The organism is Candidatus Dechloromonas phosphoritropha, from assembly GCA_016722705.1.
Taxonomy (GTDB): domain Bacteria; phylum Pseudomonadota; class Gammaproteobacteria; order Burkholderiales; family Rhodocyclaceae; genus Azonexus; species Azonexus phosphoritrophus.
Genome location: JADKGN010000004.1, coordinates 345,508 through 401,548, shown reverse-complemented (window position 1 = coordinate 401,548; position 56,041 = coordinate 345,508). Strand labels below are relative to the sequence as shown.

General features: G+C 61.5%; 56 protein-coding genes, 1 tRNA gene and 3 pseudogenes (2 of these 60 running past the window's edge). 44 read left to right on the top strand and 16 right to left on the bottom strand.

From position 1 onward, the window contains the following. Window positions 1-141, bottom strand: the 5' portion of a protein-coding gene (locus IPP03_07560) for a CsbD family protein (GenBank protein MBL0352506.1). It extends 60 nt beyond the left edge of the window; only the first 141 of its 201 coding nucleotides appear in the window; it begins with the start codon at window positions 139-141; its stop codon lies off the left edge, out of view. A gap of 310 nt (window positions 142-451) precedes the next feature. Here IPP03_07560 and IPP03_07555 point away from each other — a divergent pair, with 310 nt between their 5' ends. From IPP03_07555 to IPP03_07540, 4 genes are all read left to right on the top strand, one after another. Next, window positions 452-763: a BON domain-containing protein gene (locus tag IPP03_07555; protein MBL0352505.1), complete on the top strand. Its 312-nt coding sequence runs from the start codon at window positions 452-454 to the stop codon at window positions 761-763. 343 nt (window positions 764-1,106) lie between these two features. After that, window positions 1,107-2,321, top strand: coding sequence for an IS4 family transposase (locus IPP03_07550; protein MBL0352504.1), 1,215 nt, complete (start codon window positions 1,107-1,109; stop codon window positions 2,319-2,321). A 528-nt stretch (window positions 2,322-2,849) separates the two neighbouring features. Then, window positions 2,850-3,077 carry a hypothetical protein gene (locus tag IPP03_07545; GenBank protein MBL0352503.1) on the top strand — a complete coding sequence of 76 codons (228 nt, stop codon included), beginning with the start codon at window positions 2,850-2,852 and terminating at the stop codon, window positions 3,075-3,077. 317 nt (window positions 3,078-3,394) lie between these two features. Then, window positions 3,395-3,712: a PepSY domain-containing protein gene (locus IPP03_07540; protein MBL0352502.1), complete on the top strand. Its 318-nt coding sequence runs from the start codon at window positions 3,395-3,397 to the stop codon at window positions 3,710-3,712. A 293-nt stretch (window positions 3,713-4,005) separates the two neighbouring features. Here the strand turns inward: IPP03_07540 and IPP03_07535 are convergent, their stop codons facing one another. After that, window positions 4,006-5,394: an IS1380 family transposase gene (locus IPP03_07535; GenBank protein ID MBL0352501.1), complete on the bottom strand. Its 1,389-nt coding sequence runs from the start codon at window positions 5,392-5,394 to the stop codon at window positions 4,006-4,008. A gap of 113 nt (window positions 5,395-5,507) precedes the next feature. Here IPP03_07535 and IPP03_07530 point away from each other — a divergent pair, with 113 nt between their 5' ends. Genes IPP03_07530 through IPP03_07520 form a run of 3 tightly spaced genes read left to right on the top strand, consistent with a single transcriptional unit; the run spans window position 5,508 to window position 9,170 of the window. Then, entirely contained in the window at window positions 5,508-5,978 is a 471-nt protein-coding gene (locus tag IPP03_07530; GenBank protein MBL0352500.1) for a DUF2271 domain-containing protein, read from the top strand. Between the two features lie 5 nt (window positions 5,979-5,983). Then, entirely contained in the window at window positions 5,984-8,206 is a 2,223-nt protein-coding gene (locus IPP03_07525; GenBank protein MBL0352499.1) for a PepSY domain-containing protein, read from the top strand. Between the two features lie 55 nt (window positions 8,207-8,261). Then, window positions 8,262-9,170 (top strand): FAD:protein FMN transferase, encoded by a 909-nt coding sequence (locus IPP03_07520; GenBank protein ID MBL0352498.1) that lies wholly within the window; start codon window positions 8,262-8,264, stop codon window positions 9,168-9,170. 242 nt (window positions 9,171-9,412) lie between these two features. Here IPP03_07520 and IPP03_07515 read toward each other — a convergent pair. The 3 genes and pseudogenes from IPP03_07515 to IPP03_07505 all read right to left on the bottom strand — a co-directional run bounded on the left by IPP03_07515 (window position 9,413) and on the right by IPP03_07505 (window position 11,423). Next, window positions 9,413-9,658, bottom strand: a pseudogene (locus IPP03_07515) (ATP-binding protein). A 10-nt stretch (window positions 9,659-9,668) separates the two neighbouring features. After that, window positions 9,669-11,015: an IS4 family transposase gene (locus IPP03_07510; GenBank protein MBL0352497.1), complete on the bottom strand. Its 1,347-nt coding sequence runs from the start codon at window positions 11,013-11,015 to the stop codon at window positions 9,669-9,671. A gap of 237 nt (window positions 11,016-11,252) precedes the next feature. After that, window positions 11,253-11,423 (bottom strand): annotated as a pseudogene (locus IPP03_07505) (transposase). 160 nt (window positions 11,424-11,583) lie between these two features. Between IPP03_07505 and IPP03_07500 the strand changes: the two are divergent. Together IPP03_07500 and IPP03_07495 are read left to right on the top strand one after the other, a co-directional pair. Beyond that, on the top strand, window positions 11,584-12,501 hold the full coding sequence (locus tag IPP03_07500) for an alpha/beta fold hydrolase (GenBank protein MBL0352496.1): 918 nt from the start codon (window positions 11,584-11,586) through the stop codon (window positions 12,499-12,501). 11 nt (window positions 12,502-12,512) lie between these two features. Next, window positions 12,513-12,812, top strand: coding sequence for a hypothetical protein (locus tag IPP03_07495; GenBank protein ID MBL0352495.1), 300 nt, complete (start codon window positions 12,513-12,515; stop codon window positions 12,810-12,812). Between the two features lie 13 nt (window positions 12,813-12,825). On the opposite strand, the gene IPP03_07490 is transcribed toward IPP03_07495, so the two are convergent. Next, a complete protein-coding gene (locus IPP03_07490) occupies window positions 12,826-13,383 on the bottom strand; it encodes a thioredoxin family protein (protein MBL0352494.1) in 558 nt (185 codons plus the stop codon). A 162-nt stretch (window positions 13,384-13,545) separates the two neighbouring features. Between IPP03_07490 and IPP03_07485 the strand changes: the two genes are divergently transcribed. The 4 genes from IPP03_07485 (at window position 13,546) to IPP03_07470 (ending at window position 16,789) form a co-directional block, all read left to right on the top strand. Then, window positions 13,546-13,728, top strand: coding sequence for a hypothetical protein (locus IPP03_07485; protein ID MBL0352493.1), 183 nt, complete (start codon window positions 13,546-13,548; stop codon window positions 13,726-13,728). 761 nt (window positions 13,729-14,489) lie between these two features. Next, complete coding sequence (locus tag IPP03_07480; GenBank protein MBL0352492.1) at window positions 14,490-14,846, top strand: hypothetical protein; 357 nt, start codon at window positions 14,490-14,492, stop codon at window positions 14,844-14,846. Beyond that, window positions 14,764-16,296 (top strand): MarR family transcriptional regulator, encoded by a 1,533-nt coding sequence (locus tag IPP03_07475; GenBank protein MBL0352491.1) that lies wholly within the window; start codon window positions 14,764-14,766, stop codon window positions 16,294-16,296. The genes IPP03_07480 and IPP03_07475 overlap by 83 nt, the downstream gene beginning before the upstream one ends. 280 nt (window positions 16,297-16,576) lie before the next feature. Continuing rightward, window positions 16,577-16,789 carry a hypothetical protein gene (locus IPP03_07470; protein MBL0352490.1) on the top strand — a complete coding sequence of 71 codons (213 nt, stop codon included), beginning with the start codon at window positions 16,577-16,579 and terminating at the stop codon, window positions 16,787-16,789. Here the strand turns inward: IPP03_07470 and IPP03_07465 are convergent. Then, window positions 16,786-17,025: a hypothetical protein gene (locus IPP03_07465; protein ID MBL0352489.1), complete on the bottom strand. Its 240-nt coding sequence runs from the start codon at window positions 17,023-17,025 to the stop codon at window positions 16,786-16,788. The two genes, IPP03_07470 and IPP03_07465, sit on opposite strands and share 4 nt — an antisense overlap. On the opposite strand from IPP03_07465, the gene IPP03_07460 reads away from it, so the two are divergent. The 19 genes from IPP03_07460 (at window position 17,025) to IPP03_07370 (ending at window position 33,890) form a co-directional block, all read left to right on the top strand. Then, a complete protein-coding gene (locus tag IPP03_07460) occupies window positions 17,025-17,432 on the top strand; it encodes a hypothetical protein (GenBank protein MBL0352488.1) in 408 nt (135 codons plus the stop codon). The two genes, IPP03_07465 and IPP03_07460, sit on opposite strands and share 1 nt — an antisense overlap. Further along, complete coding sequence (locus IPP03_07455) at window positions 17,398-17,799, top strand: hypothetical protein (GenBank protein MBL0352487.1); 402 nt, start codon at window positions 17,398-17,400, stop codon at window positions 17,797-17,799. Before IPP03_07460 ends, IPP03_07455 begins: the two co-directional genes overlap by 35 nt. Further along, window positions 17,796-18,479: a hypothetical protein gene (locus IPP03_07450; protein MBL0352486.1), complete on the top strand. Its 684-nt coding sequence runs from the start codon at window positions 17,796-17,798 to the stop codon at window positions 18,477-18,479. Before IPP03_07455 ends, IPP03_07450 begins: the two co-directional genes overlap by 4 nt. A 71-nt stretch (window positions 18,480-18,550) precedes the next feature. Next, on the top strand, window positions 18,551-18,979 hold the full coding sequence (gene ndk / locus IPP03_07445; GenBank protein MBL0352485.1) for a nucleoside-diphosphate kinase: 429 nt from the start codon (window positions 18,551-18,553) through the stop codon (window positions 18,977-18,979). A 10-nt stretch (window positions 18,980-18,989) separates the two neighbouring features. Beyond that, window positions 18,990-20,096 carry a 23S rRNA (adenine(2503)-C(2))-methyltransferase RlmN gene (gene rlmN / locus IPP03_07440; GenBank protein ID MBL0352484.1) on the top strand — a complete coding sequence of 369 codons (1,107 nt, stop codon included), beginning with the start codon at window positions 18,990-18,992 and terminating at the stop codon, window positions 20,094-20,096. Next, the gene (gene pilW / locus IPP03_07435; GenBank protein MBL0352483.1) at window positions 20,081-20,944 is read left to right on the top strand and encodes a type IV pilus biogenesis/stability protein PilW; all 864 of its coding nucleotides are present in this window, start codon (window positions 20,081-20,083) and stop codon (window positions 20,942-20,944) included. Before rlmN ends, pilW begins: the two co-directional genes overlap by 16 nt. Beyond that, on the top strand, window positions 20,941-21,831 hold the full coding sequence (locus tag IPP03_07430; protein MBL0352482.1) for a helix-turn-helix domain-containing protein: 891 nt from the start codon (window positions 20,941-20,943) through the stop codon (window positions 21,829-21,831). The genes pilW and IPP03_07430 overlap by 4 nt, the downstream gene beginning before the upstream one ends. A gap of 4 nt (window positions 21,832-21,835) precedes the next feature. Further along, window positions 21,836-23,065, top strand: coding sequence for a flavodoxin-dependent (E)-4-hydroxy-3-methylbut-2-enyl-diphosphate synthase (gene ispG / locus IPP03_07425; GenBank protein ID MBL0352481.1), 1,230 nt, complete (start codon window positions 21,836-21,838; stop codon window positions 23,063-23,065). Beyond that, window positions 23,062-24,351 (top strand): histidine--tRNA ligase, encoded by a 1,290-nt coding sequence (gene hisS, locus IPP03_07420; GenBank protein MBL0352480.1) that lies wholly within the window; start codon window positions 23,062-23,064, stop codon window positions 24,349-24,351. Before ispG ends, hisS begins: the two co-directional genes overlap by 4 nt. A 4-nt stretch (window positions 24,352-24,355) precedes the next feature. Beyond that, window positions 24,356-25,006, top strand: coding sequence for a tetratricopeptide repeat protein (locus IPP03_07415; protein ID MBL0352479.1), 651 nt, complete (start codon window positions 24,356-24,358; stop codon window positions 25,004-25,006). Then, a complete protein-coding gene (bamB, locus tag IPP03_07410; GenBank protein ID MBL0352478.1) occupies window positions 25,006-26,166 on the top strand; it encodes an outer membrane protein assembly factor BamB in 1,161 nt (386 codons plus the stop codon). The genes IPP03_07415 and bamB overlap by 1 nt, the downstream gene beginning before the upstream one ends. Continuing rightward, window positions 26,163-27,494 carry a ribosome biogenesis GTPase Der gene (der, locus tag IPP03_07405; protein MBL0352477.1) on the top strand — a complete coding sequence of 444 codons (1,332 nt, stop codon included), beginning with the start codon at window positions 26,163-26,165 and terminating at the stop codon, window positions 27,492-27,494. Before bamB ends, der begins: the two co-directional genes overlap by 4 nt. Before the next feature lie 74 nt (window positions 27,495-27,568). Continuing rightward, window positions 27,569-27,805, top strand: a complete 237-nt coding sequence (hfq, locus tag IPP03_07400) for an RNA chaperone Hfq (GenBank protein MBL0352476.1) — start codon at window positions 27,569-27,571, stop codon at window positions 27,803-27,805. A gap of 63 nt (window positions 27,806-27,868) precedes the next feature. Next, window positions 27,869-29,023, top strand: a complete 1,155-nt coding sequence (gene hflX / locus IPP03_07395; GenBank protein ID MBL0352475.1) for a GTPase HflX — start codon at window positions 27,869-27,871, stop codon at window positions 29,021-29,023. A 35-nt stretch (window positions 29,024-29,058) separates the two neighbouring features. Continuing rightward, on the top strand, window positions 29,059-30,360 hold the full coding sequence (gene hflK, locus IPP03_07390; GenBank protein ID MBL0352474.1) for an FtsH protease activity modulator HflK: 1,302 nt from the start codon (window positions 29,059-29,061) through the stop codon (window positions 30,358-30,360). Further along, on the top strand, window positions 30,360-31,247 hold the full coding sequence (hflC, locus tag IPP03_07385) for a protease modulator HflC (GenBank protein ID MBL0352473.1): 888 nt from the start codon (window positions 30,360-30,362) through the stop codon (window positions 31,245-31,247). Before hflK ends, hflC begins: the two co-directional genes overlap by 1 nt. Beyond that, window positions 31,244-31,429 (top strand): DUF2065 domain-containing protein, encoded by a 186-nt coding sequence (locus tag IPP03_07380; GenBank protein ID MBL0352472.1) that lies wholly within the window; start codon window positions 31,244-31,246, stop codon window positions 31,427-31,429. Before hflC ends, IPP03_07380 begins: the two co-directional genes overlap by 4 nt. Beyond that, entirely contained in the window at window positions 31,426-32,580 is a 1,155-nt protein-coding gene (locus tag IPP03_07375) for an ATP phosphoribosyltransferase regulatory subunit (GenBank protein ID MBL0352471.1), read from the top strand. Before IPP03_07380 ends, IPP03_07375 begins: the two co-directional genes overlap by 4 nt. A gap of 2 nt (window positions 32,581-32,582) precedes the next feature. Then, window positions 32,583-33,890: an adenylosuccinate synthase gene (locus tag IPP03_07370; protein ID MBL0352470.1), complete on the top strand. Its 1,308-nt coding sequence runs from the start codon at window positions 32,583-32,585 to the stop codon at window positions 33,888-33,890. On the opposite strand, the gene IPP03_07365 is transcribed toward IPP03_07370, so the two are convergent. From IPP03_07365 to IPP03_07355, 3 genes are all read right to left on the bottom strand, one after another. Next, the gene (locus IPP03_07365; protein ID MBL0352469.1) at window positions 33,891-34,937 is read right to left on the bottom strand and encodes a M23 family metallopeptidase; all 1,047 of its coding nucleotides are present in this window, start codon (window positions 34,935-34,937) and stop codon (window positions 33,891-33,893) included. A gap of 41 nt (window positions 34,938-34,978) precedes the next feature. Continuing rightward, window positions 34,979-35,374 carry a hypothetical protein gene (locus IPP03_07360; GenBank protein MBL0352468.1) on the bottom strand — a complete coding sequence of 132 codons (396 nt, stop codon included), beginning with the start codon at window positions 35,372-35,374 and terminating at the stop codon, window positions 34,979-34,981. A 194-nt stretch (window positions 35,375-35,568) separates the two neighbouring features. Beyond that, window positions 35,569-35,653 (bottom strand) — tRNA-Leu (locus IPP03_07355). Window positions 35,654-35,694: 41 nt separating this feature from the next. On the opposite strand from IPP03_07355, the gene rnr reads away from it, so the two are divergent. Next, the gene (gene rnr / locus IPP03_07350) at window positions 35,695-37,905 is read left to right on the top strand and encodes a ribonuclease R (GenBank protein MBL0352467.1); all 2,211 of its coding nucleotides are present in this window, start codon (window positions 35,695-35,697) and stop codon (window positions 37,903-37,905) included. A 66-nt stretch (window positions 37,906-37,971) separates the two neighbouring features. Here the strand turns inward: rnr and IPP03_07345 are convergent, their stop codons facing one another. After that, complete coding sequence (locus tag IPP03_07345; protein ID MBL0352466.1) at window positions 37,972-38,748, bottom strand: HD-GYP domain-containing protein; 777 nt, start codon at window positions 38,746-38,748, stop codon at window positions 37,972-37,974. Between the two features lie 181 nt (window positions 38,749-38,929). On the opposite strand from IPP03_07345, the gene IPP03_07340 reads away from it, so the two are divergent. Genes IPP03_07340 through IPP03_07330 form a run of 3 tightly spaced genes read left to right on the top strand, consistent with a single transcriptional unit; the run spans window position 38,930 to window position 41,438 of the window. Further along, window positions 38,930-39,772, top strand: coding sequence for a GGDEF domain-containing protein (locus IPP03_07340; protein ID MBL0352465.1), 843 nt, complete (start codon window positions 38,930-38,932; stop codon window positions 39,770-39,772). A gap of 52 nt (window positions 39,773-39,824) precedes the next feature. Continuing rightward, window positions 39,825-41,027, top strand: a complete 1,203-nt coding sequence (locus tag IPP03_07335) for a sodium:proton antiporter (protein ID MBL0352464.1) — start codon at window positions 39,825-39,827, stop codon at window positions 41,025-41,027. 9 nt (window positions 41,028-41,036) lie between these two features. Continuing rightward, complete coding sequence (locus IPP03_07330) at window positions 41,037-41,438, top strand: DUF1049 domain-containing protein (protein MBL0352463.1); 402 nt, start codon at window positions 41,037-41,039, stop codon at window positions 41,436-41,438. 32 nt (window positions 41,439-41,470) lie between these two features. Here IPP03_07330 and IPP03_07325 read toward each other — a convergent pair. Continuing rightward, a pseudogene (locus IPP03_07325) lies at window positions 41,471-42,097 on the bottom strand (hypothetical protein). Window positions 42,098-42,175: 78 nt separating this feature from the next. Between IPP03_07325 and rlmB the strand changes: the two are divergent. The 4 genes from rlmB (at window position 42,176) to IPP03_07305 (ending at window position 45,784) form a co-directional block, all read left to right on the top strand. Next, on the top strand, window positions 42,176-42,907 hold the full coding sequence (gene rlmB / locus IPP03_07320; protein ID MBL0352462.1) for a 23S rRNA (guanosine(2251)-2'-O)-methyltransferase RlmB: 732 nt from the start codon (window positions 42,176-42,178) through the stop codon (window positions 42,905-42,907). A 46-nt stretch (window positions 42,908-42,953) separates the two neighbouring features. Then, window positions 42,954-43,358 (top strand): aminoacyl-tRNA hydrolase, encoded by a 405-nt coding sequence (arfB, locus tag IPP03_07315; GenBank protein ID MBL0352461.1) that lies wholly within the window; start codon window positions 42,954-42,956, stop codon window positions 43,356-43,358. Between the two features lie 48 nt (window positions 43,359-43,406). Further along, complete coding sequence (locus IPP03_07310; protein ID MBL0352460.1) at window positions 43,407-44,729, top strand: DEAD/DEAH box helicase; 1,323 nt, start codon at window positions 43,407-43,409, stop codon at window positions 44,727-44,729. 314 nt (window positions 44,730-45,043) lie between these two features. Continuing rightward, a complete protein-coding gene (locus IPP03_07305; GenBank protein MBL0352459.1) occupies window positions 45,044-45,784 on the top strand; it encodes an SGNH/GDSL hydrolase family protein in 741 nt (246 codons plus the stop codon). Between the two features lie 288 nt (window positions 45,785-46,072). On the opposite strand, the gene IPP03_07300 is transcribed toward IPP03_07305, so the two are convergent. Next, a complete protein-coding gene (locus IPP03_07300) occupies window positions 46,073-48,679 on the bottom strand; it encodes a tetratricopeptide repeat protein (protein ID MBL0352458.1) in 2,607 nt (868 codons plus the stop codon). Between the two features lie 256 nt (window positions 48,680-48,935). Between IPP03_07300 and IPP03_07295 the strand changes: the two genes are divergently transcribed. Further along, on the top strand, window positions 48,936-49,742 hold the full coding sequence (locus tag IPP03_07295; GenBank protein ID MBL0352457.1) for an NAD-dependent protein deacylase: 807 nt from the start codon (window positions 48,936-48,938) through the stop codon (window positions 49,740-49,742). Window positions 49,743-49,799: 57 nt separating this feature from the next. Here IPP03_07295 and IPP03_07290 read toward each other — a convergent pair whose 3' ends face one another. The 3 genes from IPP03_07290 to rarD are packed head-to-tail and all read right to left on the bottom strand — an operon-like array spanning window position 49,800 to window position 53,377. Then, window positions 49,800-51,143 carry a fused MFS/spermidine synthase gene (locus IPP03_07290; protein MBL0352456.1) on the bottom strand — a complete coding sequence of 448 codons (1,344 nt, stop codon included), beginning with the start codon at window positions 51,141-51,143 and terminating at the stop codon, window positions 49,800-49,802. Window positions 51,144-51,150: 7 nt separating this feature from the next. Continuing rightward, window positions 51,151-52,452, bottom strand: coding sequence for an HlyC/CorC family transporter (locus tag IPP03_07285; GenBank protein MBL0352455.1), 1,302 nt, complete (start codon window positions 52,450-52,452; stop codon window positions 51,151-51,153). Between the two features lie 37 nt (window positions 52,453-52,489). Beyond that, window positions 52,490-53,377, bottom strand: coding sequence for an EamA family transporter RarD (gene rarD, locus IPP03_07280; GenBank protein ID MBL0352454.1), 888 nt, complete (start codon window positions 53,375-53,377; stop codon window positions 52,490-52,492). 204 nt (window positions 53,378-53,581) lie between these two features. Between rarD and argC the strand changes: the two genes are divergently transcribed. The 3 genes from argC to IPP03_07265 all read left to right on the top strand — a co-directional run. Continuing rightward, window positions 53,582-54,520, top strand: a complete 939-nt coding sequence (gene argC, locus IPP03_07275; protein MBL0352453.1) for an N-acetyl-gamma-glutamyl-phosphate reductase — start codon at window positions 53,582-53,584, stop codon at window positions 54,518-54,520. A 61-nt stretch (window positions 54,521-54,581) separates the two neighbouring features. Next, entirely contained in the window at window positions 54,582-55,001 is a 420-nt protein-coding gene (locus tag IPP03_07270; protein ID MBL0352452.1) for a NirD/YgiW/YdeI family stress tolerance protein, read from the top strand. A gap of 181 nt (window positions 55,002-55,182) precedes the next feature. Continuing rightward, window positions 55,183-56,041, top strand: partial view of a diguanylate cyclase gene (locus IPP03_07265; protein ID MBL0352451.1) — the 5' portion only. It continues 317 nt past the right edge of the window; the window shows 859 of its 1,176 coding nt (coding positions 1-859); it begins with the start codon at window positions 55,183-55,185; its stop codon lies off the right edge, out of view.

Genomic DNA, 56,041 nt, shown 5'->3' with positions numbered 1-56,041 from the left:
GTAACGTTCCTGGAGTCTGCCGGTAAGAACGTCGAACTGGCCGTCGATGATCGTCAGATCGTCATCGGTCAGGTCGCCCCACTGTTCTTTAACTTTGCCTTTGAGTTGTTTCCAGTTGCCGGCGATGGTGTCTGAGTTCATTTGCGTTCTCCTTTTGAAGATTGATGAAGCTGGGGCTTGATTCCCGCCTTTCAATGCGGCGTTGCGCATGACTCAAATGTAGTCGTCTGCAAAAGGCGAATCCGTAGGTTGATACTGAATGAGCTGTGGGACTTGTCCGACAGCAATCAAACGTCATGCCGACAGGTGTAGGAATCACCCTACGAATGATTCGGCATCGTCGTACAGACCATGAACGGCGCCATCCATACAGTGAGAAGCGTAGCAGGAGGCTGGTAACCGTAAGTCGCGGATCTGTCAGCCATGTGATCTGATAATTCAGGAGAATCAAATGAAAAAAACTGCCATGACTCTCGCTTTATCCGGCCTTCTGGCCTTTACTACCGTTGGCTGCGCGGTCACGCGTGACCAATCGACGGTCGGCGAATACGTCGATGACGCAACCATTACTACACGGGTCAAGGCGAAGTTTGCCGAAGACCCGAAAGTCAGTGCAATGGCTATCTCCGTCGAAACGCTCAAGGGCAATGTCCAGCTTTCCGGCTTCGCCAAAAATGCGTCGGAAAAAGCCAGTGCCGAGACGATCGCACGCAGCACGCCGGGCGTACGCGGTGTAACCAACAGTATTACCGTCAAGCCATAAATCACAAATCCATGCTCATTCTGGCACCCGCTACGGCGGGTGTTTTTTGCCTGTCAGTATGGCACTTCGCCTGCGCACCACGCTCGGCGTCCCCCTGGCGGCCGAACGGGGCAGGTGGATTCCGACTGTTGCGGTCGACGTCGAAAAACGGCCAAAAATGAAGTTACTTGGGTATGTGGTGGTTCGGTGGCCAATCCTCTTGACTTAGCGGTCTGTCATCTAATTTTGGCAACTTTGCCATCTGGCCGCGCCAAGATATAATCGAGCATGTAACCAATTGATATAAATAGGCGTTATATGACGGCCTAAATATGCCAATATCGTTTCACGGCTAACGGACTACATTCATGGCGCCAATTTCCTTGCCGCCGCCCGCCGCGAGCCTCGGTTTTTCACCCGAAACCGTGAATTGCCATTCACGAATCTGATCGCTTTCCTGCTCACCGGCATTCGCGGCGCAGTTCAGGCGGAGCTTGATTCCTGCTTTGCCCTGCTTGCCGGAAGAACCCGCCTTTGTCGGGCGATCACGGCCAGTGCCTTCTCAAAGGCGCGCAGCCATCTGGTCGCCAATCTCTTTGAGCCGCTCAATACAGAATTGCTGCGCCTGGTCGATGAGGTCGTTCCGCAGCAGCCGGACTGGCAAGGCTTGCGGGTCTTGGCGGCGGATGCATCGAAGGTACGTCTGACCTTGCTTGACCTGGAAGGGCGCCGCCATATTCGAGAAGCGGCCATCTTCGGTTTGTTTCGGCCAGGGATCGAATTGTTCGACTCGCTGATTTTGCACAGTTCGCTGGTCGGCGAACGTCAGATGTTGTTTGAGCGGCTTGACCGACTCGGTGCTCAGGACATGCTGGTGCTTGATCGCGGGTATCCGGGTGCCTGGTTGGTCGCGGCGCTGTTGCATCGAGGTATCCCCTTTTGCATACGTTGTGATTCGTCCGCTTCCTTTTCTGCCATCACCCAGTTCATGCGATCCGGAGAAGATGAGGCGCAGGTGACATTGCCGCCACCGCATCGTCAGGATGCCATTGATTACGAGTGTCCGCGTCTGCCTTCTATGGTTCGCCTGATTCGTCAGGTGACGCCGACTGGCAAGGTACGGGTCTTGATGACCTCCTTGCTTGATACCGCGCGGTATCCGGCCACAAGCTTCTCAGCCCTTTATCACAGCCGTTGGCGTATCGAGGAGGCGTTCAAGCGCATCAAACACCGGCTCAATCTGGAGCACACGTCCGGCCTGACTTGGCTGGCCGCCTGCCAGGATGTTGGGGCCAAGATGGTGTGTGACAATCTCAATGCCCTGGCCACCTACCTGGCTGCGGAAGAGCGGCTGCCCAGCGATTCGCCATGGCGAGTGAATCGGACGATGGCCTTCAATACCGTACGTCGTATCTTGCCCCGAGTCTTGGCGGGTGTGCAGCAAATCACCACCCGAGTTACCAAGGAAATCTTCTCGGAAATCGTCAAAAACCTTCAGAAATTTATCCCTGATCGTGCTCGACCTCGGCCAAACCAGCGAAAGCCTCACCTGTCCTTTGCTTACAAACCCGCCGTATGACTATGGACTAAGTTGAGAGGATTGGTTCGGTGGCCGAGGCTTTATTTATGTAACTTCAGGTACTGGATATCGCCGATGGAGGGGACTTATTTCGGCGTCGAGGAAGAGGCCGCGAGCCAGGCGGGCGACCTGAATGCCACCCTTGAGCGAATTCCACAGGAATAACCCGAGAACGAGAGGGATGTCAGCGACGCAACAAGCCGCCCGTGCCCGGTGCGGCCCGGCAATTCTCGGTTTTCGTCCCGGCGTTCAGGGTGCCAGGAAAATGTCGCAAGTGGCGTGGAAAGAACATTGCGCGCAACACTGCCGAGGAGTCTTTCATTGGTGAAACCGCCTCCGTGCCGGACAGCGACAATCATGTCGGTTCCAGAGGTGGCATGTTGCAGTACGACCGGTGTCGCTACGCCTCAAGCGGCTGGGCTATCACCTGGAACGCGACCCCGCAGTTCTCAACGCCACACTGCACATTTTTAGCTCTGGCCGCGGCGATGCCGCTTAACCTGCTGCGTAGTTTACCTGAGACATAAAATGCAGATCATCGCCTTCCTCCCCGAAGTGGCGATGATCTGGGAGATTCTCGGTCACTTGGGCGAGCCGACTTCGCCGCCGCGTCTCATGCCGGCTCGCGGTCCGTCGCTGTGGGAGATGCCGGGCGGCGAACCTGGCGAAATTGACCCACAGGCCAAGCCAGAACCGGATTATGCCGCGAAGCAAGTCCCTTGTTGGGACGAGTTCGACCAGCGCGTCGCGTGGTAGGGCACAAGACGAACCGACTCGTTCGTCGGGGGCGACTCATGCCTGAGGCCACCTGCGCGGCAAACGTCCGCCGCCCAAGTAGCCTCAGGCATCGACAACGGGCATGCCGGGGCGGGTTTTCAGGCTTCTTCAGCACTACTTTCAAGATTGACCATGACTGAAACGCAAGACACACTGCGAAAATGGCTTTGAATTTCCTATCCTTACAAAGGCCGTTTAGGCCGCCGTTTGTCCTAACGCAAAGTGCGGCAAAGCAAGCGGTGTTACAACACACCCAACGGACGCATTGCGCATACGACTGAGCCAGGAGAACCACCATGAAATCTCTTGTATTTGCGGGGGCCATACTGGCCGGGTTGCTGACCAGCGGTGCGCTGTGGGCTGATACCGAATGCAACGCACCCGTGTCCGCCTGGCAGCCGCGTGAAGTTTTGCGCAAGCAATTGGAGCAGCAGGGGTTGCAGGTGCACCGCATCAAGGTGGACGACGACTGCTACGAGGTTCGTGGCGTAGATGCGCAGGGAAAACGCTTCAAAGCCAAATATGCGCCCGATTCACTGAAGGTTCTCAAAATGGAGACCAAAGATGACGAGCACGGTGAAAGGCGCCGCGAGCGCGGTCAAGACTCCAAATAGAAATCATCGCGTTAAGCTGGCCTTCATCTGGCGAACGCACAATGTCCCCATGCGCATTTTCTAACCCGGATGTTTCATAAACCCGCCGCGTGATGTCAATGTCGTGCCATTCCAGCCGTGATGCGAGTCAGCTTGCTGCGAATTTTGCTGGCAACCCGCCACGATCGGCCAAATACCCCAACTTTTGGGCATCACACCCTGCCGCCATCGATCCCTGGACAGAGCGCTGGCGAGACCTGACCTCCGCTCAAGCGGATTCGAGTCGGTAGCATGAGACGGCGTCGCCGAGTCGATCAGGCCGGCGGGCGCGGGACGAGGTAAAGCAACTCGGTCACCCGCGCCAGCACCCCCTTCATCGGACACGACGTAGGCAAGGACAGCTTGATCCGATCCTTGTACTGCACCACGCGCACCGCCAACTTAAAGAGTTTCAGGATAATCGACAGCGGTTGCGCCTTGGCCAGTTCCGTATGCACCAGCGTGTTCTCGCGCAAGCCGTGAATCAACCCATACGCCGCACACGAATAGAACAGCCGCAGGTGATTGGCGAGGAAGGCATGATCGGAGGTCCGGTCACTGGCCAAGTCGTTCTTCACCGCCTTGATGAAGTTCTCGTCCTGCCCTCGAGCACAGTACAGCTCTTTGTAAAGCACATCAGGCGTCGGGTCGGACAGCGAGGTCACCACGTACCGCGGGTTGTCACCCAAGGCCATCACCTCGGCCTTGACCACCACGCGGTAAGCCTTGGGCCACGAGCCCGCCTGATACTCGATATCGTCGTACAGTCGTGTCGCCGCAGGCTCGGCGTTCCCCAGGCGCTGGGCGTTGGCGCTGTGTGTCTGGTGCAGCGCACGGGCTTTCTTCAGCAGCGGCTCGGCCTTGGGCGAGAGCACCGGGTTGCCGGCCAGGCCGAAGAGGAAGTCCAGATGCGGATCGGACGCGCACAAGGCCATCAGTTCGGGATTCGAGAAGTGGCCATCCCCGCGCAGAATGATGTGGGTCTCGGGCCAAGCCTGGCGGAGCAAGCGCAGCACGCGCTTGATGATGGCCGCGTTCTCCTTGCCAGTCGGGCGTTTGCCCGGACGCAGGACGGCAGTAATGAACTTCCCGGAAAGTCCTTCGAAGAGAAACAGCGGCAGGTAGCAGTGATTCCCGTAGTGGGGGTTATAGAACGCCAGTTCCTGCTGCCCGTGAGTGGCATCCTCCGAGTGATCCATATCGAGCACGATCACGGCAGGCGCTTGGGCGTAGCTGGCGATGAAGGCGTCGACGAAGCTTTTGGCCAGGCGGTAAATGTCTTTGCGCGATACGCTGTTTTCGAGCCGGGAGAGCGTGGGGCCGGAGGCCAGGTCATTTCCCTCGTCCAGCGGGGCACGACCGACCGCCAGTTTGAACAGCGGATCGCGCCGCAGCGTGTTGGCGTCATTACCGTCGGCGTAACCGCTGGCGGTCTGGAATATCCGCTGGCGGAGCAGGTCGGCCAGGGGATGGTCAATGTACGAGGCGTGGCGTTTGTCGTGAATCGCGCTGACCAGGCGGGGAATCAGGCCGATTTGCAGGTCGATGCCACGCAACAGGAGTGCGCCAAAGTCGGAGGACATCGCCCCGCCGTCAAACTCTGCCCGGATCGTAAATCCGGCGCTGGCGGGAAAGTGAAGCTGGGTTGGGATAGAATAGTCCATAGGCGGTCTCGTTTAGGCTTCTTACGAAGCGTTATTGGCGTAACCCCTATTATATCAATGGGTTAAACGAGATTCGCCTGCTTTTATGAAAAATTCGGGCTAAGGAATGGATGATGAAAAAACTGACTACTTCACTCTGCCTGGTGGGGGTTTTGGCATTGCCCGTCGCGGTGCAGGCACGCCCTGTGACTTTGACGACCCAATTGCAAAGCTACTCCGGCAATGGCGCGTATCTGGCCATTTATGTCACCGATGCCGCAGGGCAATACAAAAAGACGCTCTGGGTCGCGGGCAAAAAAGCCAAGTACTACAAAAATCTGCGCGACTGGGCGCGCGGCAGCGGCATGAAAGCCAGTGAGTTCGACGGCGTGAGCGGTGCCAGTGTTGGCAGTGGCCGCAGTTTGAAGGTCACGGTGGAACTGGCCGATGCATTGATCGACGCGGGCTACGAAATCCGCGTAGACACGGCCGTTGAAGACCAACGCGACAACCCTGCCGAGGTGCGTATTCCCCTGACCACCAAGGACAAGAGCAAGCCGGTCGCAGGGCGTGGCTATATCAAATCCTTCACTTACGACATGTAATCGGTTTGCGTAGGCTGCATTCATTTTTGGGGCTGGTGGTCGCCGTGCTGGCGGTGGTTCTGGCCATCAGTGGCGCCATCCTGTCGCTCGATCCCGCGCTGGAAAGATGGGGCAGCACCATCCCTGCCAACGGCCAGATCAACGTCGCCACGCTGGCCGGCCGGGTCGCGCAGCATTACCCGGGGGCTGAGCAGATTCAGCGCTCCCCGTCGGGCTCCGTCATTGTGTACTACAACCAGGATGGGCAGACGGGAGTAGACCGTGTCGACCCGCAAACTGGCCGGGGCATAGTGCCGCACGCCGTTTCGCCCTTCTCGCGCTGGACGAAAAGTTTGCACCGATCCTGGTTGCTCGACACCCCGGGGCGTGTGGCTTCGGGACTGATTGCGCTGGCCATGCTGGTGCTGTCGGTTTCCGGTTCGGTTTTGCTGGTCCGGCGTTTGGGAGGGTGGCGGCACCTTGCAGATTCGCTGCGTGGCAATTTTATACAGCGCTGGCACACCCAGGTGGGGCGTGTGGTGGTGCTGGGCTTGTTACTGTCGGCCCTCACTGGCCTGTACATGTCGGCGGCGACTTTTGCATTGATTTCCGACGGCATGCAGGACGAGCCGGATTTTCCGAGCGCAGTGGCGGGCGGGCCTGCTGCACCGGTTACCGCGTTGTCAGCGCTCGTCGCAACCGATCTGAATAACTTACGCGAACTGGTTTACCCCAGCCCTGGTGACTCTAGCGGTGTTTATTCCCTGGCCACGGACCAGGGAGAGGGCTATGTCGACCCCAGCAGCGGCGCTCTCTTGTCATACCAGCCGTATGGTGGCTTTCGCCAAGCCTACGAGCTCATCTACAAACTCCACACTGGGGAAGGTCTCTGGTGGTTGGCGTTGCTGCTGGGCTTGTGTGCGCTGAGCGTGCCACTGCTGAGCGCCACAGGGGCCTTGACGTGGTGGCAGCGGCGACAGTCGATGCCGCGCATTGTGGGTAACAGCGCGGCCAATTTGGCTGACACCATCATTTTGGTCGGCAGCGAAAGCAACAGTACCTGGGGCTTTGCCAATACGCTTCATGAAGCCCTCCGCAAAGCCGGCCTGCGTGTGCATACGGCGGCGATGAACCAGTTGGCCGCCGAATACCCTAAAGCCGAGCGCCTTTTCATCCTCACGGCCACCTATGGCGACGGCGATGCCCCCAGTTCAGCCAATCAATTTCTGGCGCGACTGGGCAAGGTCAAATCCCCTTCCAAAATCGGGTTTGCCGTATTGGGTTTTGGTGACCGGCAGTTCCCGCAGTTTTGCAAGTTCGCCTACGACGTGGAAGCGACACTGCTCGCGCAGGGGTGGAATCGACTACTGGAGATCGACACCATCGACCGGCAGTCGGGCCAGGCCTTCACGCGCTGGGGCAACGCCGTGGGGCAGATGATCGGCCACGAGTTGAACCTGGTGCACACACCCAAGCGCCCCCGGACCGACGCTTTTGAGCTGATTGAGCGGGCCGATTATGGCGAAGCAGTGCAGGCGCCTACGAGCATCCTGCGTTTCGCGGCCGTGCCACCGCAGGGCTTCAAAGGTCATGTGATGGGGCTGCTCGGAGGCCATGGGCTGCCGCATTTTGAAGTGGGTGACTTGCTCGGGGTTGTGCCACCCGGCAGCGCGATTCCCAGGTTTTATTCGCTGGCCAGCAAGTCGGGTGACGGTTTTCTGGAGATTTGTGTCCGCAAGCTGCCAGGCGGCCTGTGCTCGGAGTTTTTGCATGGCCTACCGCCGGGTGGTCGCATGGATGCTTTCATTCAGCTGCATCCCGACTTCCGGCCTGCTGCGGGGAAGGCGCCGGTAATACTGATCGGCTCAGGCACGGGAATAGGTCCATTGGCCGGGTTTATCCGTAACAATACGGGCAAACACCCGATGTTCCTGTTTTGGGGCGGGCGCGACCCGGCATCCGATTTTCTGTACAAACCCGAACTTGACGCGTATTTGGCCGACGGCCGCCTGACGGGCCTGCACGCCGCTTTTTCGCGTATCCAGAATGGGTCCTATGTGCAGGACCGTGTGCTGGCTGACGCCACGCAGTTGCGCGAACTGCTGGAGAACGAGGCGCAAGTGCTGGTGTGCGGCAGCCGGACCATGGCAAAAAGCATTGCACAGGCGCTTGATGAGATCCTGGTCTCTTTGAACCTCAGCGTGGCCACCCTCAAAGCACAAGGTCGCTACCGTGAAGACGTGTTCTGAAGCGCCCCCAGAGTCAGTCCCTGCCTTGCAGCGCCACACCCTGAACGGTGAAACCATGGGCACCCGTTACAGCGCCGTATTTTTTGCGCCCACCAACATCAACCTGGGTGCCATCGGCACAGCCCTGTTTGCAGCCGTCGATCAGGTGGACCGGCAAATGTCCACCTGGAAACCCGACTCCGACCTGAACCGTCTCAATGCGGCGCCTGCGCACCAATGGCATGCCGTACCGGCCGAGCTGTTGGCGGTATTGGATGCCGCCGTGCGCGTCGGCATCCAATCCCGGGGCGCGTTTGATATTGGCGTGGGGGAACTGGTCAACGCCTGGGGCTTTGGGCCGACCGGACAGCAGCTCCATGCGCAGCAGATTCGCGCCCTCGGGCAGCGCACGCAGCGCGCCGCAAGCGCGGTGTTGGAAGTCGACCTGGTTCACCAGCGCGTGCGCAAGCAGGAAGCCATTGCGCTGGACCTGTCGGGTATCGCCAAGGGCTACGGTGTGGATGCCATGGCCCACTGCCTCGATGGTTTTGGCATCACCTGTTACCTGGTCGGCATCGATGGAGAAATGCGTGCCAAGGGCACCAAACCTGGTGGACAAGCTTGGGCCGTCGCCATCGAAAAGCCCGTGCGCCATGTGCGTGAAGTCATGGGCGTGATGGAGCTTATCGATGCGGCCATTGCCACCTCGGGCGACTACCGCCATTGGGTCAAGGTGGCGGACAAGCACTTTGCCCACACCATGGACCCGCGGAGCGGACGGCCCGTGGACAACCGCATCGCATCGGTCACGGTGGTGATGCCTACCTGCATGCTGGCCGACGCCTGGGCCACCGCGCTGCTGGTGATGGGCGCCCCGGCTGCGACAGAACTGGCGCAGCAACGGGGCATGACAGCCCTGATCGTTGTGCGAGCGGGCGAGGTATTTAAAGAGATATCCATCGTAGATGGGCAGCTTCAGCCGTAGATGCGTATTCCGACGAATCTGGACAGCGATTCCGAGCCAAACTGGACACGCATTCTGGAGCAAACTGGACAGTCGGAGCGTATTGACGCGGGGTTTCAGGGTTTTACTCTGTAGATGTCATGGGGGTCAAGTTTTTGTCGCGCCATATAGAGTTATTCACGGTCGGCCGGCAGGCTGCGCTCCTTCCATAGCAGGCTGGCTGACGGCCGGCGGTGGGCAACTCGGGGAGTTCGGACACAGGTTCACGGGGTGGCCTCGGGTTCTTGTGGTTTCCCTTTTTTTCGCAGCGATTCGCCATCAAGGTTCAGGCTATGCGCCTGATGCACCAAACGGTCGAGAATCGCATCCGTCAGCGTCGGATCACCGATGGCCTCATGCCAATGCTTCACAGGCAACTGGCTGGTGATGATGGTTGACCGCGTGCCATGCCGGTCATCAAAGATTTCGAGCAAGTCACGCCGGCTTTCATCGGTTAGTGGTGCCAGCCCCGAATGGCACTTACTTAAGCTTTTTGGGATGTCCATTTTTCATGACGATAGCTTTGGCGAGATTACGTGGTTTGGTGAGCATTGGATAGGGTTTAGGTCGTCGTTTGACGGCGCGAGGCTCGATCCGGCCCGGTCGGTTACCGACCTGTTGTTGGGCGATTAAAACGAATAGTTCGCTGTGTATGTTGTGATGGCTACGGCTCGCAAAGGGTGCCCAGGCGAGCCAGATTTGCACGGTATGCTTGAAGCTCAGTTGGCGCGGCAATCTGTGGGAGAGCATCGCAGCCTGAGCCATCATTAACCGAATCAGATTGTAGGCGAGCAGATAGACCCAGATTTCCTTGATCGCCATCGCAGGCGTCAGGCAACTCAGTCGTTCCATGCCGAGCGTGGTCTTGATGTTGCGCAGATCGAGTTCAACGTGCCAGCGATCCCGATAGAGCGATTTCAAGGCCGTCTTGTCGGTTTGTTTTGGGCAAAGCAATGTCGTCACCAGTGTCTTGCCGCCGACCCGAAGCTCGCGTACGGTCAGACTCTCGGGGGACTGATCGTAGTCGGCCTGAGGCATCCAGTCGGGTTTGCTGGCGGGTTTTGGCAGCACGATCAGATGATCGCGCTGCCCCAACAGCCGACCTCGGCAAAAATCGGTGGTGCGTTGCCGCGCGCCATTTTGTTCAAACACCGCATCAATGCACCGCTCGCGTAATGAGCAGAGGAGAAAGTAGGTGGCGTAGAAGGCGTCGCCCAACAGTAAATCACCCTGCTCCAGGGAATCGAATATCGAACGCAGCAACGACTGCTCATCGCTGCCCTTGCCCCGACAGGAGCCGGTCGCGGCATTGAGGACCGCCCCGCTACCCAAACAAACGAGCCCAACGATCCGGCACTGCGGGAAACCCAACCCCGGCTTCTGGCTCGTCGGTTGCGGGGCCAGACGGACGGGACGACCCCGCCAATGCCAAGCTGTCGGCGCCTGCGTGGCGACTCTTTGCCCCACGTGGCACGCCAGTGTACTGAGCATCTTCAAAGGCAAGCGCTTTCGCGCCCGGCAATAGGCGCCCGTGTGGGTGCTGCCCGGCACCAGGCCGCCAACCAGGCATTTGACCGCACGGTCATTGACTGCCTTCTGGCAGGAACAATCGGTGCTCAGCGCTTGGGCCAGAAACATCGACAACGTCTCCGTCGGGGGATATTGCCTTTCTCGGTGGGGCGGCAGTTCAGATTCCACGGCATCGAACAATTCCGGCCCCATCAACAGGTTGAAAAACGCATAGGCGTCGCTCTGGGCAGCGTGGGCCTTGACCGTTCGGTGTTGCTGTGCGTGTACTGCGGATAGGATGCATTTGGGCTGGCTCATCGTGGGCGGGTTGGGTGTTTGGCGACGCCAACTTATCACGCGTCGATCCAGCCTGTTTCATCATTTGCATCAAAGAGTTGAACGTTAAGTAAGTGCCATTCTGGTCAGATAGAGCTTGCTGGTTTGTTTGACTTCGAAGCGGGGCATGGTCAATTGGGTGACGTGTGATGATGTCTAATACTCACACAAATTCAATGGGTTGGACTTGATATATGATAAATGAACACGAATTCAGGGCAATGTCTTGGCTTGTTCCTGAATCTCCTTCTTCCACTGTCCGACCTGCACCGGATGAACACCGTACTCCTGACCAATCTCATTGATCGTCTTCATCCCTCGCACGGCCTCCAGCCCTACCTTCGCCTTGAATTCGGGCGAATGGATCTTCCTCTTCCTCACTTCTTGCATCACTTCTCATCCCTCATGACAGCGCACAGCTTAAACCGCTGTCTTGAAAATAGGGAGCACTATAGGCCGGGGCGACAAATTTGACGATGTAGCCTACTTAGGTGATCGTTTCCGGCGTAGGCTCGAAATCTTATCAATTGCATCCGGACGGAAATTTGGCATGGCCGACGAAAATAGCAATTCCGCTCCCTGGCCGGCTTGGGGCGACACGGCGGCAAGTTTCCTCAACGGCTGCTTCGGGGATTACCTGAGCGATCGTGACAATGGGCTGGCCATCGACATGGCCTTCTACCGGAACAACCTGCCACTGAAACTGTCGCCGGAAGCGCTGAACGCCGCCTGTCCGTCGCCGACGGGCAAGTTGTGCGTGCTGGTCCACGGGCTATGCTGTCATGAAGGCGCCTGGGGTTTTCCTGGCGATCACGCGCGTTCCTACGGCAGCGCATTGCAGCACGATCTCGGTTACACACCGTTTTCGCTGCGTTACAACACCGGCCTGCCGATCGCCTACAACGGCCAGACACTCGATACGCTGCTTGAACGCTTGCTCGCCGCCTATCCGGTGCCGGTTGACGATCTGGTTTTGATCGGCCATAGCATGGGCGGGCTGGTGTTGCGGGCGGCCTGCCATTACGGCGCGGGTCGCGAGGCGGGCTGGGTCAGCAAGGTCAGCCGGATCTTTTATCTGGGCACTCCCCATGAGGGGGCGGCTCTTGAACGGATGGGGCATCTGGTGACGAAGTTATTGCACGCGGTACCGCATCCGGTGAGCGCGCTGGTTGGCGATATCGCCAACCAGCGCAGCCAGGGGATAAAGGATTTGCGTCATGGCACGCTGCTTGAGGGTGTCGACTTTACCGACAGTGTGCCCTGGTTGGCCAGTGCAAAGCACTACATGATCGCGGGTACGGTGACCGACGATCCCGAACATCTGGCGTCCAGGCTTTTTGGCGACGGGCTTGTGCAACCGCCGCAGGCAGGCGAACACGTTGCACTGTTCCCGGGAGTAGCGCACATGCAGTTGGCACACGACGAAGCGGTCTATGGCCGGATCAAGCAATGGTGCGCGAGCGCCTGAAAGGAATTTTCATGGAAGCCAAGACCCTCCGCCAGATTCGCGGCGCCAAGGAACTCGCCGAGGAAACAATAGATGCGGCTGCGCTCGCCATCAACGAGGTGCAGCGCGCGATGACACGTCTGCCCTATGGACTACTGGCTCGAATCAGGCCGCTTGCGGTACCGGTTCAGGTGATCGAGCAGGCGCACCTAAAAATCGCCGACAGCGTCTACTTCTCGATTCGGGTCGGAAATCGTCTTGTCGGCAACGTGGCCGGGTTCGTGCTTGATCGCCTCGATGCGCATGCGCAAGCGGAAGGGCGCGAACAGTAACAAGAACGCTGCCTTAGTCGGCTCGCCACTTGATCGAGCAGCCGATTGACGCTGTCTGCTCTGTGGGGCCTTGTCCGCTTTTGGCGATCTGGCGCATCGCTGCGAACAGTTCGCGCGGAGCGTCGGGCGGGTTCGGATTGCGTCCCGAGGCATCGAGACGCCCGCGATACTGAAGCTCCAGCCTGCCGTTGTAGCCGAAGAAATCCGGCGTGCACACGGCGTCATAGGCGCGTGCCACCGCCTGGGATTCGTCGTAAAGGTAGGGGAAGGGGAAGCCGAGCTGCTGCGCCAGTTGGGTCATGTGCTCGAGCGAATCCTCGGGATAAGTCGCCACGTCGTTGCTCATGATCGCCACGCTGCCGATGCCGAAGGCGGCCAGTTCGCGGGTATCGCGCACGATGCGCTCGATGACGGCCTTGACGTAGGGGCAGTGGTTGCAGATGAACATTACCAGCAGGCCGTTTGGCCCCCGGCAATTGGCCAGCGTGTGGCGGTGCCCGTCGGTGCCGGGTAGATCAAAGTCGGTGGCCGGCAAACCGAAGTCGCAGACTGGTGGGTTCAATGACACCATATTTTTCACCTGTGCTTTGATTTTGCACATAATAGCATTGATGAACCAGCTGCGTTTTGACTGCCGTGAGGTGCTTACGCCGGGTGCCTATATCGACCTGCTCGAGCCGGTGGCGCGCCATGCCGTGCATGTCCCGCGCTTGCCGCTGGGGGCCTGGGAATCGTGCTGTTCGACGGACGAGGTGGCGAAAACGAGGCGCGTATCAAGCGCATCGAGAAGGATCGCGTGCTTGCCGCACTGGGGACCTGGCACGACGTCGAACGCGAGTCCGCCTTGAAAACAATCGCATCGAAGACCAGCCTGGGTTCATTGGGCTTGCGCCCACCGCCAGCCTTGCAGACGTAGCTCTGATCCGCCAGTTGCTGGCGTATCGGAATCAGTGGCTCAACGTGCTTCCAGAATTCCTCGGTCGCTTCGCATGATTTGGCTTTTGCCATCATCGCTCCAAACGCGATCGTCGCGCATGGGTTGTGATTATTCACTATTTACGGATAAGCTCATATTCGCCTGGGCGGCGGGCGGGCGCGCGGCGCGGTGCGGGAAATCTGGGATAGACCCAAATGGTGCCAAGTTAAGCCGAAACGACCGAATTCCATTTGAATGCTAATTGGGTAAATGAGCGAATTGAGCATGATAAATGGTGCGCTTTTCCTCCCGGAATTTCATCTACTGGGTAATGAGCCGGGAGGTAATTTTCAGTCGGCGGCGGATATTCAGCAAGGCGAACACCTTCCGGGGATTTTTCACCCAGGTTCTTGACGCAGATGGCGGTTGCCAGGAGGTCGTTCGCAAGATGCAAGCGTTTCCCGCTGCCCGCTCGATGCCACTGCGTTCCACATCGACCTCGGCGTACTGTCAGGCGAGAGGCAAACTGGAACCAAGCGGACTACATCGCATAATCAAGCACACTGCCGAACACTTGCAGCAACGGAGACGGAATCGCTGGTAGAGAAATCGGCGCGTGGTGGTGGTCGCTGGGTCACTCCAAAGACGGCGAACCGACTCTTTTGCACCAGCAATGGGGAGAGTTCAAACGGGGCGACATCACGATGGGCAACTAGGGTTTTTGCAGCTACTACGACGTCTGGAAATTCCAGGAACTGGGCGTGGACACCGTTATGACCTTGGCGCGACGGACGTCCGTAGAGGCAGCCGCAACTGCAGCAGTGCTGGGACCGGACGATTTGCTGATGACGTGGCCCAAGCCTGTCTGGAACAAGAATCTGAGCTACTCTCATGAGGAATGGCTGACGCTTCCCGACCATCTCAATCTGCGCCAGATCAAGGTGACGATCACCGCTCCTGGTATGCGCAACCAGTCCATTTATCCTAAGCCGGACGAGCCGGAACCAAACAGGTATTACGATAGAAGCCTGACGAATGACCGAGGAGGCGATCATGTTGGCGATGGCTCTGGCGGAACGATACGCGACGAACATGCATGGTGTGCTTTCGTGCTTTGACCGGATCATTATCACCGGCACGCTGCCTGGTGCGTGCTACGCGGCAGGAATGACGAGTTATTTGTACACGCACGGAATTCGGGTATTCGACTACCCGCGATTTGCCGAGCCGCTGCGAGATCGCATTCGTGAGCGTGCGCAGGAGGTGTGTCTGGCGGCGGGTATTGAAATCGAGCACGTCAGCAAAAGCCATATTCGCAAGGAAGAGTTGGTCGCGCGAGTGCTCGCCGGTCGCGGCGACGCACCGGGTTTGGTGCATGTGCTCTCGGCCATGGAAGCCTGTCCGAGCTACAAACCGTGGCATGACAAAGGCAGTGGCAAGACTTACCTGCGCCCCGATCAAGGCAAGTGCCTGCACGACTACTTCTATTTCATCGACGAGGAACTGGGGTTGTGCTACCTGCGTGTGCCGACGTGGGCACCGTTCGGGTTGCAGTTCTACTGTAATGGTCACAGCGCTCTGGCAAGAACTCTGACGCGAGAAAGGATCGACTTCCTCCAGCAGGACAACGCCTTCCTGCGTGTCGCCGACATCGCGCAGGCGCAGGCGCTGGCGGATGCGTTCAGTCCCGACGTACTTCACCCGCGACTGGATCGCTATGCGCAGTGGTTGTGCCCAGTGCTTGACGTCTTTGGATCCTCGTATCACTGGAGCCTGCGCCAAGTCGAATACTCCACCGACCTGATGTTTCGCAGTGAGCAGATATGGGTTCCACTGTATGACGCCATTTCGCGCCAAGCGGTCTTGGCCGCCAACGCAGAACGCGTCTCCAGCTTTCTGGGCAAGAAGGTCACGCCACAACTGGCCCAGGAGATCGGTTCCCGGTTGTCCACCCGTATCGAGGGGCGCTGCATCAAGCACACCATGGGCGCCGCTGGCGTCAAGGTGTATGACAAATTCTCCCGCGTACTGCGGGTCGAAACGACCGTCAATGACGTGAGTTTCTTCAAACACCACCGCAAGGTGGAACACAAGGACAGGCACGCCACCCGAGAATTGGCGCCCCTGAAGAAGACAATCTATAGCCTGATCGACCTGCGCGACATCCTGCTCGGCTGCAACCAACGTTACCTGGCGTTCCTCTCCAGCCTCGATGACCCCAGTGCCGGCGAGCGTGACTTGGAGCGATTGAGCATGCCACGGTTGGGGGCGGCTCCCGGTGTCAAAGGGGTGAACTTCTTTGATCCTGCCGAGAAAGCCTTGCTGCAAACCATGCAACGCGGCGAGTTCAACATTCACGGTTGGCGTCGTGCCGATCTTCTCAGCTATCTGAAGCTCACTCCGTCCGCCATGTCGCGCCAACTTGCCCGACTGCGTACGCTCGGCTTGATCAAGAAAGTCACTCATACCTATCGCTACTACCTCACTCGATTGGGACGTTCAGTCGTCGCTGCGGCCTGCTCATTGACCCGCTTCAACATAGTGCCAACCATGGCTTGCGCATCCTGAATTCTTCTCATGATTTGTGATGATTGAACTGGTTAGTGACTAAAAACCGCAGTTGACCGCTTGGATTCCTTTGAGAAGCCTCATGAATACTAGCTTTCGTGCCTTTGACAAAGATCACCCGATGGGTGAGCGCGCTACGCACCCGCTGGCACGTCCGGTCGGGCGTCTGGTTTTGTCGCTCCACCTTGCAGGCATGAGCCTGCCGCGTTGTCGCTTCGCGCCAGCCACCCGCCCAAACGCACCATCGGGAGCGTCCAACTACGGTTTCTAGGTTTATCTCGTGACGACCCTGACCGATGCGTCGCGCTACGCGGCCTCGGAACAGGCGGATCTGTATTTCCAACGCTGGGATGTCGAGCTGTTCTTTCGCGATATCAAGATGCCTATTTGCCAAGCTTATGGCTACCGAATAAACCATCTCGCAATGGCGGCCAGGTTCAAGACAAAGCCCACCGCAAGCAGTAACAAAATGACCCCGCCGGCTCCCAATTAGCCGGAGAAGAACAGCATGACCGCGACCAGCCAGCACAGCCAGGCCATGCGGATTTGAGTGGATGTTGTCATTTTCTCATCCAATGGACGCCCGCATGATAACGCCTTGTGAGGCTCATATTTTGAGCCTGTATTCGGCGATACCGCACTCACTGTCCGTACCGCCCGCGATGCCACGGTCAACCCGGAAAACGGGCCGGATTCGGGAAATTCGCTTCCAAGGAGGGATTTGCTCAATGTTCGCCGCACGGCGCGATTCATCGGATGTCGTTCCCGGCCGCCGCTGGCGCGAATGCCTCTGGTTGCCCGGTGCCATGCTGGTGGGGCATGACCGCGACGAGCAGGCGCGACTCTGGCTCCTGCTGGACGATGGCTGCGTGCCGGTTTTTCACCTTGCCGGAGCGGTGCTCGACGATGCCCTACTGGACCTGTTGGCGCAGTCCGTGACCGATGATGCGCGCGGCGACCTGGTGGATATCCGGCCCGACGCGCCGCTCGCTTTTCATTCATGCCTCAATGGCGTGGTGCTGGCGTCGCTTGCCGTGATGGCTGGCGCCAACACCTTCTGGGCCAGTGTGCGCGCAACTACAACCGGCTGGCGATACATCCTTGGCGCAGGGAACCACAGCGCTGTTCGAGGATGAAGCCATCGACGATCTGCCCAAGTATCGTCTCGCCCAGTTGCGCGGCCCGAACAATGAGCCGGTCTTCGAGGCGATGAAGGCTTTTGCGCGACGCGTCGCGCGCGAAACGAACGCACCGTCAAATGCCGAGCGCCGCAGGCTGGCCCGGCAGGCGGTTCGGGATGCGGAAAAGAAGCCGCAGCCGCCCGTGCCCGAGTTCGACGACGAATGCATCGCGGCGTTGCAGTCGCTATTGGCTTTGTCGCCACGTTCGGCGCTTGATCGCGCGGTCACGATGTTCCGCAAACAAGTGAGCGAGCGCCCGCGCCATTGCCGGCACTCTGGCTGTGGCACAATCGGCCATTACCCAATGCTTTACGCCCCATGAAATTCGCCCTGTCCCTGATTGCCCTTATCCTGATCGCGCTGATCGTGCCGTTTTTCATCCCCGGTTCCGGCAGGCAGGAAGGTGTCGACCCGAACGCCAATCTGCCATGGCAGATCGTCGTCGACGGGCAGGGCGGCAACGAGGTCTTTGGGCTGAAACCGGGCGTAAGCACGCTGGGCGACGTGCGGCGGCGCCTCGGCGACGAGATCGAGGTGGCGATCATCGCCGAGCCGAACGAGATCGGCTCGCTCGAAGCCTACTATTCGCAGGTGCCGCTCGGTTTTGTGCTGGCTCGGATGATCGTTACGGTCGACGCCGCGGAAGACGCGATTTCCGCGATGCGCGAGCGCGCCGTCAAGGCCAAGCACATGGAGAGCACGACGCGCCGCATCACGCTACATCCGGACGATCTGGCGGCGGCCGACCGGCTGCCGATCCGCGCCATCAGCGTCATCCCGACAGTGAACCTTGACGAGGCCACGGTCATCCAGCGCTTTGGCGAGCCGGGCGAGCGCATCGTCGTTTCCGAAAAGCGGACGCATCTGCTGTACCCGAAGTTCGGTCTTGACGTGGTGGTCGACAAGGATGGCAAGGAATTGCTGCAATACGTTGCGCCACGGCAATTCGCCCGCCTGCGCGACCCACTGCTGGTGGAACTGGCGGCAAACACGCCGCGCTGAGCGGGGCGCGTTTGCCGCTTATCTGCTAAAATTGTCTGTTTTTCAACTGTCTAGCACCGCGGAGCAATCAAATGGCCATCGAACGCACTCTCTCCATCATCAAACCTGACGCCGTCGCCAAGAACGTCATCGGCAAGATTTACTCCCGTTTCGAATCCAACGGCCTCAAGGTCGTCGCCGCCAAGATGGCCTGGCTGTCGCCGCAGGAAGCTGGCCAGTTCTATGCCGTGCACAAGGCCCGTCCTTTCTTCAAGGATCTGGTTGATTTCATGATTTCCGGCCCGGTGATGATCCAGGTGCTGGAAGGTGAGAGCGCTATTGCCAAGAACCGCGAACTGATGGGCGCCACCAACCCGAAGGAAGCCGCAGCGGGCACCATCCGCGCCGATTTCGCCGAATCCATCGACGCCAACGCCGTGCACGGCTCGGATGCCCCGGAAACCGCCGCAGTCGAAATCGGCTTTTTCTTCCCCGGCATGAACGTTTATTCCGGTCGCTAAGCAAGACTGCATGACCGTCAATCTGCTGGATTTCGATGCGGAAGGCCTCACTGCCTGGTTCGCGGAACAGGGTGAGAAGCCCTTCCGCGCCAAGCAGGTGCTGCGCTGGATCCATCGTTCCGGCGTGGCGGATTTCGCTGCCATGACCGACATCGCCAAAAGCCTCCGCGAGAAGCTCAAGGCGCAGGCGGTCGTCGCGCCACCGACAGTCGTTTCCGACAAAATGTCGGACGACGGCACGCGCAAGTTTTTGATCGACGTTGGCAACGGCAATGCCGTCGAAACGGTGTTCATTCCCGAAGACGATAGAGGCACGCTCTGCGTGTCCACACAAGCCGGCTGCGCGCTCGACTGTGCCTTCTGTTCGACCGGCAAGCAGGGTTTCAACCGTAACCTGACGGTGGCGGAAATCATCGGCCAGGTGTGGCTCGCCAACAAGGCGATGGGTGCGGTCCACGGCGATGAACGGGTCATTTCCAACGTCGTGCTGATGGGCATGGGCGAGCCGCTCGCCAATTTCGAGAATTCGGTTGCCGCGCTCAAATTGATGCTCGACGACAATGCTTATGGTCTGTCGCGGCGTCGCGTGACCGTTTCCACCTCCGGCTTGGTGCCGGTCATGGACCGCCTGCGCGACGAATGTCCGGTGGCCTTGGCAGTGTCGCTGCATGCGCCGAACGACAAGTTGCGCGACCAACTGGTGCCGATCAACCAGAAGTATCCGCTGAAGGAACTGATGGCGGCCTGCCGGCGTTATCTGGAAAAGGCGCCACGCGATTTCATGACCTTCGAGTACATCATGCTCGACGGCATCAACGACAGCGATGCCCACGCCCGCGAACTGCTGGCGCTCGTCAAGACCGTGTATTGCAAATTCAACCTGATTCCCTTCAACCCCTTCCCCGGTTCCCCGTTCCGCCGCTCGCCGGCCGAGCGGGTACGGCGTTTTGCCGACATCCTGATGGGGGCGGGCATCGTCACCACGACGCGCAAGACGCGCGGAGGCGACATCGACGCCGCCTGCGGTCAGCTGGCCGGGCAGGTGCTGGACAAGACCCGGCGCAGTGCCGGGCGGATCATTCCCCTTCAGGAGGCAAGACCATGGGTGGATCGATGATGAACAGAAGGGTTCTGGCTTTTTGCCTTGGCGCATGCTGCGCGCTATCCGCGCATGCCCAGCAGAAAATGGACTGGATCACGATTCCCCCGGTGACGAACCCCGGCGTCAATACTGGCGGCGGGACGGTCAGTGTCCCGGAGCCGGAGACGACCCAAGCCAGACCAGTCGACCCGAAATACCGCGCCAAGATTCATACCGAACTGGCGGCCGCCTATTATCAGGCCGGCAACATGGCGGTGGCGCTCGAGGAAACCCGCATTGCCCTCGAGGCGGATCCCGAAAATGTTCAGGCACTCAGCGTGCGCGGCCTGGTCCACGCCCAGCTCAAGGAAAACGCCAAAGCCGAGGACGATTTCCGGCGGGCGCTCAATATCGCCCCGAAGAATCCGGACGTCAATAACAACTACGGCTGGTTCCTCTGCGAAATCGGTCAGCCGCGGCAGTCGATCCAGTACTTCCTGAATGCGCTGAAGGATCCGCTCTACGAAACGCCTGAGGTCGCTTACGCCAACGCGGGCGGTTGTGCCATGAAGGCCGGGGATTTGGACGGGGCGCAGAATTATCTGCTGGAGGCGCTGCGCCTTGCCAGGGATTCCGCTCCGGCAACCCGCTACAAACTCGCGGAACTGCTCTATCAGCGCGGCAATCTGGACGAGGCGAAAGTCTATCTGGGCGAGGCGATCAAGGCGATGGAACCACCGACGCCGCAAGCACTCTGGCTGGGCGTTCGCCTCGAGCGCAAGCTGGGCAACAAGGCCGGCGAGGGCAATTACGCCTCGCAGTTGCGCGGCCGCTATCTGACATCGAAGGAATATCAGGCCTTTCTCAAGGGGAATTTTGAATGACCGAGCCATTCAGATCCGATCAATCGACTGCCGGGACGAGCGAGACGGGCAGCGGGATTCTTCCGGGCGTTGGCGCCCGTTTACGTCTGGCCCGCGAGATGCGCCAGATGACCGTGGACGATGTCGCGCTGGCCCTGAAGCTCGGCCCGCGCCAGGTCGAGGCGCTGGAGCATGGCAATTGGCAGGGATTGCCGGGCCAGACCTTCATTCGCGGCTTCGTGCGCAATTATGCCCGTCTGTTGCAAATCGACCCGGCGCCGCTGATGGACCAGCTCGACGACACCTTGGGCAAGCCGGCCGACAGCCTGAACGTGCCCGGGGGCCGGCCAACCGCGATGCCGAGCGGCCAGCACCGGCGCAACCGGCCACTGGTCGTTTCCGGTCTGGTTTTCGTGGCGCTGGCGGTGCTGGCCTATGCGCTGTTGCCCAACGACCTGGCGGCGCTGCGCGAGCGTGTTCAGGGGCTGATCGATTCAGTATCGCACAAGGAACCCGTGCCGACACCTGCCACCGGTTCTCCGCCGGCAGCATCCAGCGAACCCGTATTCCCGCCGGGTTCGACGCAGCAGCAGGTCATGAATCCCCAAGCCCAGGCGCCTGCGGAAATGGCGCCGGCGCCGCTTGCCGCCCCTGGTGCGGTGCGCACCGAGAATGCGCCCCTGCGCTTCGTCTTCGCCAGCGATTCGTGGGTCGAGGTTCGGGACCGCGACAACAAGATCGTCTTTTCGCAACTCGGCGCGGCTGGTTCGGAACAGGTCATCGGCGGCCACGGGCCGCTGTCACTGGTCATCGGCAACGCGCCGGGCGTCAAACTGTTCTGGCGCGGCCAGACGGTCGATCTGGCGCCGCATACCAAGGGTGAAATCGCCCGCCTGGTGCTGGAGTGAGCTGTTGACCGCTGTGGCCAAACGCCTGACCCGCAGCTGCCTGATTGGCCACGTGCCGCTGGGCGGTAGCGTGCCGGTCGTCGTCCAGTCGATGACCAATACCGATACTGCCGATTATCTGGCCACTGCGCTGCAGTGCGCCGAATTGGCGCGCGCCGGTTCGGAACTGGTACGCATCACTGTCAATACGCAGGAAGCGGCGGCGGCGGTCCCAAAAGTCCGCGAGCATCTCGACCGCATGGATTGTGCCGTGCCGTTGATCGGCGATTTTCACTACAACGGCCACCGTCTGCTGAGCGACAACCCGGCCTGCGCCGAAGCGCTGGCCAAGTACCGGATCAATCCCGGCAACGTCGGTTTCGGCAAAAAGAAGGACGAGCAGTTCGCACAGATGGTCGAGCTGGCCTGCAAGTATGACAAGCCGGTGCGCATCGGCGTGAACTGGGGCAGTCTCGATCAGAGCCTGCTGGCACGAATAATGGACGAAAATTCGCGTCGACCGCAGCCATTGGATGCCACCGCGATCATGCGCCAGGCGATGGTGACGTCAGCGCTCGAATCGGCGGCCAGGGCCGAGGAAGTCGGGCTGGCCGGCGAAAAAATCATTCTCTCGTGCAAGGTCTCGAGCGTGCAGGACCTGATCGCCATCTATCGCGAACTGGCCAGGCGTGCCGATTACGCGCTGCATCTCGGCCTGACTGAGGCCGGCATGGGTTCCAAGGGAATTGTCGCGTCGACCGCAGCACTTGCCGTCCTGCTTCAGGAAGGCATCGGCGACACGATTCGTATTTCGCTGACGCCGGAACCGGGCGGTTCGCGGGCGCAGGAAGTCATCGTCGCCCAGGAAATCCTGCAGACCATGGGACTGCGTGCTTTCACGCCGATGGTTGCGGCTTGCCCCGGGTGCGGGCGGACGACCAGCACCCTGTTCCAGGAACTGGCCGGCGAGGTGCAGGAATTCGTTCGCGCCAGGATGCCGGAATGGAAACTACATTATGACGGCGCCGAAAACATGACGCTGGCCGTCATGGGCTGCATCGTCAACGGGCCGGGCGAGTCGAAGCACGCCAACATCGGCATCTCGCTGCCCGGTACCGGCGAGGCGCCGTCGGCACCGGTTTTCGAGGATGGCGAGAAGACCGTCACGCTCAAGGGCGACCATATCGCCAGCGAATTCAAGGACATCATCGAGCGCTACGTCCAGCGCACCTACAAGAAGAAACTGCAAGCATGAGTCAGGCGCTGCAAGCCGTGCGCGGGATGAACGACATCCTGCCCGCCGAGGCCGAGTTCTGGGAACAGTTCGAGGAAATCGTCCGCTCGTGGCTGAAAAGCTACGGCTACCGGCCGATCCGCCTGCCGATCGTCGAGCCGACGCCGCTCTTCAAGCGGGCGATCGGTGAAGTGACCGACATCGTCGAGAAGGAAATGTACTCCTTCATCGACAGCCTGAACGGCGAGGCGCTGACCCTGCGCCCGGAAGGTACGGCCGGTTGCGTGCGCGCCGTGATCGAGCACAGCCTGATCGCCCGCCAGCCGGCGCGGCTCTATTATCTCGGCCAGATGTTCCGCCACGAGCGCCCGCAAAAGGGGCGCTATCGCCAGTTTCACCAGGTTGGCGTCGAGGCGCTCGGCTATGCGGGGCCGGACATCGATGCTGAAATGATCCTGATGGGCGCCCGCTTGTGGGGCGAACTCGGGCTCGATGGCATCGAACTGCAGCTCAACAGTCTCGGCCAATCGGAGGAGCGCGCGCTGCACCGCGCGGCACTGGTCACCTATTTCGAGGAAAACGCGGATCTGCTCGACGAAGACGGCAAGCGCCGCCTGTACACCAATCCGCTGCGCATCCTCGATACCAAGAACCCGGCGTTGCAGGAGCTGTGCGCCGCCGCGCCGCAGTTGATCGATTTTCTCGGCGCCGAGTCACTGGCGCATTTCGAGGGGGTGCAGCGCATCCTGCGCGATGCCGGGTTGCCCTACAAGATCAACCCGCGCCTGGTGCGCGGCCTCGATTATTACAACCTGACGGTATTCGAGTGGGTGACGGACCGCCTCGGTGCCCAGGGTACGGTCTGTGCTGGCGGGCGCTTCGACGGACTGGTTGGCCAGCTCGGTGGCAAGCCGGCGCCGGCTTGCGGCTTCGCGATGGGCATCGAGCGCCTGATCGCGCTGATCAAGGAGGCTGGCGGCGAACCGGCCGGCCCGGCGCCCGATGTTTATCTGGTGCATCAGGGTGACGATGCCGCGCGTCTCGCCTTTCGCGTTGCCGAAGGTCTGCGTGACCAGGGTATCGACGTATTGCTGCATTGCGGCGGCGGCAGCTTCAAGTCGCAGATGAAGAAGGCCGATGGCAGCGGCGCGACCTTCGCCGTCATCATCGGCGATGACGAGGCGGCGACCGGCGAGGCGCAGCTCAAGCCCTTGCGCGAGGAAGGTGGCGCGCAGTTGAAACTGAAGGTCGATGATCTGGCGGAAGCCATCATCGGGCAATTGATCGATTCGGACGAAGAGGAATAAGCGCATGGCTCATTACGACCTCGAAGAGCAGGAACAGATAGACTCCATCAAGACTTGGTGGAAAATGTACGGCAACCTGGTGACCGGCATCGTCGTCGCCGCGTCGCTGGCGGTAATCGGCTGGCAGGGCTGGAACTGGCATCAACGCAGCCAGTCGGCTCAGGCCTCGGCCATCTTCGGCGTGCTGGAACAGGCGGTCGCGGCGCGTGATGCGCAGAAAGTTAAGGCGGCAGCCGGCGAGCTGGCCGAGAAATTCGGCGGCACTAGCTACGCGGCGCTGGGCGCGCTCGTTGCCGCCCGTCAGTCCTTCGAGGCCGGCGACCTGAAGACGGCCAAGGCCCAGCTGACCTGGGCGGCCGAAAACGGCAGGGACGAAATCAAGGATCTGGCCCGCCTGCGGCTGATCTCGGTGCTTCTCGACGAGAAGGCCTACGACGATGCTCTCAAGCAGCTCGAGGCGGCGCATGCCGCGGCCTTCGCCACCCGCTTCCTCGAACTCAAGGGCGACGTGCTGGCCGTTTCGGGCAAAAAGGCCGAGGCGCGCACCGCCTACAAGGCGGCTCTCGACAAGGGTGAGGTTCGCGAAGGCAGGGGTGGCGGCGCCGGCCGGGAACTGTTGCAGCAGAAGCTCGACAACCTGGGTGAGGCGGCATGATGACTTCACGTCTCCTATCGTTGCTGGCTTGCGCCAGCCTGTTCGTCGGCGGATGCTCGACGATGTCCGACGCCTTCGATTCGATCAACCCCTTCGCTTCATCGGGGCCGAAGATGGCGAAGCTGGAACCGGTCAGCCCGACCATCAACGTTCGCGATCAATGGTCGGCGAGCATCGGCAAGGCTGGCAACTACATCTTCAGGCCGGCGGTGGTCGACAACGCGGTCTTCGTTGCCGCCCGCAATGGCGAGATCAGCAAGCTGGTTGATGGGCGCAAGGAGTGGACGATAAACGCCGGCCAACAACTGTCGGCAGGCGTCGGAGCCGATTCCCGACTCGTGGTGGTGGCGACTGGCAAGGGCGATGTCCTGGCATTCGCCGCCAGCGACGGTCAGCCGCGGTGGACCGCCAAGGTGTCGAGTGAGGTTCTGGCGGCGCCAGCGGTCGGGGCCGATGGTGTCGTCGTCAAGAGCGGCGACAATCGCGTGGTTCTGCTCGACGCCGGTGACGGTAGCCGCAAATGGGTCTATCAGCGGTCGACGCCGACGCTTGCGCTGCGCAGCGCAGCGCCGCCGGTATTTGCCGACCGCTTCGTCTTCGTCGGGTTTCCCGGCGGCAAGCTGGTCGCCCTGGCGATCCAGAACGGCGCGGCGGTCTGGGAAGGGCCCGTCGCTTCGCCCAAGGGGGCGACTGAACTCGATCGCGTTGCCGATATCGTCTCGGTCCCGGCGATCGACGGACGGCAGATCTGCGCGGTGGCCTTCCAGGGCCGCGTCGCCTGTTTCGACATGGGGCAGGGCGGCGCGTTGCTCTGGGCACGCGACATTTCCTCCGCTGCGGGACTGGCGCTCAGCGACCGCTATCTTTTCGTCACCGACGAGCGCGGTGCCGTCCATGCGCTCGATCGCACCTCCGGATCCAGTTTGTGGAAACAGGACAAGTTGCTCAATCGCCGCGTTTCCGGTCCGGCTGTCCAGGGTCGCGTGGTCGCCGTCGGCGATGCCGAGGGAGTTGTCCATTTTCTGGCGCGTGACGACGGCAGCTTCGTGGCGCGCCAGAAGACCGATGGCGCCCCGATTCGGACACCGATCCAGACGATGGGCACGAGCTTCCTGGTGCAGACTGGCGGCGGCAATGTCAGCGCGATCGAGGCGCGATGAAGCCAACCCTCGTTCTCGTCGGTCGGCCCAATGTCGGCAAGTCGACGCTGTTCAATCGCCTGACACGGTCGCGGGACGCCCTCGTCGCCGACTTGCCGGGGCTGACGCGCGACCGCCATTACGGGCACGGAAGACTGGGAAGCAAGCCCTACCTGGTGGTCGATACCGGCGGTTTCGAACCGCTGGCCAAGGACGGTATCGTTCGCCAGATGGCGCGCCAGGCTGAACAGGCCATCGCCGAGGCCGATGCAGTGATTTTCGTCGTCGATGGCCGCTCCGGCGTGACTCCGCTCGACAAGGAAATCGCCGACAAACTGCGCCGCGCGGCGCGGCCGGTGGTGGTTGCGGTCAACAAGGCGGAAGGCATGAAATCCGGGATGGTCGAGGCGGATTTCCACGAACTCGGCCTCGGCGAGCCAAATGCCATTTCCGCCGCCCACGGCGAGGGGGTCCGCGATCTGGTCGACCTGGCCCTTGCCTCCTTTCCCGAGCCGGAAGAGGACGAAGAGAAATCCGCAGCGGTGCGAGTCGCCATTGTCGGTCGCCCGAACGTCGGCAAGTCGACGCTGATCAACGCCCTGCTCGGCGAGGAGCGCGTCATCGCCTTCGATGCGCCGGGGACGACGCGCGATTCGATCGAGATCGATTTCGAACGCGGCGGCCGTCAGTACGTGCTCGTTGATACCGCGGGCATGCGCAAGCGCGGCAAGGTGTTCGAGTCGATCGAGAAATTTTCGGTAGTCAAGACGCTGAAAGCCATCGAGGATGCCAATGTCGTGATCCTGATGGTCGATGCGCAGGCTGACGTTTCCGACCAGGACGCCCGCATCGCCGACTTCATTGTGGAGTCCGGGCGGGCACTGGTGGTTGCCGTCAACAAGTGGGACGGGCTCGATTCCTATGCCCGCGAGCAGACCCGCACCATTCTCCAGCACAAGCTGAAGTTCCTCGACTTCGCGAAATTCCATTTCATTTCGGCCAAACAGAATGTCGGACTCGAGGCCCTGTTCCGCTCGGTCAATGCCGCCTATGCCGCAGCGATGGCCAAGATGTCCACGCCGCGCCTGGCGCGCGTGCTGGCCGATGCGGTGGCCCGGCAGCCACCGCCGCGGCACGGCATGTTCCGGCCGAAGCCGCGTTATGCCCACCAGGGGGGATCCAATCCACCGATCATTGTAGTCCATGGCAATGCCGTCGACCAGATCGGGGACAGCTACCGGCGCTACCTGGAGAGCACGTTTCGCGAAGCTTTCAAACTGCAGGGCACACCATTGCGCATCCAGTTCGTCACCAGCAAGAATCCCTTTGCGGACAATAACAAGAAGTAAATAACTTGGCATCCCAAGGCAAATTTGGGTACATTAGGCACCTCATAACAACATGACCGCATGGAGTCCCCAACATGAGTAACAAAGGGCAATTGCTCCAAGACCCCTTTCTCAACGCGCTTCGTCGCGAGCACGTCCCGGTTTCCATCTATCTGGTCAATGGCATCAAGTTGCAGGGTCAGGTGGAATCTTTCGATCAGTATGTCGTGCTGCTCAAGAACACGGTTACCCAGATGGTCTACAAGCACGCGATTTCCACTGTGGTGCCTTCCCGTCCGGTCAGCCTCCAGCAAGAACAGGCGGCTGAATAATAAGCGCATCTTCAATTTCCCGTCCGTGCGGCGGGCCTGTGCTTCCTTCTCCCGGAAATTCCCATGAATGAACGTCCCACGGCCGGTGAGCGGGCGGTGGTCGTTCAGCTTGATTTCGGCCAGGGTGATCTCGCGGATCAGCTTGATGAAGTGCGGCTGCTGGTCCAATCGGCGGGTGGCTTGGTCGTTGCCGAAGTATTCGGTCGGCGCCACAGTCCCGACGCGAAGACTTTCGCCGGCAAGGGCAAAGTCGAGGAGATCGCCGCCATGCTGGCGGCCGGCGAGGCGGATCTGGTGATTTTCAACCATCAGCTGTCGCCGGCGCAGGAACGCAATCTCGAGCGCGAACTCAATTGTCGCGTGATCGACCGGACCAGCCTGATTCTCGACATTTTCGCCCTGCGCGCCGCGAGCGCCGAGGGCAAGCTGCAGGTCGAGCTGGCCCAGCTCGAGTACTTGTCGACCCGGCTGGTGCGCGGCTGGACTCACCTCGAACGCCAGCGCGGAGGTATCGGCCTGCGCGGACCGGGAGAAAAGCAGCTCGAGACCGACCGTCGTCTGCTCGGCAACCGCATCAAGCTGCTCAGGGAGCGCCTGAAGAAGCTGTCGCGGCAGCGCGGCGTGCAACGCAAGGCGCGGCAGCGCGGCGACGTGCTCAATGTGTCGTTGGTCGGCTACACCAATGCCGGCAAGTCAACACTATTCAACGCGTTGACCCATGCCGGAGTCTTTGCCGCCGATCGACTTTTCGCGACGCTCGATACCACGTCACGCAGGTTGTGGATCGAGGGTGCCGGCAACGTCGTCATTTCCGATACCGTCGGTTTCATCCGCGATCTGCCACATTCGCTGATCGACGCCTTCCATGCGACGCTGGAAGCGGCTGCCTTTGCCGACTTGCTTCTCCATGTCGTCGATAGCGCCAGCCATGCCCGCGACGAGCAAATGTTCGAGGTGAACAAGGTTCTTGAGGAAATCGGCGCCAGCAAGGTACGGCAGCTGGTAATCTGGAACAAGATCGACCTGACCGAAGCCGCGCCTGGAGTCGAGCGTGACGAATATGGTAGTATTTCGCGCGTTCGAGTCAGTGCGCGGTCAGGCGAGGGCCTGGAACTGCTGCGTGATTCCCTGGCCGAATATGCTCTGGCCAAGGCAGAAACTCTCGACAACGAACTGGCGGCCGCCGCTCGCGATGCCCAACCCGAATACATAAGCTGACCCCAAATCACATGATCCCGACACTAGGAATTTTCATGTCTCTCAACGACCCGCAATGGGGCAACCGTGGCAGTGACGACGGCGACAAGCCCGGCGGTGGACCGCGCCGGCCCAATCAGGGGCCGCCCGACCTCGAAGAATTGTGGCGCGACTTCAACCGCAGGCTCAACGGAATGTTCGGCAAAAAGGGCGGCGGAGGCGGCAATAACGGCGGTGGCGGCAACGGGCCGCGCCTGCCGCAGATCGACTTCAATCCGAAATTCCTCGGTGGTGGCGTCGGCCTGCTTGCCGCACTGGCGGTCGTGATCTGGCTGGCTTCCGGCTTCTATATCGTTGATGCCTCGCAACGCGGCATCGTGCTCCAGTTCGGCAGTTACAAGGAAACCACCGAGCCAGGCCTGCGCTGGCGCTTTCCTTATCCCATCCAGTCGGTCGATCTGGTCAATCTGACCGGCGTGCGAACGGTGGAAATCGGCTACCGCGGCAGCGAGCGCAACAAGGTCCTGAAAGAGGCGCTGATGCTGACCGATGACGAGAACATCGTGAATATTCAATTTGCGGTTCAGTATTTCCTCAAGGACCCGAGCGAGTATCTGTTCAACAATCGTCATCCAGAAGATGCGGTCATGGGTGCCGCCGAGTCGGCTGTCCGTGAAATTGTCGGCAAGAGTCGAATGAACTTCGTTCTCTATGAGGGTCGCGAACAGATCGCTGCACAGGCCGCCCAACTGATGCAGGAGATTCTTGACCGCTACAAGAGCGGCATCCTGATTTCCAAGGTTACCATGCAGAATGCCCAGCCCCCAGAGCAGGTGCAGGCCGCTTTCGACGATGCGGTCAAGGCCGGCCAGGACCGCGAGCGTCAGAAGAACGAAGGCCAGGCCTATGCCAATGATGTCATTCCCAGGGCCAAGGGAACGTCGGCGCGTCTGATGGAAGAAGCCAGCGGTCACAAGCAGAGAGTAATATCGACCGCCGAGGGCGATGCCTCGCGTTTCAAACAGGTACAGGTCGAGTATGCCAAGGCGCCGGAGGTGACGCGTCAGCGCATGTACCTCGAAACCCTGCAACAGGTGTATTCCAATACGAGCAAGGTCATGATCGATGCCAAGGGGCAGGGGAATCTGCTCTATCTGCCGCTCGACAAGTTGATGCAGGGCGCCGCCGCTGCTGCCGCCTCGCCAGTCGCTTCCGACCCGGTCGCGGCGCCCCAGGCACCGGCTAGGCCGGCGCCGGCGACCTCCAATGAATCACCACCCCAGCTCGACAATTCCCTGAACAGTCAAGGCCGTGCGCGCGAGCCTGCCCTGCGTTCTCGTGACCGGGAGGCCCGTTGATGAACTCGAGATTCAACTTGCTGGCGGTGGTTGCCGTCACCGTCCTGGCCGTGGTCGCCATGTCGATGTTTACCGTCGATCAACGTCAGTACGCGCTGGTTTTCCAGTTGGGTGAAGTCAAGCGGATCATCACCGAGCCGGGTCTGAACTTCAAGATCCCGATGATTCAGAATGTCCGCTATTTCGACAGGCGCATCCTTACCCTCGACAACAACGATCCGGAACGCTTCATCACGTCCGAGAAGAAGAACGTGCTGGTCGATTCGTTTGTCAAGTGGCGTATCGTCGATCCCAAGCTCTACTACGTATCGGTGGGTGGCGACGAAGCGCGCGCGAAGACCCGCCTGAACCAGACGGTGAACGCCGGCTTGCGCGAAGAATTCGGCAAGCGCACGGTGCATGACGTGATTTCCGGCGAGCGCGATCAGATCATGGAAGACATGCGTGTCAAGGCAGATGCCGATGCGCGCAAGATCGGCGTACAGATCGTCGATGTACGCCTGAAGCGGGTCGAACTGCCGAACGAAGTGAGTGAGGCGGTCTATCGGCGCATGGAGGCTGAACGCAAGCGCGTCGCCAACGAGCTACGTTCGGAAGGAGCAGCGGAAGCCGAGAAGATTCGTGCCGATGCCGATCGCCAGCGCGAAGTCATCGTTGCCAACGCCTATCGCGATGCGCAGAAGATCAAGGGGGAGGGCGATGCCCAGGCAACAGCCATTTATGCTCAGGCGTTCAACCAGAACCCCGAATTCTATGCCTTCTACCGCAGCCTGGAAGCCTATCGCGGTAGCTTCCAGAACAAGAGCGACCTGCTGGTCGTCGAGCCCAATTCCGAATTCTTCAAGTACATGAAGGGTACCGGGCGCGGCAACGACAAGGGCAAATGACCTCGACGCTGCTGCTGGCCTTCGCGCTGATGCTGGTGCTCGAAGGCCTGATGCCCTTCGTCGCGCCGGCTGCCTGGCGTGAGACCTTCCGCCGCCTCGTCCAACTTACGGACGGGCAGATACGCTTCATCGGCCTCACTTCGATGATCATCGGCCTGATTCTGCTCATGGTTTTCTCATGAACTGGCTGTTGCCCGAATACATGGCCGATGCGCTTCCCGCCGAGGCCGAACGCATAGAGTGCCTGCGCCGGACCTTGCTCGACCATTTTCGCGGTCACGGCTTCGAATTCGTCATACCGCCGATGCTCGAATACCTGGAGTCGCTGCTGACCGGGGCTGGGCAGAATCTCAACCTGCGCACCTTCAAGTTGGCCGACCAGCTTTCCGGGCGCACCATGGGCGTTCGCGCTGACATCACGCCGCAGGCCGCCCGCATCGATGCGCACCTGCTCAACCATTGTGGAGTGACCCGTCTGTGCTACTGCGACAGCGTGCTGCATACCCTGCCGGCGAGTATTTCGGCCAGCCGCCAGCCGTTGCAGATCGGCGCCGAACTCTACGGCCATGCCGGCATTGCCGCCGACCTGGCGATGATTCGCCTGTTGGCAGGCGCGCTGGCGACGATTGAGGTGCCGGTCAATCGCATCGATCTTGGCCATGTAGGCATTTTCCGGGCCCTGGCCGAAGCGGCCGGGCTGCCACGGGAATCCGAAGAGACGGTTCGCGGCCTGTTGCAGGCCAAAGATGTTCCAGGGCTGGTCGAAGCTTGCGCCGAAGTGCCTTCACCCATCCGGGAAGCCCTGCGGCGACTGCCGCAACTTTACGGCGGCGTCGAATTGCTTGACCGCGCCGCCACCGAACTGCCGGTACTCCCGGCCATCGCCGCAGCGCTCGCGGATTTGAGCCATCTCGTGGCACAGGCTTCAGACCTGCCGTTTTCCCTCGATCTTTCCGATCTGCGCGGTTATCACTATCACAATGGTGTGGTCTTCGCCGCCTACTGCCCCGACTATCCGGCAGCCGTCGCGCTGGGCGGCCGCTACGATGGCGCCGGCAAGGTCTTCGGACGGGCGCGTCCGGCGACCGGCTTCTCGATGGATCTGCGCGAAGTGGCGCGCCTGGCGCCGGCCGGGAAGCTGTCGCGGGCCATCCTGGCGCCGCGTGCCGCGCATGATCAAGAACTTGCCGCACACATCGCCGCGCTGCGCGAGCAGGGAGAAATCGTCGTCGAGCTGCTGCCAGGGGAAACCGCCTGCGAAGGGCCGGTCTGCGACAGAAAGCTCGCACAGGTCGGCGCCCGCTGGATCATCGAAGCAATACAAGAGGACTAGACATGGCCAAGAACGTTATCGTGGTCGGCACCCAGTGGGGTGACGAAGGAAAGGGCAAGATCGTCGACTGGCTGACTGACCATGCGCAGGGGGTCGTGCGTTTTCAGGGCGGGCACAATGCGGGGCACACCCTGGTCGTCGGTGAACAGGTCTACAAGCTGAATCTGGTGCCCTCGGGCATCGTCCGCGACGGGGTCAAGTGCTACATCGGCAACGGCGTGGTGCTCGATATCCACCACCTGCTGGCCGAAATCGCCAAACTCGAAGAAGGGGGCATCGAAGTACGCTCGCGCCTCAAGATCAGCCCCGGCTGCCCGATCATCCTGCCTTACCATTCCGCCATCGACAAGGCGCGCGAGGACGCCAAGGCAGATGACCAGAAGATCGGCACGACCGGCAAGGGTATCGGACCGACCTATGAGGACAAGGTTTCGCGGCGCGGCCTGCGCGTGTATGACCTGTTCAACCCGGAGCGCTTCGCCGGGAAACTGCAGGAAGTCCTCGCCTATCACAACTTCGTGCTGACCGAGTATTTCAAGGCACCTGCAGTCGACTATCAAATGGTGCTCGATCAGGCGATGGCCGACGCCGAGCAGATCCGCCCGCTGGTGGCCGACGTCTCGGCGGCACTCTACGCGGCCAACCAGGCCGGCCAGAATCTGCTGTTCGAGGGCGCGCAGGGCGCCTTGCTCGATATCGACCACGGCACCTACCCGTTCGTGACATCCTCGAACTGCGTTGCCGGTCAGGCTTCCGCAGGCGCCGGCATTGGTCCCGGCATGCTGCACTATGTGCTGGGCATTACCAAGGCTTACTGCACCCGTGTCGGCGGCGGTCCCTTTCCGAGTGAACTCGACATCGACACCGCCGGCGCGCCGGGTTATCAGATGTCGCAGGTCGGCAGGGAGTTCGGCACGGTCACCGGGCGCAAGCGCCGTTGCGGATGGTTCGATGCCGCGGCGCTGCGTCGTTCCGGCCGCATCAACGGCCTGACCGGGCTGTGCATCACCAAGCTCGACGTGCTCGACGGCCTCGCGGAACTCAGGATCTGCAACGGCTATCGGCTTGACGGCAAGGTCCTCGATCTGCTGCCCATAGGCGCCGACGAAGTCGCTCGTTGCGAGCCGATCTACGAAACGATGCCCGGCTGGTCGGAAACGACCTTCGGCGCCAAGCGCTGGCAGGATCTGCCGGCCAATGCCCAGGCCTACCTCAATCGTCTGGAGGAGCTTTGTCAGGTGCCGGTTGCCATCATCTCGACCGGTCCCGAACGCGACGAGACCATTCTCAGGCAGCATCCCTTCGAGTAATCACTGGCCAGTGCCGCCCGGCGGCGGTTGTCCCACGAGGGGATTTGAGCCACGGGCTCGTTGACCTCCGGGGCGCGGCGAACGGGCCTGAAAGACCCGCCCATCATCCCCCAAGACGACTTCCTGTGGGGCGTTGGCAAGCGGCGGTGCCTTGCCGGGCGTCGCATAGTCGGCCGTCGCCAACTGGCGGAACTTCGGCTCGAAGACGTAGGGCGGATCGCCGACAAAGAAGCGGAAGGGCACCGAAACCATCGCAAACCCTTCGTTCCTGCGCACCAGTTTCTGGACCACGAAGTGCAGGTGCGGGCCGGAAGTGTAGCCGGTGGCGCCCGAAAGCCCGATGACGGTTCCGGCCCTTATCTTATCTCCCGGACGCACGCGGACCCCGCCGGGCGCCAGATGAGCGTAGGTCGCCACGGTTTCGTCGGCATGCAGGATGCGGACGTAGTTGGCCCTGGCCAGCAGCACCTTATCGTTGCCGCCGAAGCGGTTTGCCGCTTCAGTCTCGATCACCACACCATCGCGGGCGGCGACAACGGGCGTATTCTCGGGCATCGTGAAATCGACGGCATGCTCGCTGTCATCGGTGGTGTGGGTGGTCAGCGGACCGCCAGACGCCTGGCTGATGACGAAGCTCCGCCCGTTGGCGAAGGGCAGGCGATAGGTGGCACGCGGGTCGGGGATGGCGTGGAAGCTGCCGACGCTGAAAGTCGATTGCGTCGAGAAGCGCAGGCCGCGTCCCGGGTAGGTCGGGCGGATCCGCAGAAGCAGCACTTCACTGTAGGGGCGGACGACGGCATGGACGGGCAGCGGCTGGGTGGTACTGACGTTGTCCATCGCGCTCAGTATCAGCCGTACCGATACCGGCGCCGGGCCGCGATTCCGGGCTATCAGGTCGCTGCCGGCGCCGCTGCGTTCGGCGCTTATCGAGAACGGATAGGCCTGTCCGGCGCCGGCAATTTCCGGGAGCGAGCAGGCAATGAAGAGCCAGAAGATCAACAGTCGGCGCATGGGCAGCAGGGCGGCATCGGGGCGACAACAGCGCACTCTATCGCCTTGCCGGTGTTCAGTCGACGGGCCCGTGTCGGTCAGCGGGCGGGGACCGGTTGCCAGCCCTCGGGGCAGTAATCGACGTTTGGGTAGTACTGTCCGGCCGATCCACAATAGTTCCAGTAGCCGGCTGCCGGGGCGACATAGGCCGGCTGGGGCGAGACGTAGGCCGGGGCCGGCGCGTAGTAAGTCGAGGCAGCAATTCCGGCGGCGATGCCGGTGATCGCCAGCAGGGCGGCCGGGCCGGCCCAGCCGTAGCCACGACGGTGGTCGTGGTCATATCGGGGGGGTGCCGGCCGGTAGTCGCCGTGGCCGTATTGCCGGGGAACCGGGCGGTAATAGCTGCGGTCGTGTCCGTTGTCGGCCAGTGCCGGGCTGGAAGTTCCGAGTGCGATGCAGAGTGCGCCGCAGAGTGAGATGATGGTCGTTTTCATAAGCCAAGTAACGCAGTGGGGCGCTGGCCGATGACGGCGGGGCAGGGCGGAAATGTGAGGAATTGTTACAGGCCGGTGTTTCGCCCTGTGAGACAATCGCTGCTGAACTGTTGGCGGCCGGTTGCGGTCGACCGGGAAATTGCCGCGAAAATGAAAAAAGGCCTTGTCGAGACAAGGCCTTCCATCAAGATCGCTGGTGCCCAAGGCCGGACTCGAACCGGCACACCTTGCGGCGCTAGTACCTGAAACTAGTGCGTCTACCAATTCCGCCACCTGGGCACAGGTGCGAAGAGCGGCTGATTATAAAGAAAGTGAATTGCATGTCAAGGAAAAAGCCATCGGCAATCCGCCGTGCCGACCCCTTCTTCGAGCGCGAAGCGGCCCGTTATGGCCTACCTCTCCCGTCACGCGAATACGTCTCGCAGGTATTGGCTGACGCAGGTCGTCCGGTCACGTTCGCTGAATTGACCGGACTGCTCGACATCACCGTAACCGAGCAGGAGATGTTCCAGCGCCGGCTCGGCGCCATGGAACGCGAAGGCCAGTTGATGCGCAACCGCAAAGGCGCCTATATCCTGCCCGAGCGGGCCAGCCTGACGCCGGGCAGGATACAGGGCCACCCGGACGGCTACGGCTTCCTGATCCCCGACGACGGCAGTGCGGACATCTTTCTCGACCAGCACCAGATGGCCAAGGCGCTGCACGGTGACCGCGCCTTGGTGCGACTCACCGGCATCGACCGCAAGGGACGCCCCGAGGGCAGCATCGTCGAAGTCACCGAGCGCGCCAATACCCGCGTCGTCGGCCGGGTGCTCGTCGAGCACGGCCTGGTTTTCGTGGTGCCGGAGAACAAGCGCATTGCCCAGGACATCCTGGTGCCGCCGGAGAAGCGGCCGAAGATCCGCCCGCAGTCCGGGCAGGTCGTCATGGTCGACATCATCGAGCAGCCGAGCAAGTTCTCGAAGCCGATTGGGCGCATTTCCGAGGTGCTCGGCAATTATGCCGATCCGGGCATGGAGATCGAAATTGCGCTGCGCAAGCACGATCTGCCGTTCGAGTTTTCGAAAGCAGCGCTGGATGAGAACCAGGCGCTGCCAGACAGTATCAAAAAGGCCGATCTCGTGGGACGCGAGGATCTGCGCGGATTGCCGCTGGTGACCATCGACGGCGAGACGGCGCGCGATTTCGACGATGCCGTCTACTGCGAGAAGAGGAGCCGTGGCTGGCGGCTTGTGGTGGCGATCGCCGACGTATCGCATTACGTTCAGCCTGCCATGGCGCTCGATGCGGAAGCGATGGAGCGCGGCAACTCGATCTATTTTCCACGCCGGGTGATTCCGATGCTGCCGGAAAAACTCTCCAATGGCATCTGTTCGCTGAACCCCGAAGCCGACCGGCTGGCAATGGTCTGCGACATGGAAATTGGTGCTGGCGGCGTGATCGGCAAGTACCGATTCTACCCGGCGGCATTCCGCTCGCAGGCACGGCTGACCTACAACCAGGTATGGTCGTGGCTGTCGGGCGCGGCGCAACCGGAAACGGACTTTCACATCGGGTTGCAGCCGCAGTTGCTCAATCTTTACAAGTTGTTCAAGACCCTGCACGCGGCGCGCGGGGAGCGTGGGGCGATCGACTTCGAGACCACTGAAACCCAGATGGTCTTCAATGAACAGGGCAAGATCGAGAATATCGTTCCGGTCGTGCGCAACGACGCACACCGGATCATCGAGGAATGCATGCTGGCTGCCAACGTCTGTGCTTCGGATTTCCTTGCCGGTCACAAGCAGACCTGCCTCTATCGCATCCACGAGGGCCCGTCGGCAGAAAAGCTCAAGAACCTGCGGACCTTCCTCGGCGAATTCGGGCTGGCACTGGGTGGTGGTGACGATCCGCGGGCCAAGGATTACGCCGTCCTGCTGGAGCAGGTCAAGCAGCGCCCGGATTTTCAGCTCCTGCAGACGGTGATGCTGCGCTCGCTCAAGCAGGCGCTGTACAGCCCTGACAACGTCGGCCACTTCGGACTGGCCTACGAGCATTACACGCATTTCACCTCACCGATCCGCCGTTACCCCGACCTGCTGGTCCATCGCGCCATCAAGGCCGTGCTCGCCGGCGCGAAGTACACGCCGGCGGGAAACTGGGACGACATCGGCCTGCACTGTTCGGCGACCGAGCGCCGGGCCGACGAGGCGACGCGCGATGTCGAAAACTGGCTCAAGTGCTTCTTCATGAAGGAGCGCATCGGCGAGGAATTCGATGGCACGATTTCGGCGGTGACTGCCTTCGGTATCTTCGTGGCGCTCGACACGATCTACATCGAAGGTCTGGTGCACGTCTCGGAACTGGGCGCCGACTACTTCCAGTTCGATAACATCAAGCACCAGATGCTCGGCGAGCGCACCGGGCAGCGTTTCCGTCTCGGCGATCGCGTGCGCGTCAGGCTGGTGCGCGCCGACCTCGAAACCAACAAGATCGACTTCGTTCTCGTCGACGACAAGCCGCCGCGGAAAACAGCCCGATCAAGGGGTTGACCGCAACAGCGTGGGCGGTGCCCGTTGATAAACAATTGGTTGGTCAGCCTACCGACGCAGTCGAAATCAGTCCGTCCGCCCTCCGTCGAGACGATCCACGGCCGTCATTTCCCTGAGCAACTGCTCTTCCTTGAGGAAGGACTCTACCGCAACCGGGTCGAACTGACTGCCGGACATCCTGAGGATTTCCGCCTTGGCCGCGTCAAACGGGAGCGCTTTTCGGTAAGGTCTATCGAACGTCATGGCATCGAGAGTGTCGATGACGGCAAACAAGCGAGCGGGCAAAGGAATGGCTTCTGCCTTCAGCGCTTGCGGATAACCCGAGCCGTCATATCTTTCCTCGTGGCAGAGAACAATCTGCCTGGCAAGAGAAAGGAAGGGAGCTTTCTCCAGAATACTACTGCCATATTCAGGATGAAGGCGCATCACCTGCCATTCCGCTTCCGACAGCGGCCCTGGCTTCAAAAGTATCGCATCGGGTACACCGATCTTGCCTATGTCATGAAGCAGGCTGCCCCAGTATATTTCACGGAGTATTGCCGCGTCTGAATAATGATGACGTGCGAGGATCAGCGTATGCGAGGCTACTCGTTTGGAGTGCAAGCCGGTTTCGCTCTCTCGAAGGTCAAGTGCGGCGGCGAGCGATTCGACAAAATCTTCGTAGGGATGCTTGTCGACCAGACCAGCTAGTTGCTTGCGGGATTCAAACAAGCAGTACTCGCAAATCCAGCGGTCTGCCAGCTTGTGGTATTGCCGTGCGCTCGTCGTGGCCCCGCATATCGAGCAAAGCGGCTTGCCATACCTGGTGGCGGAAGCGTTCGGGCTTGAATGCGAATTCTTCATGGCGTTCCCTTCCAGCGTTGCACTTCAAATTTGAGGCCGAGAACAATAAACTGCCGTGCCCTGCGCCGATCATCCAGGTCGTTCCAAATCAACGATGCCATGGATAGCAACAATGCGGCTATTATTGCCTGATAGCAACCTGCACCCATCCCCAGAAATCTGGGTTCACTCTGATTGCCATATGGATATCCTCAAAAAACTCCTGGTGCGCGGGAAACTGCTTGTCACCTGGGCTGTCGCAGCGCTGGCAATCGTAATTCTTGGTGTTCTCCGTCACTCTACCGATACAGAGTATGCTTTTGCCTCTGTTACGATTATCCCGGTCTTTTTCGTAACATGGGTGTGCGGTTTTAGTCACGGGGTAGCTGCAGCCGCGCTGGCTGTCATTATGTGGGCTGCTACTGACGTGCTGTCGTACCAAGGGCCTCGCGAAATTCAGATAGTTTATTTGAACGGCTCTGTCCGGATGGCCACTTATTGTTTCGTCGCCTATTTGACCGCACGGATACGAACGCTGTTGCAACGTGAAATCGAATTGGCATCGCATGACGCCCTTACCGGGCTCATGAACCGGCGCGCTTTTCTCGAAGCCGGGCATTCCGAGGTAGGGCGAGCGCTACGTTATGACCACCCGGTGGCGGTTGTCTTTCTCGATCTGGACAACTTCAAGCAACTGAACGACAGTCGCGGTCATGATGTGGGCGATACGGCACTGAAGTCGGTTGCCGACGCATTGAGGAAAACCCTCCGTACCACCGACACGGTGGCGCGGCTCGGCGGTGACGAGTTTGGCGTTGTCCTGCCTGAAATCGATTGCAATGCGGCAACAGAGGCAAGCAACAAAATTGTGGCGGCCGTGGGGACGGCCCTGACGACCTTTGCACCGGTTACCGCCAGCGTCGGAGTCGCATGTTTTGAAAAGCCGGATAACGATTTCGCGAGAATGCTCAGGCTGGCGGACAAACTGATGTATGAAGTGAAGCAGGATGGCAAAGGTGGCATGCGCATGCGATCATTCGTATGATGGGTCCGCGTTCGTCACCGATTTTCGATCAACATCTCCAGCCAGGCGTCAAATGACCTATCCCGCGATCCTTATCGCCTCGGTCTTTCTGCTTGCCGCTTTCGGCGTCGAGCGACTTAGTCGCGTACTTGGTCTGCCTGCCGTGATCGTGCTGGTCGCACTCGGGTTCTTCGCCAAGCCCCTGCTGGCCTCCTTTGGGTTCGCACTCGACGGGCTTGGAATCACGGTTCCGGTCGTCGGTACGATAGGGCTGATCTTGATCGTTCTGGAAGGGGCGCTTGACATCCAACTGCGCCGGGATCGCATCAAGATGGCCGCGGGGGCTATCGCAATGGCCGTTGCCGGTTTCGTGCTTTGCGTCATGGTATTCGCCGCCTTGGCTATGCTGGCGCTACCGCTTACTCTCTTCCAGGCGACGATCCTCGCCATACCGTTTGCCGTCATCAGCAGTGCGATCGCCATCTCGAGCAGCCATTTCCTTCCCGACCACGGCAAAGAGTTCGTGGTTTACGAAAGTTCGTTATCTGACATTCTGGGCATCCTCATTTTCTTTGCGCTGGTCAATTCCGATGGCACCATCGGCGGCATCGTGATGAGTTTGCTGGGTGGCGGCGCGCTCTCGTTCTTGATGGCTGTCGTCAGTTCCGTGGGCTTGGTTCTGGTGCTGATGCGCATCGATGGACATGTCCGGTTCATTCCATTGCTCGCAGGGCTATTTGGGCTCTATGCCGCCGGCAGGCTGTTGCACTTGTCCCCGCTCATCATGGTGCTTTTGTTCGGCCTGGTGCTGAACAATCCGACGCTGATCACGCGCTGGCGGCCTCTGCGTGGCTGGATGGACGAAAGCTACGAGGCCACCCTGAATGAATTCAAGACTCTGGTACGGGAACTCACATTCGCGGTGCGCGGTTTCTTTTTCATTCTCCTCGGTTACTGGACCGATCTGTCCGATCTTGCCTCACCCCGCGCCTGGATGGCTGCCGCGCTGGTGTTGAGCGTGGTTTACTCGGGGCGAATTGCCATGTTGAAACTAAGCGGGAATGAATTGGCCGGTTCCCTGGCGTGGATCGCCCCTCGCGGCCTGATAACCGTGTTGCTGTACCTCAGCGCCAAAGAAGTGCTGTCATTACCAAGCTACCTCAGCGGAACGGTTGTTCTGGTCATCTTGATCTCGTCGGCATTGGTTACCGTGGCGCATGTTAATGCCAAGGTTGAAGGCACAGCAACGAATGGACAGAAGGCAGTCGGACCTTAAGGAGGCATCATGCAACTGACGATCATCGCCGCTATCTTTGTGGCCATTGCCGGCGTCTTTTTTGCCATGCAGAATAATATTCCCGTGACCGTCAATTTCCTGCTGTGGCGCTTCGACGGTTCGCTTGCCATGGTGCTCTTGCTGGCCGTCGCGATGGGCGCAACCATGGTTGCGTTGCTGACGACACCGGCCACCCTGCGTCGTCAATGGCTGGTGGCGCGCCAGAAGCGGCGCATCGAAGAACTCGAAAGGGATAATGAACTCCAGAAGGCTCACATTGCCAAGCTGGAAGAAAGTTCAGGCGCGCCGGGAGACATTTCCGCATCACCTCCACCCTACGTCGGTCTCAAACAGATCGTGATGTCCAGACAGGGTGATCCAGCGGATGAAGAAGACAAACCTGGCAATTGATATGCAAATTCTGCCAAGCGGCATCGTGAAAATCATCTGAAGCGGGCAGGAGCAGTTGCGTTTGCTCGGGAGACAGGCGTGTTGCGGGTTGCGCCCACCTTGCTGATGGCAGGTCGAGCCTGCGCGACCTGACCTTTTTGCACGATTGGGTGAAACGGGCAAGGAGGTCGTACGCAGGATCGTGCAGTTCGTCGAAAAGGCCAGCGTCGGTTTGCTCGGCACTCTCGGCTGGCAGGGCATAACGAGTGGAATGCGCTAAATGGCTCTTTGTCGTGGTGGTGACTCGGCAGCAGTACGCTAGATTCTCCCGGTCGTGACGCAAAGCATGCCTTGATATCGCCATCGAGAGCGCGGATGCCATCGCGGCCGTAATGGCCGCAGGAGGCAATCTCGGAGATATGCGGGTGGTTGATCGAGAATCCCGGCACCGCGGAGAGATTCCAGTCGTTGGTCGCGACGATGTTGCCGACATTGCGCTGGGCAAACACCTCACCGGCCTTGGTCTGGGTGATAGTGTTCACCGGCACCGGCGAGTCGGAGCAGCCGATCCACAGCACGGTCGGGTTCTGCTCGTGGCTGAGGTCGGTGAAGTAGTCCCTGTCCTACTAGAAAACCTCGGTAACAAAGCGCCGGTTCCCATCCAGCAATGTCCTGATCATTGTCCCCTCCAGCATTCAGTTCTTATGGCCGGCTTTGTGGCACGGTAGAATCGCGATTCCAATCCATCGCGAGTACTCATGTCGTCACGCCTGATCTACGGCTTCCACGCCATCACCGCCAAGCTTCGTCACGATCCCGATGCCGTCAAGGAAATCTTTGTCGATGCCGCACGCCACGATGCGCGCGCCCGTGATCTGCTCGCGCATGCCGAGTTGCAGGGAGTCAAGGTCATTGCCGGCGACAGCCGGCGCCTCGACGGCATGGCGCCGGGCGCACGGCATCAGGGCGTCATTGCCCGTGTCGAAGGCGGGCGCCAGGTGGCGCATCTCGACGATGTGCTCGACACGCTTGAAGAACCCGCCTTCCTGCTCGTGCTCGACGGCGTCACCGACCCGCGCAATCTCGGCGCCTGCCTGCGCGTTGCCGACGCAGCGGGAGTTCACGCCGTCATTGCGCCCAGGGACCGGTCAGCGGGATTGACCGACGTGGCGCTGAAGGCGGCCAGCGGCGCCGCCGAAGCCGTGCCCTATGTGATGGTCACCAATCTTGCGCGGACCCTGCGCGAACTCAAGGAACGTGACATCCAGGTGATCGGCACCAGCGGCGAGGCGGAATGCGATCTCTACGCCGCCGAGTGGCTACCGGCGACGGCCTGGGTGCTCGGCGCCGAAGGCGAGGGCATGCGCCGCCTGACGCGCGAGAATTGTGACCAGCTGGTACGCATCCCGATGTATGGGACCGTGGAAAGTCTCAATGTTTCGGTCGCCGCCGGGGTTTGCCTGTTCGAGGCCAGACGTCGCCGCTCCTGAGGTGGCGCTCGCTACAGATGACCATACCGTTTCGGGCGTACCTCACATGCGCAGCAGTCTGACCATCCCTGTCGAGGAAGTCGAAATCACCGCGATCCGTGCGCAAGGCGCTGGCGGGCAAAATGTGAACAAGGTGGCCAATGCGGTGCATCTGCGCTTCGACATCGCTGCCTCGTCGCTGCCGGAGGAGATTCGCGAGCGCCTCCTGAAGCTTGGCGACCAGCGCATCAGCAAGGATGGCGTGATCGTCATCAAGGCGCAGAAATTCAGCAGTCTCGAGAAGAATCGCGGCGAAGCGTTGCGCCGACTGCATGAGATGGTTGCCGGTGTCGCCGAGCTGCCGAGGAAACGCCGACCGACCAGGCCGACCCGAAGTTCCGTTGCCAAGCGTCTCGAAAGCAAGTCGCGGCACGCGTCGCTGAAGGCCGGGCGGCGCAAGGGCGGCGAGTAAGGCATGCACAGCCTTGGCGTTCGCCTGTTCAGATTGGAACCGTAGCCCATGAGCTTTGCCCGCCTCGGTCTGATTGATCCATTGCTGCGGGCGCTCGTCGGGCTGGGCTATAAAGTTCCGACAGCGGTTCAGGTGCAGGCGATTCCCGCCGTCCTCGGCGGGCGCGACCTGCTGGCGGCGGCGCAGACCGGCACCGGCAAGACAGCCGGCTTTGCCCTGCCGCTGCTGCAGCGGCTGGCTGAAGAGGGGCTGCCGGTGGCCAGCACCTCCGTGCACGCGCTGGTGCTGGTGCCCACCCGCGAACTGGCCGAGCAGGTGTGTGAAAGCATCCGCGCCTATGGACAGCATCTGCCGCTACGCACCTGTGCGGTGTACGGCGGAGTCAGCATCAATCCGCAGATGATGCAATTGCGCAAGGGTATGGATGTCGTGGTCGCGACGCCAGGCCGCCTGCTCGACCTGCATCGGCAGAACGCGCTCAGGTTCGGCCAGCTCCGGATCCTCGTCCTGGACGAAGCCGATCGCATGCTCGACCTCGGTTTTTCCCGGGAACTCGAGGCTGTTTTCGCCGCCCTGCCGCGGCGACGGCAGACCCTGCTCTTCTCGGCGACCTTCGCCGATGCCATCCGCGACATGGCGGGCACGATTCTGAACGATCCGGTCATTGTCGAAGCCAGCCCGCGCAACACTGCGCCCAGGCGTGTCAGGCAATGGGCGATACCGGTCGACAAGAGACGCAAGCCGGAACTGTTCTGCCACCTGCTCAGGAGCAGGCGCTGGGGTCAGGTGCTGGTTTTCGTCAAGACGCGCAAAGGTGTCGACCAACTGGTGGCAACCCTTCTCGGGCAAGGAATCGCTGCCGACTCGATCCACGGCGACAAGCCGCAGCCGGCGCGCCTGCGGGCGCTCGAGAGTTTCAAGGCGGGCGAAGTGCAGGTTCTGGTGGCCACCGATGTCGCGGCCCGCGGACTCGATATCGACGATCTGCCTCTGGTGGTCAACTTCGATCTGCCGATCGTCGCCCAGGACTACATCCACCGCATTGGCCGCACCGGCCGCGCCGGCGCCAGCGGCGAGGCGATTTCGCTGGTTTGCGCCGACGAAGTCGCCCAGTTGGCGGCGATCGAGGCACTGCTCAGGGAAACGCTCCGGAGAAGCGAGGAGGCGGGTTTCGCACCCGACCATCGGGTGCCGCTGACCGCCGCCGCAGCCCTGCCCGTCAGGAAATTCAGGAAGCCGCTCAAGCCGCAGGTCGCCGGCGGCGGCCGGGCCAAGGCAATACCGGAAACGAAGGGCAGCCCCGTGGCGCCAAGGGCCCGCCCGGTCGCCCGGAAACCAGCAAGACGGGGACCTCCCCGGCGGTCGTCGTGAGCCGGGCAAGCGGGGAGGTGTGGCGATTGCCATCCTGGCTGACAGCGCGTCGCAAGCGCAAGGTCCTGGCGCAGCTAGGGTACGGTACTGTTCGTGCCGGTCGAATGACCGATCCGGTCTGGTGAGCTCGTCAATTGATGAAGCTACTCCCGGACTACAAGGTCTGCGCTTTGCCGCGCGTCAGGCTCGTTCCAGCGCTCCGCGGTGTTCCATGCGACGTATTTGCAACCGGAATGGCAACAAGCTGAACCCCTTTCACATGAATCAGAGCGTCGGCGTCCGGCTTCGCCGGCATCACCCATAGACTCCCGCCCATGAACGGTTTGCTGAGTTGGCTTCCCACCCTGGTACTCTCGCCACTGCTCTTCGTGCAGGGCGTGCATGTCCGCCGGGTGACACCGAGGTTGCCGGAAGCGCCGGGAAGCCGTTCAGGTGCGAGCGGTAGCGGACCATCGCTCAAGCTGCTGATCCTTGGTGACTCCGCCGCCGCCGGGGTGGGCGCCTCATCGCAGGCGACTGCCCTGGCAGGTTGCCTCGTCGACGAACTGATGCCGGATTTCAAGGTGAGTTGGCAACTCCATGCGGAATCGGGCGTCACCACCCGCGACCTCATTGCACGACTCGATGGCGTCGCCGGCGGGCGCTTCGACGTGGCGATTGTGTCGATCGGCGTCAATGACGTCATTACTGGCCGGCGAACCCGGCAGTGGACCGCGGAATTGGCCAGCTTGCTCGATCTGCTGGAATCGGCCTTCGGCGTCCGGCACATCCTGCTGTCGGCGTTGCCGCCGATGCACCGTTTCACCGCCTTGCCGCAGCCCTTGAGATGGTGTGTCGGCCTGCGCGCCCGGCGTTTCAACGACGAGCTCCTGCGCTTTGCCGGCCGTGACGGGCGGTGTGCCGTGGTCTCCCTGAACTATCCCCGGGATCCGTCTTTCCTCGCTCCGGACGGATTCCATCCCGGCGAGCCTGCCTACCGTCACTGGGCCGCCGCGGTGGCAGCCAGCGTCCGGCAATTGCCATCATTTGAAGCCGGCGAAGATCGACCGGCTTGATCGCCCTGCGCGGCGTCGCCACTCAAATCAGGTCCTCCGAAAGCCGCGCACTGTGGCGCATCAGCCGCGAAACACGGTAACCGCGTGCGCTGCGCAAGCGGCAGTTGCAGCGGGCTGCCGCGGTCGACGCCGAAAAGGACCGAAAAATGGAAATTCCGTCGCCGTCAGGTTGTCGTTGCGCGCAGCAACACGGCGTCAAGCACCAATTCCCGGATACAGCGGCCGTCCAGCTTCGGCCGTCCGTCCTTGCGGAGAGCCGTTGGCAATCCGTCGTTTGCCGAGGGCAAGTCAAGCGGTCAAGGACGCCAGCGCTGCGCTGATTTGGTCGTCTGTCCTGCCCATTGCCTGCAGCAGGCCGATGTAATTTGCCATTACAACCTGGGATGAGGGGTGATCCGGACCCAGGCTCTTGATACAGATCGCCAGCGCCCGGCGCAGCAGCGGCTCGGCGTCGGCCAGCCGGTTGGTGGTCTTCAGCAACTGGGCCAGATTGTTGAGGTCGCGAGCAACATCGGGGTGGTCGGTGCCGAAGCTCGCCTCGTCGATTGCCAGCGCCCGGCGCATCAGCGGCTCGGCCTCGGCCAGCCGGTTGGTGGCCTGCAGCAACTGGGCCAGGTTGTTGAGCCAGATGGCGACATTCGGGTGGTCGGCGCCGAAGCTCGCCTCGCCGATCGCCAGCGCCCGGCGCATCAGCGGCTCGGCCGCGGCCAGCCGGTTGGTGGCCTGCAGCAACTGGGCCAGGTTGTTGAGCTGGATGGCCACGTTGGGATGGTCGGCGCCGAAGCGCGCCTCGTTGATCGCCAGCGCCCGGCGCAGCAGCGGCTCGGCCTCGGCCAGCCGGTTGGTGGCCTGCAGCAACGCGGCCAGGTTGTTGAGGTCGCGGGCGACGTTGGGGTGGTCGGCGCCGAAGCTCGCCTCGTCGATTGCCAGCGCCCGGCGCATCAGCGGCTCGGCCGTGGCCAGCTGGTTGGTGTCATGCAGCAACGCGGCCAGGTTGTTGAGGTCGATGGCCACGTTGGGGTGGTTGGGGCTCAAGCTCGCCTCGTCGATTGCCAGCGCCCGACGCAGCAGCGGCTCGGCCTCGGCGTAGAGGGCTTTCTCACCAAGCAGCAGACCGACGTAGCTGAGCAGGCGGACAGTGGGGTCGGGAATGCCGACTTCATCCGCGCGGGTCGCGACTGCCCGCGCGTGCGCCGTCAGGGGATCGAGGACCGGCCAGTCGCGGATGTCAGAAGGATCGCCGACAATCGCCGCGTTCACCCAGTTCAGCGCTTCGACCAGCGGGCCATGGGCGGGATCCGCTTGTTGGCCGCGCCGGGTGACCTCCTGCACCAGATGGTGCACGCTGAAAACAGGAAGGTCGGCAGAACGCGTCACCAGCGAGTACGAGTCGAGTTCCGCCAGGGCGCCGCCGGGGTCGGCTGCGCCGGCATCGTCTCCGGCCACGGGTACGTCGAGCAGCGACTCGGGAACGGGTTCCGGGGCCAGCCAGGCGAGGCGCTGCAGCAGTCGGCGGGCAGGCTCCTTGAGCTGGTCGAACGAGGTCTGCCAGGTGATCGCGACACTGGTCGGGTATTCCATCAGGTCCGGGTCGTACCATCCGAGCACCGTTTCGCGCCGGCGCTGCCATTCGCTCAGGTACTGGCCGAAGCTGAGACGCCGGTGGACGATGTAGGCGCCGGCCTGCTCGAGCGCGAGGGCGAGATAACCCAGTTCCCCGGCCAGTATCTGCGCAGCGGCGGGATCGTCGGCCTGCGGCCGGCGTTTTCCCGCAGTCCGCGACAGCAGAAAGTCCGCGGCGGCATCGGGCGCGAGCAGATCCACCGGCAATGTCTTGACGCTGGCGCTCCAGTTCGCCAGCCGGCTGGTGATCAGGACGTGCCCGCCCAGCAATTTTGCGAACAGCGTCTTGACGGCGGACGCCGCGGGTTTCGTATCGACGTTGTCGAGAATCAGCAGCCAGCCGGGATGCTGGTTGAGCCAGGTGACGACGGCATCGCGTTGCCGGCCTTCGTCGGTCTCGTCCTTCGCGGCGAGATCAAGGATCGTCGCCCCGCACAGGGCGGCCAGATTGCGCTCGAGGGCTGCGCCGCTGTCGGCGCCAACAAGCAACATCGCCGTGTAGCCGCCGCCGCGCCGCCAGGCGTATTCGAGCGCCAGCCGTGTCTTGCCGACGCCGCCCAGCCCGGTCAGCGCCTTGGCGACGGCTGCCTGGTCGTTGCCCTGTGGGAACGTTCCGAACTGGATGATCAGCGCGGCAAGCAGGGACTCGCGCCCCTTGAACAGGTCGCCGAGGCTCGTGTAAGGGAGATTGACCGGCTTCCGGACCAGCCCGGCCGCGATCAGGATGTCGAGCAGGCTCGAGCGCCAGACCTCGGCGGCGAACTGGTCGGCCGAGACGAAGCGAATTCCCGGGTGACGGTTGATGCTCCTCAGGCGCGCCAGATGCTCCTGTTGCGCGGTGGCCGCGAGCGGGTCGAGTGCGTAACGCTCATCTCGTTGGGCGCCGCTCTCGGGCACGGCAATGATCAAGCGCTTGCCGTGATACAAGGCGAGCCAGGCTTCCCACTGCGTATAGGAGAGGAGCGGTCCACCGGCCTCCAGAAACGTGGCCACCGGGGGAAGCCGGCTGCCGAAATCCGGATAGCGTTGCCGGATCACCGCTACCGACGGCGCCGGCGCCATCGCGCCGGTCATGTCGCCCACCAGGTGGATCACCACCTCGCACTGACGGATGTAGTCGTCGAGCATGTCCAGCGTTTCGCTGCCGGTCGCGATGAAGTCTTCCTGCACCTTCGCCGTGACATTGGGGCGCTCCAGATAATGGCGCAGGGCATCACGGTAGCTGCGAAACTCCGCGCTCACCGTAGACAGAAAGATCCGGACCTCCGCCATGCTTCACCCCTCCGATCGCCTTCTTCATGGCTGCCTGCCGGACTGCTTGGGCCGATGCGGCACCCGTGACGGCTTTACCTTGGCATACTATACCGCGAGCGCCGGGGGTGTTCCCCGGCTTCCGGCAAAAACCCGCCATTGAAGCAAACGCCGGCGCTCGGGCGGGCGGCCGGGCAAACAGGATCGCCTTGCGCATCGGGAATTGGACGCAAGCTGTTCATGCGGCCGTCAGGTGTTCATAATCCGCATATCGCAAATGAGATCACGCACTGTGGACAAGCTGACCATGATCGATCGCATCGCCCGCCGTCTTGCCGCGGCGCGCCGGGTGCTGTTCATCACCGGCGCCGGAATCTCGGCGGATTCCGGGTTGCCCACCTATCGCGGGGTCGGCGGGTTGTACAACGACGACGCGACGGAGGACGGGATACCGATCGAGACGGCGCTGTCGGGGGACGTGTTCGCGGTCCGGCCGGACATCACCTGGAAATATCTGGCCCAGATCGAGCAGAACTGTCGCGGGGCGCTGCCCAATGCCGCGCATCGCGCCATCGCCGTGCTGGAGCGGGTAATGTCCAAGGTCGTCGTCTTCACCCAGAACGTCGATGGTCTGCACCGCAAGGCCGGCAGTTCAGACCTCATCGAGATCCACGGGAATCTCCAGGAACTGCGCTGTACCGTGTGCGACCATGGTGAGACGGTCGACGACCTGGCGGGGCGCGAGCTGCCGCCGCTTTGCCCGGCCTGCGGCGCTGTCCTGCGGCCGAACGTGGTGCTCTTCGGGGAAGCCTTGCCGGCGGGAGCGATGAGACGTTTCTCCGACGCCATGGATGACGGCATCGACATGGTGTTCACCATCGGTACCTCGGGCGTCTTCCCCTACATTGCCGAGCCGGTGGTCTGGGCGGCACGCGCCGGAATACCGACCGTCGAGATCAATCCCGTGGCAACACGCCTGTCGCGCCGCGTCGAATATCACCTGCCGCTCGGCGCCGCCGAGGCGATGACGGCAATCATGGCCTCCCTCGAGCGCCACGGTCTCCGGGGCGTTCCGCGTTTCTAGAAACCCCGGGGATTGTCCCGAAGAATGTCAGGGCGGCCATGACCTCTGCCGCCATTTCTAGCGCGAACGTGCAAGATCGAGGTCGGCCCAATTCTTCTCGTCTACGTAGATGCCGGTTGTAGCAGGCCGGCTGCTGGCGAAGCAGGTGACCTCGACGTTGGCCAACGCCCGTGCCTTGTGCAGGACTTCGACCGCGCAACGCCCGAAGACGCTGTCGATGGTGGCCAGCAGGTTGCGCGCATAGGGCGTTTCCAGTTTGCCGTCGAGGATCAGGTTGGCGAGCATGACGCCGTCGGGTTTCAGTACGCGGCGCGTGTCTTCCCAGAATTCCCGGGTGACGAGGTGAGCGGGAATGGATGTGTGCGAGCTATAGACGTCGACGATGACGGCATCGAAGCGGCGCTCGGTGACGGCGATGAAACGCCGGGCGTCGTCGGCAATGAACTCGCCACGCGCCGGTTCGCGCAGGAAGTGTTTCTCGGCAATGTCACGGATCGCCGGATCGATGTCGACATAGGTGTAATGGTTGGTCGGCTCGCGGTGTGACAGCGTGAAGCCACCGGCGCCGAGGACCAGGATGTCGCGCTCATGAAATTCAAGTTCTTTCAGAAGAACGTGACGCAAGTGATTGATGTAGAGCGTGTAGTTTGGCGGATCAGAATCGTCGATCAGCGAAGCGGTGGATTTGTTGACCCAGAACGCGCGCGGGTTTTCCTGGCCGGGGAGGGCTACCGGGCCGACGATATATTCGGCATAGGCGGTATCGGCGGTGACCTCGTGATCTAGGTTGAAGGCTATGGCAATTGCCGCGGTCGACGCGGAAAAAAGGGCAATTTTCAGGTCGCGTCCGGCGAGTAGCAGCGCCCCGGCGAGCAGCAGCGCACTGCACGCGAATACCGCCGCGGAAACTCCAAGCCACTGCATGACCAGCAACGACAGGCTGATCGACCCGAGGAAGGAACCGAGCGTGGACCAGTAAAGCGCCATGCCGCTTGCTTCGCCGGTGCGTGCGTGCTGCATCAGGTTGGTCAGGACCGGTACCGTCTGGCCGAGCAGCCAGGCAAGCGGACAGAGGACGCCGCCGATGAAAAACAGATACGCCAGCAGCGCCGGCTGCAGGTGGGCGAATATCCAGTCGACGCTGACGCCGGCCAGCCCGACCCCGGCCAGCGCCGCCGCGATCAGGAAGTTGCGGGCGACGACGGCCGTGTAGTTGCTGGCGACTTTGGCGCCAGCGGCATAACCGAGAGCCAGCGCGAGCAGGAAGAAGGCGATGGTCGGCGCGGTGATGACGATGGAGCTGCCGACATGCGGCACCAACCGGCGCAGCGCGATGATCTCGGCGCCGAGAGAACAGAAGCCCTCGATGAAGACGATGATGTAGATAAGTGTGCGCGACACCCTGACGTCAGCTCACCGGCGGGGCCGGCGTCAGCCGGGTGACCAGCAACTGGTCGACGCGGTAGTTGTCTACGTCGACGACCTCCAACCTGAAGCCGCCGTGTTCGACGCTCTCGGTCGGACGCGGCACCTTGCGCAGCACGTACATCAGGAAGCCGGCGATGGTTTCGAACTGGTCGTCGTCGGGGAAGGGCGGGACGCCGAGCAGGGTTTCGAGGTCGCCGACCGGGGTCAGGCCATCGACCAGCCAGGAGTTTTCATCGCGTCGGATGATCTGCGCTTCGCTGGAGCCGTCAAGGGTTTCGCCGACCAGCGTGGTGGTGACGTCGTTGAGTGTGATCAGGCCGACGATAAGCGCGTATTCGTTGATGATCAGTGCAAAGTCTTCGCGCGCGGCCTTGAACTGCTCGAGAATTTCGCTGAGGGTCAGCGTTTCGGGAAGGACCAGCACGTTGCGTAGCAGGCCTTCGGCCTTGAGCGAAAGCTTCTCGCCGTTGAGGATGCGGTTCAGGATGCCCTTGGAATCGACATAGCCGACCACCTTGTCGATGCTGCCGGCGCACACCGGAAATTTGGCATGCGGATGGGTGCGCAGCGTGCCGCGGATCGCCGCTTCGTCTCCCTGGTTGTCCAGCCAGACGATGCTGTCGCGGGCGGTCATTGCCGACGGGGCAGTGCGCGCCTCCAGTCCGAAGACGTTCTGGATCAGTTGCTGCTCCTGCTTGGCGACGACGCCGGCACGCAGGCCGGCCTCGGTCATGGCGACGATGTCCTCGGGTGTGACGTCCTCAGGGCGGCTTTCGGGCAGGCTGAAGCGCGCCATGATCAGGTTGGCGGCGCCGTTGAAGATCCATACCAGCGGCGACAACAGGCGGATGCACAGCGCCATCGGCCTCGCGATGCGCAGGGCGATGGCTTCCGGCGCGACGATGGCGATGCGCTTGGGCAGCAGGTCGGCGAGCAGGACGAAGGCGGCGGTGACGAGCGCGAAGGAGAGGACGGAGCCGAGCGTGGCGGCGGTAACGGCGCTGCCGACATAGGGCAGCAGGGTGCCGGAAAAGAACGGCGCGTAAGCCTCCTCGCCGAGCACGCCGCCGAGGATGGCGACGGCGTTGAGGCCGATCTGGATGGTCGTGAAAAAATGGCCGGGCCGGCTCTGCAGCGCCAGCACCGTCACGGCGCGGCTGTCACCGCTGGCGGCCAGTTGCGCCAGCTTGAGCTTGCGCGCGGCGGCCAGTGAAATTTCGGAAGTCGAGCAGAAGGCGCTGATGGCGATCAGCAGCAAGATGATCAGGGTGTTTTCGAGCAGTCCCATCGGGTGCTCCGCGGTGCGTGATGACCGCGCATTATCGGCGATCCCGGTACTTTTCCCACATGCTCCAGCTGAAGACGAAGAGGCCGAGCCAGATCAGGGCGAAGCTGATCAGCCGTTCCGGCTGCAGCGGCTCACCGAAAATCCATACCGCAGTCAGGAACTGCAGGGTCGGGTTGATGTACATCAGCATGCCGACGGTGGCCAGGTCGAGGCGCTGGGTGGCGGCGGCGAAGGCCATCAGCGGCAGGGCGGTGATGATGCCGGCGCCGAGCAGCAGGGTTGCGGTCGACAGGCCATGACCGCCAAAAACCTGATGGCCACTCCGCGCCTGCCACAGTGCGTAGATGCCGCACACCGGCAGCATGGTCAGCGTTTCCAGCCACAGGCCGGAAAGGGCGTCGACCGGAACCTGCTTGCGCACCAGTCCGTAAGTGCCGAAGGTGACGGCGAGAAACAGCGAAACCCAGGGCAGGCTGCCCAGTGTGACGACCTCGTTGGCGATGGCGACGACCGCAAAGCCGACCGCGATCCATTCGAGCCGGTTCAGGCGTTCCTTAAGGACGACGAGTCCGAGCAGCACATTGACCAGCGGCGTCAGGAAATAGCCGAGGCTCGAGGCGACGACCTGCTCGTTGGCCACCGCCCACAGGAAGACCAACCAGTTGCTGCCGACCAGCAGCGCGGCGAGCGCCAGCATGGCCAGCCGGCGCGGCGTGCGGAAGACGGCAACGACCTTGTGCCAGCCGCCGCGCAGCGTCAGCAGCAGGCCGACGAAGACGCAGGCCCAGACCGCGCGGCTGGACAATACGTCCATCGGCGAAATGTGCGCAAGCTGGCGGAAATAAAGGGGAAAGAAGCCCCAGATGCCGTAGGCCAGCAGGCCGAAACCGATGCCGGCGAGGTGGGGTTTCGCATTCATGGCCGCATCTTGCCACATCCTGCTACCGGGCGTGGCGAGCATCGCATCCGGCGAGCGGCTTGCCGGCATGGGTCAGCGACTGGTCTTTGCGATGCGCGGCCCGGCGCACGTCTTTTCGCGAGATTGGTCGCTGTCCTTGTGTAAAGGTCACGGTTTTCTGCAAGAATTGCGGTCTTCTACAACCGCAGCGATTCCGGATTTCTCATGACCTACAAAGTCTTTGTCGACGGCCAGGAAGGCACCACCGGCCTGCAGATCAACGAATACCTAGGCAAGCGCAGCGACATCGAACTGCTCAGGATCGCTTCCGACAAGCGCAAGGACCTCGCCGAGAGGAAACGCCTGATCAACGAAGCGGATGTTTGTTTTCTCTGCCTGCCTGACGCCGCCGCCAGGGAATCGGTGGCGCTGGTCGACAACCCGGACACCTGCATCATCGACGCCTCCACCGCGCACCGCGTCGACCCGGCGTGGACCTTCGGCCTGCCGGAACTCGCGCCGGACCAGCGCGCCAGAATTCGCGCCAGCAAGCGCATCGCCAACCCCGGCTGCCACGCCTCCGCCTTCATTCTTGCCCTCAAGCCGCTGGTCGCCGGTGGCCTTGTCGCGGTCGACACGCAAATTGCGGCCAATTCCATCACCGGCTATTCCGGCGGCGGCAAATCGATGATCGCCCACTACGCAAGCCCGGCCCGCATCGATGCGCCGCGCCCCTACGCGCTCGGCCTCGAGCACAAGCATCTGCCGGAAATGCAGGCCTACACCGGGTTGACCGCAGCGCCCATCTTCCAGCCCATCGTCGGCCCCTTCTACAAGGGCCTGGCCGTCACCGTCTATCTGCACCCGCGACAATTCACCCGCAAGGCCGGCCCGGGCGACGTGCAGAAGCTGCTGGCCGACTACTACGCGGGCGAGCCCTTCATCCGTATCGCGCCGGTCGATCTGGAGGCGAACACCGACGGTGGCTTCTTTAATGTCGAAGCCAGCAACGACAGCAACCGCGTGGACCTCTTCGTCTTCGGCAACGCCGAGCGCATGCTGCTCGTCGCCCGCCTCGACAACCTTGGCAAGGGCGCCTCGGGCGCCGCCGTGCAGGCGATGAATGTCCATCTCGGGGTTGAGGAGAGCCGCGGGCTGGTGTGACCGGTTTCGGGAATCACAGCGCTGATTGCCTTTATTGCAGTGCCTTTCTTGGAGATTAAACATGAAAAACAAGCTACTCGTCGCCCTTCTGCTGGCCATGCCCTTTGTCGCGCATGCCCAATTCACCGGCCCGCGCGCCGACGGCGTGGCCCGCGGCAACCCGGCCGTCGTAACCACGGTTGCCGCCGCCAACAAGGCCGCGGTCGACACTCCGGTCCTGCTCGAAGGCCGGATCACCCGCCAGGTCGCCAGTGAGCGCTATGAATTCACCGATGCCACCGGCACCATCGTCGTCAAAATCGACGACGAATACCTGCCCAGTGAAACTTTCGACCAGAACACCCAACTGCGCATCAAGGGCGAAGTTGATCGCCGCTGGAATCAACGTCAGCGTTACATCGATGTGAAGTCGGTGCAGATCGTTCGCTTGGCGAGGCTGGAGGGGGGAGCGCGACGAGATGAGGTCGCGCTTCCCGGTTGAGCATTCTTGCCCGGCTTTTGCTTCGGTCTCACCCACCAACGGCCGGGAATTTCATGTTGTGCCTGTCGCGGTCGACCGGAAATTCCGGGCGAATTTGCAGTGGCGCCGCCGTGGATTTTTACGGTGCCCGGAATGAAATTGCGTTCACATTTGTTGCAGTTTGGTGAATCATGCTGCTTCGATGACAGCGACTTTCCAGAGTGTGGACACGCCGATGATGACGCAGCTTCATCCGCTGACCCTGAGCTTTCGCAATCCCGAGGTCGAGCGTGCCTTTGCCGCTAACCTGCTTTCGCGCTTGCGCGTGCAGGGGCGCGCGGCGATTCTGGTCGGTACGCTCATCTATCTGATGTCGGGGTTTCTCGATAGCTGGCTGGTGCCGCCGGAACATCAGGTTACCGTGTGGGTGTTTCGTCTGTCAGCCCTGACCTACGCAGGCCTGGTCTTCCTGCTGACCTTTCGCCCGGCCTTCGAGCGCTTCAACCGGCTGCCGCTCGGGTCCACCGGGCTGGTCGTCGCCGGCAGTCTGATCGGGATTCTCTATTTCCTGCCGCTTGAGGCAACGCCTTACTTCTACCCCTGCCTCATCCTGTCAACCTTCTACACCTACAACTTCATCGGTACCCGCTTCATCTACGCGCTGGTCATCGATATCGTCGTGGTGATCTCCTACAACCTGATTCTCGGCGGGCTGCGCGAATTTCCGGTACCCATGCTGCTGAGTCACAATTTCTTCATCATCTCGGCCAACCTGATCGGCGGCGGCGCCGGCTATCTGGCCGAATACCAGCGCCGCCAGCTTTTCATTCGCGAGGCTGAGCTCGACCAGGAACGGCAACACCACCTCGAACGTTCGCTGCACGACCGGCTGACCGGCCTGCCCAACCGCGAACTGCTCGAGGACCGCATTGCCCAGTTGCTGGCCCGGGCGCGCCGTGACAGTGCAACGCATGCCGGCCTGTTCATCGATCTCGATGGCTTCAAATCGATCAACGACCAGCTCGGACATGACCGGGGCGACAATGTGCTACGTCTGATAG

Bases quoted from the DNA above. Each gene is read 5' to 3' on its own strand.
- IPP03_07555 (MBL0352505.1), top strand. From the start codon at position 452: ATGAAAAAAACTGCCATGACTCTCGCTTTATCCGGCCTTCTGGCCTTT.
- IPP03_07545 (MBL0352503.1), top strand. From the start codon at position 2,850: ATGCAGATCATCGCCTTCCTCCCCGAAGTGGCGATGATCTGGGAGATT.
- IPP03_07540 (MBL0352502.1), top strand. From the start codon at position 3,395: ATGAAATCTCTTGTATTTGCGGGGGCCATACTGGCCGGGTTGCTGACC.
- IPP03_07535 (MBL0352501.1), bottom strand. From the start codon at position 5,394: ATGGACTATTCTATCCCAACCCAGCTTCACTTTCCCGCCAGCGCCGGA.
- IPP03_07530 (MBL0352500.1), top strand. From the start codon at position 5,508: ATGAAAAAACTGACTACTTCACTCTGCCTGGTGGGGGTTTTGGCATTG.
- IPP03_07520 (MBL0352498.1), top strand. From the start codon at position 8,262: ATGGGCACCCGTTACAGCGCCGTATTTTTTGCGCCCACCAACATCAAC.
- IPP03_07510 (MBL0352497.1), bottom strand. From the start codon at position 11,015: ATGAGCCAGCCCAAATGCATCCTATCCGCAGTACACGCACAGCAACAC.
- IPP03_07500 (MBL0352496.1), top strand. From the start codon at position 11,584: ATGGCCGACGAAAATAGCAATTCCGCTCCCTGGCCGGCTTGGGGCGAC.
- IPP03_07495 (MBL0352495.1), top strand. From the start codon at position 12,513: ATGGAAGCCAAGACCCTCCGCCAGATTCGCGGCGCCAAGGAACTCGCC.
- IPP03_07490 (MBL0352494.1), bottom strand. From the start codon at position 13,383: ATGGTGTCATTGAACCCACCAGTCTGCGACTTCGGTTTGCCGGCCACC.
- IPP03_07475 (MBL0352491.1), top strand. From the start codon at position 14,764: ATGACCGAGGAGGCGATCATGTTGGCGATGGCTCTGGCGGAACGATAC.
- IPP03_07460 (MBL0352488.1), top strand. From the start codon at position 17,025: ATGTTCGCCGCACGGCGCGATTCATCGGATGTCGTTCCCGGCCGCCGC.
- IPP03_07450 (MBL0352486.1), top strand. From the start codon at position 17,796: ATGAAATTCGCCCTGTCCCTGATTGCCCTTATCCTGATCGCGCTGATC.
- ndk (MBL0352485.1), top strand. From the start codon at position 18,551: ATGGCCATCGAACGCACTCTCTCCATCATCAAACCTGACGCCGTCGCC.
- rlmN (MBL0352484.1), top strand. From the start codon at position 18,990: ATGACCGTCAATCTGCTGGATTTCGATGCGGAAGGCCTCACTGCCTGG.
- pilW (MBL0352483.1), top strand. From the start codon at position 20,081: ATGGGTGGATCGATGATGAACAGAAGGGTTCTGGCTTTTTGCCTTGGC.
- IPP03_07430 (MBL0352482.1), top strand. From the start codon at position 20,941: ATGACCGAGCCATTCAGATCCGATCAATCGACTGCCGGGACGAGCGAG.
- hisS (MBL0352480.1), top strand. From the start codon at position 23,062: ATGAGTCAGGCGCTGCAAGCCGTGCGCGGGATGAACGACATCCTGCCC.
- IPP03_07415 (MBL0352479.1), top strand. From the start codon at position 24,356: ATGGCTCATTACGACCTCGAAGAGCAGGAACAGATAGACTCCATCAAG.
- bamB (MBL0352478.1), top strand. From the start codon at position 25,006: ATGACTTCACGTCTCCTATCGTTGCTGGCTTGCGCCAGCCTGTTCGTC.
- der (MBL0352477.1), top strand. From the start codon at position 26,163: ATGAAGCCAACCCTCGTTCTCGTCGGTCGGCCCAATGTCGGCAAGTCG.
- hfq (MBL0352476.1), top strand. From the start codon at position 27,569: ATGAGTAACAAAGGGCAATTGCTCCAAGACCCCTTTCTCAACGCGCTT.
- hflX (MBL0352475.1), top strand. From the start codon at position 27,869: ATGAATGAACGTCCCACGGCCGGTGAGCGGGCGGTGGTCGTTCAGCTT.
- hflK (MBL0352474.1), top strand. From the start codon at position 29,059: ATGTCTCTCAACGACCCGCAATGGGGCAACCGTGGCAGTGACGACGGC.
- hflC (MBL0352473.1), top strand. From the start codon at position 30,360: ATGAACTCGAGATTCAACTTGCTGGCGGTGGTTGCCGTCACCGTCCTG.
- IPP03_07380 (MBL0352472.1), top strand. From the start codon at position 31,244: ATGACCTCGACGCTGCTGCTGGCCTTCGCGCTGATGCTGGTGCTCGAA.
- IPP03_07375 (MBL0352471.1), top strand. From the start codon at position 31,426: ATGAACTGGCTGTTGCCCGAATACATGGCCGATGCGCTTCCCGCCGAG.
- IPP03_07370 (MBL0352470.1), top strand. From the start codon at position 32,583: ATGGCCAAGAACGTTATCGTGGTCGGCACCCAGTGGGGTGACGAAGGA.
- IPP03_07360 (MBL0352468.1), bottom strand. From the start codon at position 35,374: ATGAAAACGACCATCATCTCACTCTGCGGCGCACTCTGCATCGCACTC.
- rnr (MBL0352467.1), top strand. From the start codon at position 35,695: ATGTCAAGGAAAAAGCCATCGGCAATCCGCCGTGCCGACCCCTTCTTC.
- IPP03_07345 (MBL0352466.1), bottom strand. From the start codon at position 38,748: ATGAAGAATTCGCATTCAAGCCCGAACGCTTCCGCCACCAGGTATGGC.
- IPP03_07340 (MBL0352465.1), top strand. From the start codon at position 38,930: ATGGATATCCTCAAAAAACTCCTGGTGCGCGGGAAACTGCTTGTCACC.
- IPP03_07335 (MBL0352464.1), top strand. From the start codon at position 39,825: ATGACCTATCCCGCGATCCTTATCGCCTCGGTCTTTCTGCTTGCCGCT.
- IPP03_07330 (MBL0352463.1), top strand. From the start codon at position 41,037: ATGCAACTGACGATCATCGCCGCTATCTTTGTGGCCATTGCCGGCGTC.
- rlmB (MBL0352462.1), top strand. From the start codon at position 42,176: ATGTCGTCACGCCTGATCTACGGCTTCCACGCCATCACCGCCAAGCTT.
- arfB (MBL0352461.1), top strand. From the start codon at position 42,954: ATGCGCAGCAGTCTGACCATCCCTGTCGAGGAAGTCGAAATCACCGCG.
- IPP03_07310 (MBL0352460.1), top strand. From the start codon at position 43,407: ATGAGCTTTGCCCGCCTCGGTCTGATTGATCCATTGCTGCGGGCGCTC.
- IPP03_07305 (MBL0352459.1), top strand. From the start codon at position 45,044: ATGAACGGTTTGCTGAGTTGGCTTCCCACCCTGGTACTCTCGCCACTG.
- IPP03_07300 (MBL0352458.1), bottom strand. From the start codon at position 48,679: ATGGCGGAGGTCCGGATCTTTCTGTCTACGGTGAGCGCGGAGTTTCGC.
- IPP03_07295 (MBL0352457.1), top strand. From the start codon at position 48,936: ATGAGATCACGCACTGTGGACAAGCTGACCATGATCGATCGCATCGCC.
- rarD (MBL0352454.1), bottom strand. From the start codon at position 53,377: ATGAATGCGAAACCCCACCTCGCCGGCATCGGTTTCGGCCTGCTGGCC.
- argC (MBL0352453.1), top strand. From the start codon at position 53,582: ATGACCTACAAAGTCTTTGTCGACGGCCAGGAAGGCACCACCGGCCTG.
- IPP03_07270 (MBL0352452.1), top strand. From the start codon at position 54,582: ATGAAAAACAAGCTACTCGTCGCCCTTCTGCTGGCCATGCCCTTTGTC.